The organism is Aequorivita sp. CIP111184, from assembly GCF_900489465.1.
In the GTDB taxonomy this organism is placed as follows: Bacteria; Bacteroidota; Bacteroidia; order Flavobacteriales; family Flavobacteriaceae; genus Aequorivita.
The window spans coordinates 113,854-159,967 of record NZ_UEFQ01000019.1 but is presented as its reverse complement, the minus strand read 5'-3'; the positions used below and the strand labels follow the sequence as shown (position 1 = coordinate 159,967).

Sequence of the window (46,114 nt, the reverse complement as noted above, 5' to 3'; positions counted from 1 at the left end):
AACATCTGTATTTGTATTTGCGTAGGAATAAGTAATACCCCAAGCGTTAAGCGTTCCTGAATCACCAGCGACAGCATCAGAAATAGTAATAATCCAGTCACCCATTGTGCTTTCACCGTTGAAAGCAGCAAGTGGGTTGTTAGGAGTGAAAGTACCATCAATTGTTGGTACGCCTGCACCACATTGGGTTTCTACTGCGCCTGTACCTGCATCATCAAGTGTTGCAAGGATATCATCACCACTACAGCCAAATCCTGTTCCGGTATAACCTGGACGGTCAACGATCGTAACGACTGTACCTGTAGGAGAAGTAATTGTTGTAGTAACATCACCTACCCAAGTATGTGAAATATCTAGGTTTACATTTAAATCTGTTATAACAACATCTTCAGTTATTGTAAGTATAGAGGTTGTTCCAACTGGATCACCATCTGGAATGGCCAATCCTGGGCTATCAGATGCAGTTTCAGAAACTGTTGGTTCTGGACCGCAAGTAATAACTGGTGCTGTAATGTCAATTACATTAACGACAGCTGTACAGGTAGAAACGTTTCCACTGTCATCGGTAACGGTTACCTCAACAAGGTTTTCGCCAAGATCAGCACATGTGAAATCTAGACCTGAACTAGCAACTGTTTCATAATGAACAGTACCGTTCCAAACGCGAGGAGTGAATACAGAACCTGTAAACAATCCAGTAACTGCAGAACCTAAACTAATTGATAAATCTGCATTGTCATAACATTGGTTTCCAGGACATCCTGTACCATTTGTATAAGATTGGCCTACGCCTGTTGTTACTACCGCAAAACCATAAGTGGTATTTGCCGAAAGAACTACAGGAGCACTAAGAACAACATTGCTAGGTAGATCTGTACCGGCACCGGTTCCAGAACCAGTTGCTGCGGCAGCGCCCCAAGCACCTGGATTGGTCTCATTGCCCACATACGTACCCTCAAGAACATATAGGTCTAAAGTGAAAGCAGTTGTAGCGCTTGTATTGATATCCAATTCGGTTACTTCAATATCTGATGGCCCTACGGTTACATCATACATTACAGCCCATCCTGAAGATCCACCATTATTTGTAGCGAAAAGTGTACTCAAAGAACCAGTAGTTCCTCCACCAACACCGCCAGCGGTGATCGTGTAGCCACAAGCTTCGTTAACACCAGTAACAAGATCATTAGGATCTACACTGGCCATACCGTTCGCGTCAAGGAAAACGTCAAGTCCGCCACCTGTGGTAGCTTCGTAGGTCAACAAGAAATTGTCAACACCAGCTCCCCAAGCCCAGTCACCTTCGTCATCATAAGTAAAACGCACTTGAAATGCAGGGTTTGCGAATGCAGAAACATCAATATCTCCAGTGTTTACCGGGGTAACGTCCATTTCATCAATAAATAATACTTGTTGCCAAGCAGCACCATCCCATACCTCAGCTTCAAATGTACCTGAGCCTATAAAATCCTGTATTGCGTATTCAAAAGAAAGTTGCACGTTGCTAGCTCCCGTAAGATCATATGCAGGAGAAACAAGTCTTACAAGGTTTACTTCACCATTACCAGCAGCATCGTCATCAAAGATTGCGGCATTGGTAGCAAAGTTAGGTCCTAAAGGCATAACATTTGAACCAAAAGTCCAATCTGCACTACCACTTTCAATTACGGTTGACCAGCCTGATGGGATAGTCGCACCTTCAAAATCTTCAGATTCGGTAAATTGACCAAAACCTCCAATACAGAAAACTTCTGGAGCCGTAACGTCTTGAATTGTAACTGTAGAAGTACAAGTAGCTACATTCCCTGAGTTATCGGTAACTGTCATTACAACTGTATTTGCACCAGTCATAGAACAATCAAAAGATGAAACATCTAAGGTCATAGAGGCAATACCACAATTGTCTGTAGAACCATTGTCTACATCAGCACCAGTAATACTAACCATACCGGTTATTGGATCAAGATCCAAAGTTAGGTTTTGGCATACTGCTACAGGAAGCTCGTTGTCAATTACTGTAACGTCAAAAGAACAATCAACTGTGTTTCCATCGCTATCAGTAACAGAAAGTGTTACGGTAGTGCTACCAACAGGGAAAACAGTTCCGCTTGCTGGAGTAGCTATAATATCACCGGAAATGTTACCATCTTCAACATCGAAGGCAACACCCGTAAAGTTAACAACTGCACCACAAGTTCCTGGAGCGTTGTTTGCTACAATGTCAGCTGGACAAGCAATTACTGGAGGGTTACCAACAACAGGTACCGGGAAACCAGAAACGTTAAGTTCAAATGTACCAGTAGCTCCTCCAAAAGAATGAACTAATACATAATATGTAGAAGAACCATCTGTGGTAAAATTCACAGCACTCTGAACACCACAGGAATCATCATTTCCCGTAACACAAGTAAAGGTTCCACAACTACCTGAATAAACAGAAAGCTTAGTATCATAAGATGTTCCTGTACAAAGACTCAAATCTACAGTACTTCCTGTTCCCGAAACATCAGTAAATTTGTACCAAACACCAGGTGAAGAAATTGAAGTTACACAAGTTGGAGCTACATCAGTTGTTGCTCCAACTGACGTACCTACAATTACGCCATCACCAGTCACTTCAATAGCACCTGCGCAAAGATCGTTTGCTGGTGCCGGTGGCGGTGGTGATATAAGTTGAACGCTGGATGTAAAACAAGATTGGGCAGTACCGCAAGTAGGAAATAGACTACTGTGTATGTGAGATCTAAGTGTTGTTACTGTAACACCAATAACAGTAATAGGAGACGGACCAAAAGCAATAACATTGTTGCTGGTGTCGGTAATTGTAATAGAAGCAGCCGTAGAGGTAAAAGTGTAATCTTCACCAATTAACAGACCGCTTACTGTACCGTACTCGCCACCAAAGTTACAGGTCGTAATACTCTGAACATTTCCAGAATTATTAGACACAGCAGTGCCAAAGGGCGAAGTAGCAATACATTGACTAAAAGAACTCCCAATTGCAAATAAGAGCAATAAGAGTGTTAACGTAATTTTCTTCATAATTTAATAATTTTAAATTTATAGTTACTAGTTAAAATGTCGTTAAAAATACTTTAAATTATTGCTAATTACAAATTAATCCTAAAAACTAAACTTTTATATATTTAAAAAATTTTATAGCTAGGCGAAAGCAAAAAAATATTTTCATTATAAAAATCTCACTATGAGCTATTTAATTCGTTTCATGAAAAAAGCCTTCAACATAACTCTTATTTTTTCAACACTTATGATTTTTTGTTCAGAAACTTCAAAAAAGAACAATATTTAGAATAATCTGATAATGCAACTTAAAAAATCTTTCGCTTAAAGAAATTGAGATGGTTTCCAAACCTGTTTTTCAGATTACAACAACAATGAAGACCTAGACCTTTTAGTAACCGGCGCGTGGATGGCTCCCATTTCTTTCACCAATAATAATGGAAAGTTTACAAAAAACGAAACCATAATTGGCTCGAAAACACCGAGGGCTTGAGGTTTATCGTAAGTGCCACCGATTTTTAATTTTGCGCTTTAAATTTGGCAAACCTAACAGATCTCTTAAACCTGTTAGGTTTTTACATTTAAGTATTTGGCTTGACCCAACCCCTTAGCGGAGAGTTTTAATGGTATTTAAAAGAAAGGTCGGTACTGCTCTACCCGAAAATCTATTGTAGTAAGCTCGGGATTTTCATCTTTCATTTTTTTATAGCCGGAAAGACTTCCCACTGCTCTATTTGCTGCGCCCGAAGGTGCAATCAATGAAACGGTATTTACAGTTCTACCATTTTCTGGCAACTGGAGTGTGTGGATACGAGGCACTTCATTAGAAATCAGCTTTAATGGAATATTATAATCTTTTAATTTTCTTCGGAAGAAATATTCCGGACCATTTTTACTGTTACCTCCAGTAAAAAGTAGTGTGTCAATTTTAGGATTTTCCTGAAGTACTGCAACCAAATCGCGCAGTTTCACTTCCAACATACCTATATCTGAAGCATCAATTTTTTCTCGCTTCGCTGAAGCGACCATATCGCAAATGCCGATACCCCTATTTATAAGAAAATGTTCGCGTTGTTTTATGGCTTCGGCAGTTGTTTCAAATTTTAAATTTAAACCGAAGATCTTGTCCAAAATCACCCATAGTTGCCCGTCACGGCTCCCGTAACAAAAATCTACATCGCCCGCTTTCAATTCCCCTGTAGTAAATCTTGGCGGCGGCAGAGTGCCAACAATTAGTTTGGTTGCGTTTGCGGGAATAAAAGGCTTGTATGGATGTATGTGGTGGAACAAAATGATTGACGATTGTAGATTTATAATTGTTGATTATTAATTGTTAAACCGCAACTTGAAACCTAACGTATAAAAACTGGCTCATTCGCCTTCTCTGTATATTGTTCGCTATAACCATAACCATCATAATCAAACCCCTTTAATTCGTCCAAGGATGTAACATTTTTATCGATAACGAAACGCGTCATACTACCGCGCGCTTTCTTTGCGAAAAAAGAGATTATCTTCAATTCCCCGTTTTTGAAATCTTTAAAAACTGGAGAAATTACAGGTACCTTGAGTTTCTTTTCGTCTATAGCGTTAAAATATTCTACACTTGCAAGATTTAAGAAAAGTTCATCATCTTCCAACTCTTTGTTTAAGGTTTCTGTCAGTGTTTTTTTCCAAAAGGAATACAAATCTTTTTTACGATTTACGGGAAGTTTTGTACCCATTTCCAAACGATAGGGCTGCATTAAATCCAACGGCCGCAACAGCCCGTACATTCCCGAGAGAATACGAAGCGAATGTTGCAAAAGATCAATTTTTTCAGAAGGAATTGTGTAGGCATCCAACCCCGTGTAAACGTCACCAGCAAAAGCATAAACTGCGGGACGGGCATTTTCTTTTGTGAATGGGGTATTGAATTCTTTATAACGTTGGTAATTGAGCTCCGCTAATTTATCGCTAATGTCCATCAATGTGCCGATAGCTTTTTTGCTTTTCCGCTCCAGTTTATTGTTTATCATTTCGGCTTCTTCCAAAAACTTGGGTTGTGTGGCGCGTGTGGTGGGAAGTTTGGATTCAAAATCCAATGTTTTGGCTGGGGAAACTACTATTTTCATTAAGAATACTTTTTCTTCAAAAATAAAGAAAACTATTGGGATTGGGGATTTGAAAATTTAAACCTTAAAGAATACGGTTTATTCAATTCGTTTTCCCTGAGTCGTGAAACTCAATCCTTGCGAACCTCGTAAAGAAGTCATTATTGCCTCAAAAAGCGGTTCGGGAGTTTTAGGCTCTGCTGCCCATTCAAAAATAAAATTGGCCCCGCTACCACCCTGTTCATCGGTTTCATCTATTACAATTTCAACTGTTTCCAAAGGATTTAGTTGTATTGGCTTTTCGAAATAATTTCGTATCAATTCCCCTTTAGTGTTGTAATATTTAGCCGTTGAAATATAAATTGTGCTTATATCGCTCACATTCCGCAAACTGACCATTGCAGTTAGGTTCTGCGATTTTTCCATCGAAAAACTGTAAATGTGCGAATAGATACTCAAATAGGTTTTTCCATGTTGCAGGGAATCTTTCTGTATTCCCGAAATTTCTGAATTAACATAATGATCTTCCCAATGATTGTCATGGTAGGAACTAATTTCCTTTGGTTCATTACACGCCCAAAACAATCCCAAAAGAAATAGTAGAATTAAAATTTGTGATATTTCTTTAAAGAGTTTTTTCACCATTTTCAAAGTTAATTGAAAAATAGTAATTCTCCTTTTAATATTTTGATTGCTTTTAAATCACATTTTGTAGCTTCACCTAAATTAATTGAAGTAATCAAAATTTGAAAAAACACTATTTTCCCGTTTATACGCAAGTAAGCCAAAAACCTATTACTTGCTTTAAAAAATTGCCTGCCGAAGTTTTTAACTATCCCTTTTTTAACGATGCAGTTACTTTGTTGCATCCCACTAATTCTTTTAGAAAAGAGCTCGATCTAAATGTTGGATCAAATTTTCAAAATTCCGAATCCTTAAACTTAAAAGGTTTTATATTTCACACTTCGCATTGTGGTTCAACCTTACTGGCGAATATGCTGGGCGTTTCAAAAAAAACACGGATTGTTTCTGAAACGGAAGCAATAAATGGCTTGTTGCTTTCTGCAGTATTTTATAAACTAGAGGAAACAACTCTTTTGAAAAATCTAAAAACGATAATTTCGGACTATCTAGAACCATTGGGGGAAACAGAACAAGTTATCTTTAAACTTACCTCATGGAATATTTTCTTTGTAGAACTTTTTCAGAAAGCATACCCCAATGTACCGTGGATCTTTATTGACAGGAAAACAGAAGATGTAGTTAAAAGTCTTTACAAATCTGGCCGTGGTTTTGTAGAATGGTTTTATCATCCCACAACGGTACTTCAGGACTATTTTTTAGGTAATAAAAAAGAGAATGTATCCTTTGAAAAATATCTTACGGCGATGGTAGAGGCACATAAAAGTTTTGCTGCAAACGCGGACTTCGGAAAAAATAAATTTTTAGAATATCCTTCTTTTATTGCGGAGTTTGAAAGTAAGATACTTCCACATTTCGAATTGACTTATTCCCAAGATGAACTAGAAGCCGCAAAGGGGATGGTCAAATATAACGCAAAGATTTTTCCGAAAACCCTCTATAATTCAAATTGAATTACAACAAATGCTCATGAATGTTTAAGGATTCATATACATTTTTAATTCCCTTTTTGGAGTCTGAGAGCACGATCAACATATCGTCTTCATTTATCACCGTAGCGCCATTGGGAGTGATATATTTATCGTCCCTTTTTATCATCGCGATAATGGCATTCTTAGGAAATTGAATATCGACGATTTTTTTGCCGACCGCCAAATTCCCGTTGTCAATTCCAATTTCACGCATCTCTGTTTTTGGATGCTCCAACAGAAATTCATCAGAGGCACTTCTTGGTTTCGCTTTTTCGGGCAGACCAACGCCCAACCATTTTGCCACAATAGAAAGCGTGGTGCCTTGTATTAAAATTGATGTAAGCGAAATAAAAAATACGATATTAAAAATCATACTAGCCTTATCAATCCCCGCAAGTAATGGATAGGTGGCAAATACAATTGGCACAGCACCCCTCAATCCCACCCAAGAAATATAAAAACGCCGGCGTAGTTTCATTTTAAACGGTATAAGACTCAAAAAAACACTAATGGGCCGCGCTACAAACATCAAGAAAAGGGAAATTACAAGGCCAATTCCAAACACAGGCGCAATATGTGTGGGAGTAACCAATAACCCCAAAGTAAGAAACAATACAATCTGCATAAGCCACGCGAGCCCATCAAACATTTTTAAAATGGTTTTTTTATGAATGAGATATTGATTCCCTAAATAAACGGCACAGATGTAAATAGCCAAGAAACCATTACCTCCCACAAAATCGGTTGCGGAAAAAGTGATAAACATTAAAGCAATTACCAATACCGGATACAAACCTTCAAAATCCAACTTAATCCTGTTAATCACAATTTTGCTTAATTTTCCAAAACCAAAGCCCGCGATTCCCCCAATAATCATTTGCTGTAAAAACAGCGGAATCATTGAAGCCACTCCTTGATTATCATTAATCACCAATCCCAAAAAAGCAATAGTGAGCACATAGGCCATTGGGTCGTTACTCCCACTTTCCATTTCCAAAGTAGGTCTTAAATTGGTTTTAAGTGCAAGATTCTTGGAGCGCAATATTGAAAATACCGCGGCTGCATCTGTAGAAGAAACTATACTACCCAATAACAGACTTTCATAAATAGTAAAATCTGTAACGTAATACACAAAAGTTCCCAAGGTAACAGCGGTAAGTAAAACCCCTAAAGTTGAAAGTGCTATTCCTTCCCTTAAAATGGGTTTAACCGTTTGCCAATTTGTATCCAAACCTCCAGAGAACAATATAAAATTTAATGAAATAACACCAATCAGTTGCGCAATTTGCGGGTCGTCAAAACTGATACCACCTATACCATCTTCACCGGCAAGCATCCCAATTCCCAAGAAAAGAACTAAAGTAGGGACGCCAAATTTATAAGAAGTTTTACCTGCAATAATGCTTATAAAAAGCAATACAGAGCCCACAAGTAAAATGTTTTCAATGGTTAAATCCAATAACTTTCAGTTTAATGATTCACAATTTTAGCAAAATACGAATTTAATATTTCAAAAATAAAAGCAGACAAATTTTAAAACCAACAAAACATCTTGTCATAATTAGAGCATCATATTAACAAATAACTCTAATTTTGCAGTCAATGGGAAGCAAAAAAATAGAACTCCGAACTGTAAACGTAACGCGTTATATAACTCCGCTTCGAGAAGGAGGTTCATTACCTGCTTTGGCAGAAGCAGATGATGATTTTAAATACGTTTTAAAGTTTCGCGGCGCAGGCCACGGCGTAAAAGCTTTGATTGCGGAATTACTGGGTGGTGAAATTGCAAGAACGTTGGGACTACAAGTGCCCGAACTGGTTTTCGCCAATCTAGATGAAGCTTTCGGCCGTAGTGAAGGTGATGAAGAAATTCAGGATCTTTTAAAGGGAAGCCGCGGACTCAATCTGGCGCTTCATTTTCTTTCGGGCGCACTTACATTTGATCCCGTTGTAACACAAGTTGATGAACAGCTGGCCTCGAAAATTGTTTGGCTGGATGCATTTACAACAAATATAGACCGCACCGTAAAAAATACCAATATGCTCATTTGGCACAAAGAACTGTGGCTAATAGATCACGGTGCTACTTTCTATTTTCACCATTCGTGGGACAATTGGGAAAAAACGGCCCTAAGTCCTTTTCCATACATAAAAGACCATGTTTTGTTACCTCAAGCAACTTTAGTTGAAAAGATAAATGATGAAATGGTAGCGCTTCTCCCCGATGAAAAGCTTAGGGAAATAACAAACCTCATCCCCTCAGATTGGCTAGATTGGGAAGGTTCAGAAATGGAAGCTGATGCAATAAGGGAAGTGTATTTTCAATTTTTAATGCAGCGAAGAAACCATGCTAATAACTTTGTAAAACAGATTCAGGATGCCCGGGAGACACTTGTATGAATATGCGGTAATACGTTTGGTACCCCGCGTAGAACGTGAGGAATTCCTGAATGTTGGAATCATTCTTTTCAGCAAAGGGGCTAAATACTTAAATTGCAAACACCAGATTGATACTGAAAAACTAAAACTCTTTTCTTGCGAACTTGAAGTGGAAGAGATTGAAAACAATTTAAAAGCCTTTGAGAAAATTTGTTCCGGCTCCAAAGATGGTGGCCCTGTAGCAGTTTGGGAAAAGTCTGATAGATTTCGATGGCTTACAGCTCAGCGCAGTTCTTCATTACAAACCTCACGGCCACACAATGGTTTTAGCAATGATTTGGAAGCTACCTTGCAACGTCTTTTTGGGGAATTGGTTTTATAAAACCTTTCCTGCTAAATATTTCTGCACTTCGTAAATATCAATGCTTTTATTGAATTTTTTACTCACCGTGGGCAAATCTTCACTGGAAATCCAAATTTTAAGCTCCGCGTCCAAATCAAATGTTCCTGCGGTTTCCAACGAAAATCTGGAGATATGCTTATAAGGAAGACACTTATATTCTGCCTTGCTGCCCGTTAACCCTTGTACATCAATTAAAATCAAGCGTTTGTTTGTAAACATAAAAACGTCCCGAAAAAGAGAAAAACCCAGTTCTACCACTTCACCCTCAATTAAAAGACGCTCGTATTTTTCGTTTAGTTTTTCTGCGGAAACCTCACTGGAGTTTCCCAATATTTTGTTGAATATACTCATTTGTTCAATTGTTTGATTTTAAAAAACTTACCTCTGGATTTTTACAATTTCACCTTGATAGGTAATAGTCCCGCGATCATTACTACTTATGGTAAGAGAAGCATAACCGGAACTGCTCACGGAAATCGAGATGGAATAGGTATCCCTTTCACCCTTTACATCAGTATTTACTTGATATTCATTGTTGCTTTCAATAGTAAAATTTTCAGGTTTCCCTTGAAATTGCATGCCTTTGTCACGTCCCAAGGCCATGCCGCTATACCCTCTTCCGTAAAAAGGCATATTACTGATTACCTCCTCGGGCGAAAATGTAATTGAATAACCACTACCAACTAAATCTTTCGTGGGCCCACTTAAGGGAATTGCGGTATTTGCAATAAATTCAAAACTCTTTGACTTCAATAATGTCTCTATTGGAGTTTGTACTTTTTCAGTTTTATCTTGCGCGTTTGCACTACCGAACATAAAGAGAACAAGTAATGCATAAAAAATTCTTAGTGCTTTCATAATTCTTTCTTTTTAAAATCTAGAACAAGGTTTATGCCAATAATATTTGTTAGATCCAACCGAAGTCTAGCCCATTTTATTGTCGATATAGAATTCTAGTAAAACCTACTAAATACTGTTACCGTTTCCAATCCTGCAATTCTTTTAAATGGCATCAGCTATTTCGAAATATAAAATCAGGACTAAAAAATACCGCGAACAATACTAGTAGACAAAGGCTTGGACAATAAACCCTTTACTAACGGATTTGCCTCAGCTTTTTCCACGTCTTTCTGTTCGATGGATGACGTAAGAATATAAAAAGTAAACTGTTCCCGTATGTGTTGTGAAAAACTGTTGAAAATTTCTAAAAAATCCCACCCTGTAAAAACCGGCATATTAATGTCAAGAAAAAGTATTGTAGGCGTAGGTGATTGGTTGTCTAGATAGCAATCTCTTATAAACTGAAGGGCGTCTTCAGGATCTACAAAAGTTTTAATTTCTGTGATGGAAGAAAATCTACGCAGAGAAAATTCGCATATCATATTACTGGTACGATCATCATCGACCACAATAAAGCGTTCAGGTAATTTCATATGGGGCTTTAAACACGTATAATCATTCACGCATTCAAGGAATGGCTGGCTTGATGCTGTATCGGCATTTATATCGCCGATAAATATACTTAATTGTTATAGCAGGGCAATTGCATACCTGATATTTAACATTGCGCAATTATTGTTCCCCGTATTCAAATTCAATGGTAAACACAGTTCCTTTATTTACCTCACTATTTACCGAAATTTTACCGCCTAAAGTTTCTACTTGTGTTTTAACCATATACAACCCCATTCCTTTTCCTTCCGTATCAGAATGAAATCTTTTGTACAGTCCAAATATTTGATCGCCTTTTCGCTCCATGTCAATCCCACTTCCATTGTCTTTAAAAATTAGAAACAGTTTATTTTTATTGATGTGTGAGCTTATCTCTATCTTCGGATTGACAGTTGGCTGTCTATATTTAATACTGTTTGAAATAAGATTATAAAATATACTTTGCATATAACTTTTAATCGTACTGAAATTGTCTACCTCAGTAAAATCTGTTGTTATTGTTACTTCTTCTTTGTGGATAAGATCACTTATGCTTAGTTCAATATTGTGTGCTAACTCTGAGAGTATAACGCGCTCTTTACGTTCCGTAATCTCCGTTTTTGTTTGAAGTATGGTGTTTAGATCGGCAATTACATTTTCTAGACGGTTTGCATCGGAACTTAACGCTTCCCCTAACATAAGTTTTATTTCTGCACTATGTGTTTCGTCTTTCAATTCCTCCGTTATACCAATAATATTTGCTACTGGCGAGCGAAGGTTGTGCGATATGATATACGAAAATTGCTCGAGGTCCTTATTCCGTTGAACAAGGTCCGATATCATTTTAAGCCGCTCAATCTCTGCCTTTTTTTCTTTTGTCAAGTCCCGTAAAATACCATAAATGTATATGGGGTTTCCAAGGGAGTCAAATTCATACTTCCATTCGGAAGATGCATACCCTAATTCCCCATTTTCTCTTATAAATCGGAAATGAAATGATGAATCTTTAGATTGAGAAAATTTTTCTTCGGTAACATTGATTACCATTTCCCTATCATCGGGATGGACTGATTGCAAAAAAGCGTCCCGAGAAGGTATAACAGATTCATTAATTCCTAATACTCTATAAAATTCGTCAGACCAACTGTGCTCATCATTTAAAATAGTTACCTCCCAACTACCTACGTGGGCTATAAGCTGCGCTATTTTTAATTTTGCTTCGCTGCGTAAAACTTTTTCTACGGCATTTTTACGTTCTGTAATATCCTGGAAACTCCCATAAATTTTGCTGCATTTTCCTTTTATAAAAACTGCTTCGCCAATGGTGCGTATCCATTTTAAGTTTCCTTTAAACGTGGTGAATTGCAATTCTTCATCCCAAGGAATTCCCTTATCCATGCACTCTTGAACTCGCTGGGATATAATTTTTTTATTGATGCCTTCAGTAAAAAACCCAATTCCAGTTGAAAGATCAGGAATAAAATCAGGTTCTGCTTCACGGATTTCCTTTGTAATATCTGACCAAAAAACGGTACCGTTAAGCACATCAATCTCCCAACTTCCAATTCTCGCAAGCCTGTTTGATTTTTCTAAAAGCTCTTCTAAGTGTTTCTTCTCAGTAATATCTGAAACCATTCCCAGTGACCCTTTAAAGTTTCCCATATCATCAAAAATGGGATTGGCCGATATCTTAGTGAGAACATGTTTTCCATTTTTAGATATAAACTTATATTCAAGATTTTCAGCTACCCCTCTTTTTCTTCGCTCCAAAGCAATCAAAGCTTCTTTCTGTGCTTCCCCTTCCATAAAGAAAAAATTTGTTTCCCCCATCATTTCCGCTTCAGTGTATTCAAGGATTTCACACATCTTTTTATTTACAAAAGTTGTCCTACTGTTTTCATCGAGCAGCCAAATTCCTTCCTGTGCCGTTTCTACAATTCGGCGGTATTGCTTCTCACTTTTTTCAATTTTTTTCTTCTGGACCACTTGTTCAGTGAGATCATTTATAAAAAAGAAAACACCTTCTATAATACCTTCACTATTTCTATAAGCCTGGTAAACGAAATCTATATATAAATCAACCAATTTCCCATTTCCCTCTCTATCAACCTTAACCAATTTCTCTTTGCCAGAGTATGATTCGCCAGTTTTATAAACATAATCTAACATGCTAATAAATCCTTGCTCAACTACTTCCGGAAGCACTTCTGCTACTGTCTTCCCTATAACATCTTTTTTGCCGGTCAAATGTAAGTAAAGGGGATTAGCCATTTCGAAAACGTGGTTTGCACCTTTCAACATGCCAATTGCCGATGGTGCCTTTAAAAGCATTTCGTAAAACTGATCCTTTTTATTTTCTATGGTTTTCTCCAACTTTTTTCCCTTAACTCCTTAGCTACGCAATATACTAACCTCTGCTAAAACAATGTTCTATAAGTATTCTGAATTGTATTCAGTGTCTGTACTATTTTTCAAAATAGGTTGCAAAATTCAAGAAAATCTAAACCTTCAAATCAATATCCTTCAAATTCTCAATTCTATTTCGTTGAAGGAAATCGTCTATACTTTCAAAATGCTCAATCACACGTTTGTCTTTAAATTCAAAGACTTTTTCGGAAAGACCCTGCAGGAAATCGCGGTCTTGGGAAATCAAAATTAAGGTACCATCAAAGTGAAGTAATACTTCAATTATTCCTTGATCAATTTTTTAATTCCAACGTTTCCAATTCCATCTATAATCTTTACAAAATACAATCCTTTATTCAAAGTTGAGATATCTATTTTGGAAGAATTTTTATTTGATAAAACAAGCTGACCTAAGTTATTCCAGATATTAACCTCAATAATTTCAAAGCGAGACTTAATAAAAATATTTTTTTCTGAAGGGTTAGGATAAATGATAAAATCATCATTAAGGTTTTGGCTAATTCCCAAACTTCCAGTATTTTCAAACCAAGTAATTCTATTGGTAATAAAAGCTGGCGCGATTACATCAAGATCTCCATCATTGTCAATATCATCAACATCAAATGTGTTACTTCCCATTCCGATATATACTCTATCACTAAAATCTCCTTGTCCATCTAAATTTCTATACCAATAAATATTTTGTGAGGACCAATTGGAGATTAATAAATCCAAATCCGCATCATCGTCAAAATCTACTAAAACTATGTGGTCTGCTCCTATATTAATATCATCAATAATGTTTTCTGAGCCAAAAGTTCCAAGACCGTCCAAGTTTTGGTACCAAACTATTTTATTATTATCGGTTGCAACAATATCATTATCACCATCATTATCCACATCGCCAGATGAAATTCTGCGGACATACGATAAATCAGTAACAAGTATATTTTCAGTTCCAAAGTTACCATTGCCATCATTCTCAAACCAAGCAATTTTGTTTACACTAGCACAAACAACAATATCAAGATCTCCATCACCATCGATGTCTACGAGAGTATAGAATGTGGAAATACCAGTCCCGTTCACTTCATTTCTAGTGCCAAATGTGCCATTTCCATTAGTATTTTCATACCAAGCTACTCCATAATTTGTGGAAAAAGTGATGAGGTCATTTAATCCATCATTATTAATGTCCTCCCAAGAAGCTGCAAGTACGCCCAAGTTATCAGATTCTAATATATGTTCTATTTCAAATAAACCTTCATTGTTTGAGTTTTCGAACCATTTTAAAGTTGAGTTTGTATTCGAGAGTATGTCCAAATCACCATCTGAATCAATATCTAGCATTTTGGCAAATGTGGTACTTTCTTGATGATAGCCAATAATTTGTGGTGAAGTGAAAAGACCTTCATTATTTAAATTTTTGAACCATACAATTTTATCACCTGAATGCGCCGCACATACAATATCTTTTAAACCATCTCCGTCAAGATCACCAGTGTCGGTAATCCATGGGCCACTCGTAAGGCCCGCAATCGTTTTTCGTCTTCCAAAATTTCCTGAACCTTCTAAATTTTCATACCAATCTACACTTTGATCAATGGCAGAATTGGAAATTACGTCTACATATCCATCTCCATTTATGTCTGCAGATATTATCCTAATAGGAATATCATATAGGGGATCAATGATAATTTCTGGACCAAAATCGCCTAAGCCATCAAGATTTTTATTTAAAATTAGCATATCACTGGAGGCATCTGCCGTTACGATATCCCAATCACCATCAATATCTACATCAATTGCAGCAATGGATTGTAAACCGAAATCGGACTGAATTATTTGCCGAGTACCGAATGTTCCCAAGCCGTCTAGATTTTCAAACCATGCGGTTCTGTTTTGATATAGCGTTACTACGTCATTATCGCCATCATTGTCAATATCCTTAAAATAATATTCGTAAATGTCATCTACAATATCTGATATAAGAATGGGATTGCCAAATGTGCCAAGCCCATCAATACCTCGAGATCTAGCTTATTATCTCCATTAATATTTTCAGCCGAAATAAAACTGGGTATAAAAGAATAAGATTCAATTATATGTTCTACAAATACTCCACTATTATTTTCCAACCATAAGGACTGATTGGTACCATAGGTGGCACATAATATGTCGATATCCCCATCGCCATCCACGTCTGCATGATTTATAAAAATTCTACCTCCATCAAACACGTTGGTATAAATTAATTGCTTAACTCCAAAATTTCCACTACCATCGGTGTTCTCATACCAAAATATTTTATCTTCATCATATCTCTCTGAACTAACCAGAATATCAAGATCTAAGTCACCATCAATATCTATTAAATATATATTAAAGGCCGAAAATAAATTATTTTCAATAACTATTGGTCTGGCAAAGGTTCCATTACCATCCAAGTTTTTGTACCAAGAAATATTCTTATCCTGTTCAGAAGTTGAAATTATGTCAATATCCCCATCACCATCTATATCGCCAGCTGCTATATCACCCAGTCCATCCAATCCATCATTTTGTATAGTTATTAAATGTGAATCAAAATTTATTTGAGCAATAGTTTTGAAAGAAATTAGAATGAGAAAAAATAATAATTTGGTTTTCATATGAATGAATTAATTTCTGGCAATATATAAAATATCCTGTATTTTCGTTTACAATGAAAATTCTAAACCTTCAAATCAATATCCTTCAAATTCTCAATTCTATTTCGTTGAAGGAAATCGTCTATACTTTCAAAATGTTCAATCACACGTTTGTCTTTAAATTCGAAGACTTTTTCGGAAAGACCCTGCAGGAAATCGCGGTCGTGGGAAACCAAAATCAGCGTGCCATCAAATTGTAGCAATGCCTCTTTAAGCACATCTTTCGACTTTAAATCTAAATGGTTTGTAGGCTCATCGAGAATCAAAACATTTACGGGCTCCAACAATAGTTTTACCATTGCCAAACGCGTTTTTTCACCTCCAGAAAGCAATGCCACCTTTTTATCAATATCATCACCACTAAACATAAAACGACCAAGTATGTTTTTTATTTGCGTGCGTATATCTCCTTTTGCAACCTCATCCACCGTTTGGAAAACCGTGAGTTCCTTGTCTAAAAGAGCGGCTTGGTTTTGGGCAAAGTAGCCCACTTTGGCGTTATGGCCCAAAGCACAGTTTCCGTCAAAATCAATTTCGCCCATTATGGCTTTGATCATTGTGGATTTTCCTTCGCCATTTCTTCCTACAAAACTCACTTTTTCACCGCGAGAAATACTCATATTGGCATCTTTAAATACTACCAAATCGCCGTACTTCTTCGTGAGCCCCTCCGCAACAACTGGATAATCACCACTGCGCTGTGCAGGCGGAAAACGAAGTGCCAAAGCTGAAGTATCAATTTCATCAATTTCAATTATCTGCAACTTTTCTAGCATCTTTTCGCGAGAGTTTACTTGATTGGTTTTGGAGTAAGTACCTTTAAATCGATCTATAAACTGTTGGGTCTCTGCAATAAATTTTTGTTGCTCTTCGTAAGCTTTTATTTGATGTGATCTTCTATCGGCACGCAATTGCAGGTAGTGGCTGTAGTTTGCCTTATAATCGTAAATCCGTCCCATTGTAACTTCAATGGTTCTGTTTGTGATATTATCGATAAACTTTCTGTCGTGCGAAATAACTATTACCGCTTTTGCTTTGTTAAGCAAGAAATCTTCAAGCCAAATTAACGATTCAATATCAACGTGATTAGTAGGCTCATCTAGCAGAATTAAATCTGGTTTTTGAAGTAGCAATTTTGCAAGTTCAACCCGCATCCGCCATCCACCACTGAACTCACTCGTTTGACGATGAAGGTCGCTTCTTTTAAAACCAAGACCACGTAAGGCTTTTTCTACTTCGGCTTCGTAGTTTATTTCTTCGAGCGCATAATACTTTTCGCCGAGCTCTGCCACTTTTGTAATGATGTTCATATACGCATCACTTTCATAATCGGTACGGGTTTCCAGTTCTTTATTTAAACGGTCCATATCGTCCCGCATTTCAAAAATTTGCTTAAAAGCTTTCGAAGCTTCTTCAAATACAGTACAATTATCATTAGTAAGTAAATGCTGTGGCAAATAAGCAATAACCGCATCTTTTGGTGCACGCACATTTCCGCGTGTGGGTTTTTGAACACCGGCTATTATCTTCATCATCGTACTTTTACCCGCGCCGTTTTTCCCCATTAGGGCAATTTTGTCGTTTTCATTTACCACAAATGAAACGTCACTAAAAAGGGTATCGCCACTAAATTCAACCGCTAAATTATCTATTGAAATCATATCAATTTTTTAAGGCTGCAAAACTATTAAAAACTTGTGGATTGTGTATCAATTTGAACATAAGTTGTTTTGAATAAATTTGAAGGTATAAACATCAAATTTTCTTTATTTGGTAGTAATCTTCGCACAGCGAAAACGAATATTTTTTTAATTACATTTTGTACATTCACATTCAATATTTTTTTTCTTTCCCTAAATCAATTTTGCCCTTAAATTCCTACACCAAACCTATGTGATATTAATTTTTAATCACTACGGCATGCCATTACATAGTTTTTTAACCAACCGTTTTTTAAAATTAGAGGGGAGATTATACAGTGGGAACTTATCTGAAGTCCAGTTTCGCATTGAATCTGCATTGGACCGAACACCTTCATTAATTGTAGATTTGGATCCATTAGAGAAAATAGATGCTGCTGGAGCATATATGCTTTATATCGCTTCGGAAAATGCAAGGGAAAACAACAAAGAAATTATTTTATTCTGTAAGGAAAATGAAATGGTAAAACTGATTTTCTCCTTTGTTGGAATACCATATTACAATAAAATCCCTAAAAATACGAGAAGCAATAATAAATCTGTTTATTAATATTTCGATAAAATTGCCTGTAATTTATTAATTCAAAAACCCGCCCCTATAAAGTGCGGGTTTTATCATATTAATTGGGGAGAAATAAGCCCGTGGCTCACATCAAATATACTAAAAAAAATCATAGTAATCATCTCTACTTCAAAAGAATGGAAACCTCAAACTTCTTTACTAAAAATGCGCCGTTAACGCAAGAATAAAATTTCTTCCCGCACCCGAAATACCCGAACTATAAGGACGGTATCGCTGATCTGTCAAATTCTCTATGCCCCCACTAACGTCAAAAGTATCGTTCATTTTGTATAAGGCTTTAAAATTAAAAGTGTACCAAGCTGGCGAATAGGGATTGCCATTTTCGTCTAAAGCATAGATTTCCGTTTTACCTTTTTCCTCGTCGGGAAGATCTTCAAAATCCTTCTCTCCTTGGTAATTAACATTCAGTTCCATACTTAGCTTGTTCACTTTGTAATTTAAACGGGAAACTCCGAAAAATGGAGAAGCATGGCGCGATGGACTCGTATCTCCATTATCAAGTTCCTCTTCTCCTTTTTGGATATTCACATCTGTAGAAAACCCAAACCCTTTTGGAAGTTTCACCTCAACGCCAACTTGCACACCATAAACGTGAGCAACAGCTGCGTTTTGAATTGCCTGCACTTGGCTCAATTCACCTTGGTACATAATACTATCTAGACCATTCAATTTAAAATCACGACGAACAAGCGCGTCTTTCAAATGTGTGTAATATCCGGTAACATCAACCTTTACAACATCTCTAAAAACTTTTGCAATCCCCAAATCTGCATTATAGGCGTATTCAGGTTTTAAGTCTGGATTGGGAACCACAACACTTCCAGGTTCAGAATCAAATACTTTTCCTAGATCGTCCACATTTGGCGAACGGAACGCAGTTCCTAAATTGGCACTTATAACCCAAGTATCATCTGGACGGTAAACACCACCCAAACTTCCCGTAAGCGCTCCATGGCTTAAACTAGCTTCAGTAAAAGGAAATGGATAAAAAGTAGTATCGAACTCTGCATCCAGTAAAACATAATTGTACCGTGCTCCAGCGCTTAAGGTAAAATTATCGGCTACTTTAAATTCATCGGTAACATAAACAGCCATGGATTGCCATTTGGATTGTGGGTAACGAGCAGGACCTGCTTCAGAAATATTAGTAGAAATATCAGTCAATTGTCCTTCAGAATTTACATCGTTCAACACGTATTCAAGCCCGTAAAAAAAAGTATTTTTTTCACCTGTAGCCTTTATAAAATCTAGGTTTGCAGAGTAGGCACTCACTTCTTCGTTTTGAGTGTTACGCTCAGTTTTATTGAATGTTCTATCAATTCTACTTTCCTCAAACCATTGATGGGCCAAGCGCAGACTCATTTGATCAAAAACAGAATTATTTGAAGTATAGTTGATGTTAAGATTGTTCATCATCCAAATCTGTGGGCCATAGTCCCATTCGGCATACCGAGGCAATCCATCGCGAATTCGTTGGTGCCTGTCGTATCTGCCATAGGGCGAAGTCTCAGAAAAATGAAAACCGTATTGAAAGTCCCAATTTTCATTAGGTTGAAACCGAATTTTCTGCATCATATTAATTTGCGAATACGCTGAAGGAATTTGCAACAATTTATCATCCTGAGTAATCACCACATCTGTACTATCTTGGCGCTGCACATAATAATCTTTTATGTAATCATCTGGGCCGTGGCTTCCTTGGCGAAGGTTGTCATAATCCCAAGAGCTAATGCTGGTTACGAACGCCCACTTTTTAAAACCTAGGTTTACATCAAAATGTCCGGTTTTTTCATTGTTAGCGGAAGAATAGCGTGCACTAGCTTTTCCAGTAATCAAAGGTTCATCTGTAAATGAAAGCTGGGGTGTTAATGTTTGGAAGCTCATTACACCTCCAATGGCGTCGCTTCCGTAGATTACAGAACCTGGACCAAAAAGCACTTCGGTATTTTCTACCGCGAAAGGATCTATATTAATTACATTCTGTAGATTTCCAGAACGGAAAATTGCCGTGTTCATTCGCACCCCATCCACGGAATACAATAAACGGCTGGTCGCAAAGCCACGAATCATAGGACTTCCCCCACCCTGCTGACTTTTCTGAATAAACACTTTTCCCGAAACACCCAAAAGGTCTGCAGCACTCTGTGGATTTTGTAATGCCACTTCTTTTGCCGAAATGGAAATGATTTTTGAAGGCACATCGTCACTGCTCTGCCTCCATCGCGAGCCTGAAATCACTACTTCGTCTAAACTGAAGTTGGATACTTCCAACGAAATTTTAAACCCTTCCAATTCCAACTCGGAAAAGCTTTTTATAACCGTTTTATAACCAAGACTCCGTATTTCAATCTTTTCGGATTGTTTAAATGCTGAAATATCTGCTTCCCCTTTAAAATTAGTTGTAGCGTAATGTTTTGAATTTGCACTAGTAAGCGTCACCAACTCTATAGGCTGGTTGGTTTGTTGCTCTGTAATAGTTATTTTTTGGGCGTAGGCACCACCTACAAAACCAATTAATAACCACAGTATGAATAGTCTTTTCATTTAATGATTTTTAAGTTAACTAAAATTTAAAAAATAGCTTTATGTGTCTATTTGGGCGCAGTCTAGAACTACACTTTATAGGTTATTAATGTGATCACGATTCTCTTTTATACTAATTATATTAGAAAAATGAGATCAGACATTTTTTCAATGAGCTACAGTTTAAACATTCTAAAAAATGCTACTTCCAGTTTGAAGCAACAACAAAATAAATTTTGGTCAAATTAGAATATTAACTTGTCTTAGGTGGAGGTGTTGGTGGTGTAATGCGGATGGAATTAATGATATTTGAATGCATACCATCCTGAAAAACGAGATCGATATTTTGAGAAGGAATGGCTTGCCAATCAAAAGTGGCTGTGCAGAAAAAAGACCATAAATAACTGTAAAGATTCTCTTGGGTTTCCCGGTTTTTCTCGTCTTGGTTAAAAGCGGTTGCAACCAACTTTTTTAGTTTTTTGTTAAGGTCAGTTTCTTCATTATCTAACCAGCATCTGTAGAAAATGGAGTTGCCTTTTATTTCTGATGAAACAATATCATACATCTGGCCTTTGTACTCAAACTCTTTGGAATGTTCCCAACGCAGTAGTGTTTCGGTTTCGTCTTTAGTAAATTTCAGAAGTACCAATTCCTCGTGGTCCATCCCCGCAATCATCTGTCCTTTTATTTCCCGACGTATTGCCGATTTTTCAAATTGCAGAAAAGCGTATATACTTGCAACTGGGGCAAATAATATAAAGAGAAGCAATATGGCAATTAGACTTTGTTTCAAATTAAAATAATTTGTGATCCAAATGTCGGGAAATTGAATTTATTAATTGTGACATTAGGTTTGTTTTTAAGTAAGATTAACCTGAATTCAAAAACACTCAATGTTTTTTAATTAGTTTCCCCCATATTTTCTTAAACCCCATTACCACTAACAAGCAAACAAATCCAACCAATAGCCCCACAATAAATTCCAAAAGAAAGGAAGGTAACTGAGGCATAAAATGATGAAGAAAATCAATATTGTGTACAAATATTCCACCAGCAACCAGAATCAAAGCTATGGTGCCAATTACACTCAAAGCCTTTATAACCTTAGGAAGTGCCTGTACCAACAATGTGCCTACCTTTTTTGAAAAGCTATTTTCCTTTTTGCTCTTTTTAATTAATTTATAGCCTGCTTCATCCATACGTACAATGAGAGCTACTATTCCGTAAACGCCTATTGTTGCAAGAATAGCGATAATACTTACCACCATAATCTGGGTGGTCAAGGTTTCCTCAACTACGCTGCCCAGTGCTATGATCACTATTTCAATAGAAAGAATAAAATCGGTTACAATCGCAGCCTTTACTCGTTCCTTTTCAATTGCGAGTATTTCACTTTCGGTCAACCCATCTGCTACAAATGATTCCTTTGAATGTGTGTGCGGAAAAAAGAACTCATATATTTTTTCAGCACCCTCATAGGCCAAATACAAACCTCCAAGCACTAAAATAACGGTAACTGCCCACGGTAAAAATGCACTCAGCAAAAAAGCGATTGGCAGTATAATCAATTTGTTTAAAAGGGAGCCTTTGGTGATGGCCCACAATACAGGAATTTCACGGGAAGATGCAAATCCAGAAGCCTTTTCAGCATTTACCGCCAAATCATCGCCGAGAATCCCGGCTGTTTTTTTTGCCGCAACTTTACTCATCATCGCTACATCATCCAGCAATGCTGCTATATCATCCAATATTGCAAAAAATCCTGATGCCATATATCTTATTCTATTTTATATAACTTGATTAAGTAAACTTTTTATTAAAGCGCATTTTGAAGATGTCCAGTTAATTGTTCAAATATAAAAATAGGCATTAACATAAGCTTAAATATTCCTAATATATCTTTGCCTCTTAAATCGTTTAAATGAAAAACAGCACTTTTCTATTTTTTGCATTTTTTTTATCCATCTCATTATCCTCTCTTGCACAAGACATAAAACTATACCCAACGCTGGCAGAAACTTGGCAGTTAGATTCCACTTCTCGAACTCAAAAAAATGAATTCAAAATATTACCCTATAAACCTGTGTATATTTTATTTGCAAATTATACTACCAATGTAAATGACAAGCCCACCAGCATTAATGAGAACAATGTTGTTGAAGAGCCCATTGGTTATAACAATATTGAGCTGGCGTTTCAAATAAGTTTCAAAACTAAAATCCTTCATAATATCTTTGGTCAAAAGATAGGTGGTGACGTTTGGGGTTCATATACACAAAGTTCGCGCTGGCAGATTTATAACAATACGCTCTCAAGACCATTTAGGGAAACGAATTATCAACCTGAAGCCTTTCTAATATTTAGCACCCCTTACTATATAGGAAATTTTAAAGGAGTCTATTCCGGATTTGGGCTTAATCATCAAAGCAACGGCCGCTCAAACCCCTTGAGCCGAAGCTGGAATCGTGCTATTTTTCAATTTGGTTGGGAAATAGAAAAAGTACAGATTGTTTTAAAACCTTGGATACGTCTGCCAGAGAACGCTAAAAATGATGACAACCCAGACATTGACGACTATATGGGCCGCGCCGAACTTGACGTTAATTACGCCTTTGGGAGACATGATTTTCAACTGATAACACGACATTCCCTTAGGGGCGGCGACAACAATCACGGAAGTGCGAGACTGGATTACAGCTACCGTTTTATTAAAAACCTAAAGGTTCACGCGCAGGTCTTCACAGGCTATGGCGAAAGTTTAATAGACTATAACCACAACCAAACTACTTTTGGTCTCGGACTTTCACTATACTAAAAACTACAAAAAAACCACAAATCCAAAATTGTCGGATTTGTGGTTTTTTGAAATTGTATAGTAAAAAACTATAACATTACTTAGCCAAAGTCAGCTCATCAATAATATGACTTGCACCGGCAAATTTATCTATCAAAAATAGTACGTAACGAATATCAACATTAATAGTGCGTTGCAGTTGATCATCAAAAATAACATCCCCTGCCATTGCTTCAATGTTTCCATCAAATGCCAAACCAATTAGCTCCCCTTTTGCATTCAAAACGGGCGAACCGGAGTTTCCGCCAGTAATATCATTATCAGTCAAAAAGTTTACGGGCAAATACCCATCTTTATCTGCATATTGTCCAAAATCTTTTTTCTCATAAAGATCTATAAGTTTTTTGGGCATGTCGAACTCATCATCTCCAGGTTGGTACTTTGCAACCGTGCCTTTTAAAGTGGTATAGTAATTCTTCGCTGCGTCATTTCGTTTATCTTCTGGCAATGAAATTACTTTTCCATAGGTAAGTCGTAAAGTGCTGTTGGCATCAGGATAATATTTTTCATCGGGGTTTTGCAAACGCATTCCCTGCACCATTAATCTGTAAGCACGTTCAAAATTATTATCCAACTGCTTTTCTTCCTCAGATTTATAACGATAGCGGATCAACAGATCTGTAGAAAGTTGAAATAATGGATCGTTCTTTAATACTTCAGCATTAGGATTTGCCATAAATGCTTTTATCTTTTCCTTAGTTTCAAAAATGCTATTGTTAAAAGCAGTGTCCACATAGTTCTTCCAACCTGCATCACTCTTGTTGTTTTCCGCAGCTACTTTTGCTATCATTGGCGCTATGTTTTTAGCCTTCGTGGAATAAAGTTTTAGCTGCGCAGCCATAACATCTTTTTCCAAAGGAAGGTAAAGTCCTTCATAAAAATCATCTATTTCGGCATTTAACTTAGGTTTCAATTCCTCTTGTTTGGCTTCATTTTGCTGCAAATAATAGTCAATATCATTCCCTAGGCGATATGGAATAGTCGCCATTTGGGTTCTTAACAACAGACCCAAATAATTATTATGTTTACTGTTTTCGTTAGTCTTGCTGTAATAATCATTGATAACTGACATTACATCTTCATACTTTTTATTGCCTTTTTTAGATGCCCATTTCTGAAAAGCCTTTTCATCCTTGCGTTTGCTCTCTGCAGTTTTATGTTGTTTCAGCGCATCTATCATTCCTTGACGATTTTTCCAATAATTGGCAGTTGAGGCATAACTTGAAGCATAGTCAAGTTTAACCTGCTGGTCTTTATCCATATAGTTCTTCATAACATCCATAGACGTTTTTGAAGCCTCTACCCAAGCAGGATATGCATACTCTACATTTTGTTCAATTCCCCCGGCAGGCATCCAGCGGTTGGTTCTGCCCGGATAGCCCATAATCATTGCGAAATCATTTTCCTCAAAACCTTTTAGGCTAGTGGTTAAGTGATATTTTGGCTTTAGCGGTACGTTGTTTGGAGAATATTCGGCAGGATTTCCGTCTTGGTCGGCATACACTCTGAAAAGTGAAAAATCTCCTGTGTGGCGTGGCCATTCCCAGTTGTCAGTATCGCCACCAAATTTTCCGATATTTGCTGGAGGCGCTCCCACCAAACGTACATCATTGTAATCTTGATATACGAAATAGTAAAACTCATTTCCTTGGTAAAAAGATTTTACTGATACTGTATATTTTCCACCCTCATTGTTTTCCTGTTCAATCTTGGCAATCTCACGATTTATTGTGGCTTCGCGATCAGCTTCAGTCATGGAATCGTTCACTAAGCTTAAAATACGCTTTGAAACATCGTCCATTCTAACAAAAAAGCGAACCGATAAACTTTTCGGTTTCAACTCCTCCCCTTTGTTATCTGCCCAATATCCATTGGTCAAATAATCATTTTCAGCAGTTGAAAGTTCTGCTATTGCACTGTAACCACAGTGATGGTTTGTAAGCACTAAACCACTATCAGATATAATTTCTGCAGTACACCCGCGATTAAACTGCACGATGGCATCTTTAAGGCTAGAATGGTTTACACTGTAAATTTCTTCGGGAGTAAGTTGGAGTCCCATTTTTTGCATATCGCGGTAGTTTAACCGTTCAATGTGCATTAAAAACCACATACCTTCGTTAGCCTGAACAGGCAATACAAAAGCAGCGAGGAGAAAGGAAATAATTAATTTTTTCATTAGTAAGGGGATTTTATATTAACAAATACGATAAATAACCACCAAAAAGCAATGATATTTATCGGTCTGTAAATATAAACGGATTCCCCATTTTTTCTTCTTTAGCGCATCCAAAAAGCACAAAAGGAAAGTAAATTTAACTTTTTTTTAAGACAGTAGGAAGATCTATATAACATCGATATTTTTGAATTCTTTGAAAACCCAATAATTATGAATAGATTTATAAAAATATAAATTAAAAAAAACCTGATGAAAAAAACAATTACCCTCCTATCGGTTCTATTCCTCGGAGTAGCGCCCATTGCCACTGCCCAAGAGCAAGGCAAAAAAGCCACCCTAAATGAAGACGGAACCATTTCTGTTGAAACAATTACGCTACCAGAAAATTATTATAACGCAGAACAAACACAAGTCTTTGATCAACTTTGGCGTTTTGGTGAGCCAGCACACCCAAACTTCAAAAACAGCCGAGGTACAACTTTGGCCGATATAAATAATGACGGAGTAGATGAAGTACTTTACGGAATATGGAACACCCTATACGCCCTAAATGGCGATGGCTCTATTCTGTGGGAGAAACCCGTAAGTGGCACAATATTACTACCCCCAACTGTTGCAGATTTAGATGGCGATGGCACACTTGAAATCATACTAAACACAGGAGGCGTTCCGAATGCTGGCCGCGTATATTTAATGGACAATCTTGGTAATGATTTTGCTGGCTGGCCATTAAATTTTAGCAATCATTGGATGCTGAATGCTCCCGCCGTAGCAGATTTAGATGGTGATGGTACTCTAGATATTATTACAGGCGAAAGGGTAGCAAGCGCCCAAGGTTTTGTTCATGCTATTAAAATGGACGGAACTCCCATAAACGCCAACTGGCCTGTGGAGATAGCAGCTACACCAGCTTTTACGCCTTCAATTGCGGATATGGACCACGACGGTAGTTTAGATGTGGTTATAGCAGCCTCATCTGCAGGGATGTATATTTTTGATAACCAAGGCCAAGTATTTTCTGGATTTCCAGTATTTGACCCAATGGTAAATTATTCGTACCAATCACCAATCCTCGCTGACCTTGATGGAGATGACGACTTAGAAATTATAGGAAGCAACCACGGAGACTCCCCTGGCTTTTATGTTATGGAACACGACGGCACCTACAAAGCAGGATGGCCCATAGCACTAGGAGGTTGGACCTATTCCCCGCCAACAGTTTTGGATGTTGATGAGGATGGAACCTTCGAAATCTTTATGTCAGATAGAAATACTAGCGGAACACCAGGCGCAGAATTGCCCGTTATATATGGTCTTGATCCAGACGGTAACGATCTACCAGACTTCCCAATACAAAAATATGGTGGTACCGAAGGTGTTCTTTCCATTGCCGATGTTAATAACGATGGCGTCTTAGATATTATATTTCCAAGTGTTCTTACAGATGCTGCGGGTGAAGGTTTTATTCATGCCTATTCCTTAGACGGTACTGGTGAAATAGCTGGTTTTCCTTTACGTCCTCATGGTTTTACATTTTTAAACGGAGCCGTATTGGGCGATGTGGATAATGACGGACTTTTAGATCTTACAGCTAATAGTTACACTCAAACTTTTGGCGCAGGAGTTGATTCAACTTTTGTAAGTGTATACAACCTAAATGTTCCATATAATCCAGATACCATAAAGCGAAATGGCTACAAAGGCGATAATACCCGTGACGGTTTTGTAGAACTGGAACCAACGGCTGGAATTTCTGACTATGCCTCAGCATCTTCAATAAATATCTTCCCGAATCCTTCGGAAGGAATATTATCCTTTAAAATCCCTACAGCTATGCAAAATGCAAAAGTGAAAATCTTTAGCATTGATGGAAAGCTAGTATTTTCAGAAGAAGGAAATCTAGAAACTACAAGTAGCTACAACTTAAAACATTTAAACAACGGCTTGTATTTTGTAACCATTTATGACGGAAAGAATAAATTTACCGCGAAGTGGGTGAAGAATTAGATTGACAAAAAATATATCTGCAAACAAAAGTCCCTTTTCCAATTTTCTTGGTTAAGGGACTTTGTATTTTAATAGAAGTTACAGGATTTTTGGCGAAGAATTATCAAAATTGAATTAGCAATTCATACCAGCTTAAACCAAAAGTTGGAAATAGCGAAACGGTTAGTTTTTTATTCAACCACATTCTTCGAGTAATTCCGCCACTTATCCAAACACCCTTCCATATCCTCAGGAATCGGACTTTCAAAACGCATAAACTTTTCAGTAACTGGATGCACAAAGCCTAAAGTGCGTGCGTGCAATGCTTGGCGGGGTAATACTTTAAAGCAGTTTTCTACAAACTGTTTATACTTAGTGAACGTGGTTCCCTTCAATATTTTTTCACCTCCATAACGTTCATCGTTGAAAAGCGTATGGCCAATATATTTCATATGCACCCTAATTTGGTGGGTCCTACCTGTTTCCAAACGGCAAGAAACAAAGGTTACATAGCCCAAACGTTCCAAAACTTTATAGTGCGTAACGGCAGGTTTTCCTTTCTCTTCTTCGTCATTTTCGTAAACGGTATTTTGCAAACGGTTTTTGGGATGACGGCCTATATTGCCTTCAACCGTTCCTTCATCTTCTTCCATATTTCCCCAAACCAAAGCTACATATTCGCGCTCGGTACTTTTGTCAAAAAATTGTTTGGCGAGGTGTGTCATCGCTTCTTCAGTTTTGGCTACTACCAATAATCCGCTGGTGTCTTTGTCTATTCTATGAACAAGACCTGGGCGATTACTACTGTTATTCGGAAGGTTTTCAAAATGATAGGTAAGTGCATTTATTAGCGTTCCGCTGTAATTGCCATGCCCAGGATGCACAACCATTCCTGGTTGCTTGTTCACTACAAGTACGGCATCGTCTTCGTAAACGATATTAATTGGAATATTTTCTGGCACTAAAAGAAATTCATATGGCGGATGCTCAAAAAGCACCGTAACCAAATCATTGCCCTTTACTTTGTAGTTTGATTTTACAGCAACGCCGTTAACGTGAATATTTCCAGCGGCAGCGGCTTTTTGTATTTTATTACGCGTAGCTTTTTCAATCAGGTTCATCAGGTATTTATCTACCCTTAGTGCGCCCTGACCTTTGTCTGCCTTAAATCGGAAATGCTCATAAAGATCATCATTGCCTTCCGTATCGTCTATTTCGTTTTCATTAAAATTCGCCATTGGTATCTTCTTCATTATTGGTTGGGGCTTCTGGATTATTTTCAGAAGGATCATCTTCAGACTGAATTCTATTGAGTGATTGGTCGCCAACAATCAAATCTATTACCGAGGTTTTTTGAAGGGGGGTGCCGGGATCTAGCTTTTCACCTTTATATCGCAGTTCTAAAACATTATCGCTAATGTGTGGACGGTAACTTATTTTACCAATCACAAAACCCATAGCTAATAATGTTGGTTCAACTTGGCGGCGTGTGCGGCCCAAAACATCAGGAACTTCAATTTTACGGTATCCCGAAGGGTTTAGTGTTAAATATAGTTTTCGGTCTTCCTTTACATATTTGCCCGGCTTTGGAATCTGCTCTATTACAGAATATTTTGGGAATTCTGGGTTATAATTTGCAGAATCTAAAATTTCATACCGAAGATCCATTTCATCCAATTTCTCTTCTACTTTGTCTAAAGACATTTTGGCAAGGTTTGGAACTTCTATTTTTTCATTGTGGTTTGTACTTATGCGAAGCCACCATAAAATCAAAAATGCCAACACAAGCAATGCAACAATAGCCAAGAGCAATTGCTTTAAAAATGCCTTCGAAAACACGAACTGGAAAAAAGTCATAGGTTTGTTTGTTAATGCACAAAAATATAAAACCCAAAGTTAGTATCTTTCTATGGATAAGTGATATTTTTGTTTCACCAGATATTTAACGCAGGTTTTAAAGATTTGTTATGAATAAAAAACATATTACCGTGGCTATGGGCGGCTATTCCAGCGAGTTCGAAATTTCACTTAACAGTGGTGGCATAGTTTGCAATGCACTCGATAAAAATAAATATGAAGTGTATCCAGTCCATATTATGGAAGAAGGCTGGTACTTCGTCGCAAAAAATGGCACCAAACATCCCGTAAATAAAGCAGATTTCAGTTTTGATAATGGCACCGAAATAATCAAACCAGATGCCGTTTTTAACACTATCCACGGAACACCGGGGGAAGATGGTTATTTGCAAGCTTATTGGGAGCTCTTAGGCATTCCACACACAAGTACAGACTATTATCAGGCGGCACTAAGTTTCAACAAACGAGACTGTCTTTCTGTTTTAAAGAATTTTGGTGTTCGTGCAGCAAATTCATATTATGTGAATGAAGGCTCTGAAATAAATGTAGATGAAATTATACTAAAAACAGGCTTACCTTGTTTCGTAAAACCAAATCGTTCCGGCTCTAGTTTTGGCATTAGTAAAGTGAACAATATGAGTGAAATAATGCCAGCAATTGAAAAGGCTTTTTTAGAAGACACTGAGATAATAATTGAAACGGCTCTAGTTGGGGTTGAAGTTTCGGTTGGCGTTTATAATAAGGGCGAAGAAATAATTGCACTGCCTGTGACAGAAATTGTTTCAGAAAATGAATTCTTTGATTATGAAGCAAAGTATCTTGGAAAATCACAGGAAATAACCCCTGCAAGAATTTCTGATGAAGAAACAGCAATGGTAAAAAAAGAAGCTATTCGTATTTACAAATTGTTAAATATGAAAGGTATCACCCGTAGTGAATTTATAATTGAAAACGGAAAACCCTATTTCTTGGAAATAAACACCAATCCCGGTCTTTCATCAGAAAGTATTATTCCCAAGCAAGCTCGAGAGGCAGGAATGACGTTGACAGAATTTTTTGATATATTGATTCAAAATGTTTTAAAAACAGAATAACGAAAAAAGAACAACGAGATAAGACAAGTTAGAATGTCACCCTGAGCACAGTCAAAGGGTTTAACTAAATCCAATTAATGAAATACTACCTCATAGCAGGCGAAGCCTCTGGCGATTTGCACGGAGCCAATTTAATGAAAGCCTTAAAAAAGGAAGATGCTGAAGCAGACTTTCGTTTTTGGGGTGGCGATTTGATGAAGGCTGTTGGTGGGACTGAGGTAAAGCACTATCGCGAATTGGCTTTTATGGGTTTTGCCGAAGTGGTTATGAATCTTGGCACCATTCTCAAAAATATAAAACGCTGCAAAAAAGATATTGAAAGCTATAATCCAGATGTAATTATATTTATAGACTATCCCGGCTTCAATTTTCAAATAATGAAATGGGCGCGGAAAAAAGGCTATAAAACCCATTATTATATTTCACCCCAAATTTGGGCCTGGAAAGAAGGTCGCATCAAAGACATAAAACGCGATGTGGACGAGATGTACGTCATTCTCCCTTTTGAAAAGGAATTTTACGAAGATAAACACAACTTTCCAGTACATTTTGTAGGACATCCCCTGATTGATGCAATTTACAACAAACCCCAGGTGGATCCGGAAACTTTCAAACAAGAAAACGGTTTGGACGAACGCCCAATCGTGGCTCTGCTCCCTGGAAGCCGAAAGCAGGAAATAAAGAAAATGCTGGAAATAATGATTTCCGTAGCAAAGGATTTTAAGGAATATCAATTTGTAATTGCCGGTGCGCCAAGTCAGGAAAAATCATTTTATGAATCTTTCCTCAGCACAAAAAATGTACATTTTGTGACCAATAAAACATATGATCTTTTGAGTATTTCCAAAGCGGCATTGGTTACTTCAGGCACTGCCACTTTAGAAACTGCTCTTTTTAAAGTACCACAAGTGGTATGCTATAAAGGCAGCCGAATTAGTTATGAAATTGCAAAACGCGTTATAAAACTAGATTACATTTCTTTGGTGAATTTAATTCTTAATAAAGAAGTGGTTACAGAACTTATCCAAACAGATTTTAATACAAAACGTTTAAAGGAAGAACTCACCAAAATATTGGACCCCTACAAAAGAGCCACTATGTTTCTGGATTATTACGATTTGGAAAAAGACTTGGGAGGGCGTGGAGCAAGTGAAAACACCGCAAAACTAATATATTCCGCTATAAAGGCGAAGTAAATAATATTTTATACTTTTAAGCATTAATCATCTATTTACAATAAATGAGAAAACTATTTCTTCTTTCCTTTTTCGCATTATTATTTATTTCCTGCGGAAGCACTAAAAATACGGGAAAAGTTCCGGAAGCCATTATTGGCAAAAATGAACCGAGAACAAAAACAGTGCGAAAATTGAGCCCGCATAAAAATGATAAGATTTCGGCTCAGGAAACTGAAAAAGATCTCGAAGCCACTATTAAAGAAGAAAGCCCTAGGGCAATAAAGAGAGAAATTATAGATTACGCTAAAACCTTTCAGGGAACGCGCTATAAGTTTGGCGGCACTACAGATGCTGGAATGGATTGTTCTGGATTAGTTTATACAGCCTTCCAAAAAGAAAATATAACATTACCCCGTATCTCTCGGGATATGGCCACCAAAGGAATTCTTATTTCCTTTAAAGATATTGAGGAGGGCGATTTGGTCTTTTTCAAAACGAGTCGCAAAAATACCATAACCCACGTGGGTTTGGTAGTGGAATCTAAGCGCGGCGAAGTTAAGTTTATTCACTCCACTACACACGCTGGGGTTATTATTTCATCACTCGATGAAGATTACTGGAAGAAAGCCTTCGTTGAAGTTAGAAGGGTTATTTAATTGCAGGTTTAAGTAACATTTAGTAATTTTAGGTAATTCTCCCCTGTAAATTTTAAGTTTAACTTAAAGTCGTGGGGTATGAAATTCATCAACTTCGCAGTTGTAAAGTTTTCTATTTTCGTTGTATCGGGAATTCTCGCTGCTCACTTCTTCCCTATCTCCGCTTTTTTATTGAGTTATGTTTTATTGCTTCTTTTTAGCGCAGCAGTTTTATGGCTTCGGGCTAGAAAGCAACTTATCCAAACTGTTTACTTCGGAATTACTACTTATCTCTGCTTTTTCGCGATTGGATATTTCAGTTATCAACTACATCAACCACAGTTTCAGCTCAAACATTATTCACATGTAATCTCAAACGAAACTGTCGAAATACTTCAAATTAAAGTAACGCAAACACTAAAACCCGATATCTATAATTTTAAATATTTTGCAAACGTAAACGCCATTAATGGCATAGCTACCCAAGGAAAAATATTGCTGAATGTTTCCAAAGAATCTCTAAAGAAATCATTTTACCCAGATGATATATTGTTGGTTTACGCGCAAATTTCCGAAATTCCCAAACCGCTGAACCCACACCAATTTGATTATTCATCATATATGGAATCACTTGGAGTTTATGGGCAATTGCGAATTTCAGAAAAGGAGATTTTAAGAACCGCCACAGGTTCAAAAACTATTCTGGGTAGCACCCAGAATTTCCGTTCGGGTATTGTAAAAAAACTTCAAGAGACTAAACTGAAAACTGACGAACGCGCCATTATACAAGCTCTCGTTTTAGGCGAAAAGAAAGACATAGACAAAAATCTGTACAATGAATATGCAGCTGCTGGCGCTATTCATATTTTGGCAGTTTCTGGATTGCACGTGGGTATTTTATACTTTATACTAGCATTTCTATTGAGCCCTTTAACTCGTTGGAAGTTCGGTATATATTTTCGCGCGCTTACAGTCGTAATTTTGCTTTGGGGTTTTGCAGCACTCTCAGGCTTATCACCTTCGGTTACGCGGGCGGTGACAATGTTTAGTTTTTTCGCACTTGCAAAAATTTTCAACCGGGAGACCAACTCTATAAATACATTGTTTCTTTCTTTTTTGGCACTTTTGATTATCAACCCTCTTTGGCTTTTTCAAGTGGGGTTTCAATTGAGCTATATAGCGGTGTTTTTTATTGTTTGGCTACAACCACTTTTCTACAAGATAGGCTATTCTAAATATCGGATTGTTCGTAAAATATGGGCAATCGTGTCTGTTACAATTTGTGCGCAGATTGGCGTTCTGCCTTTAAGCTTGTATTATTTTCATCAATTTCCCGGAATGTTTTTGGTAACCAATCTCGTGGTACTTCCCTTTTTAACCATTTTGATGTGTGGCGGAATATTAATCGTTCTTTTAGCGAATTTTAATTGTTTGCCAGATTGGTTAGCCGAAAGTTATAATTTCTTGATTGAAGGGCTTAACGGGTTCATTCATTGGGTCGCTGTACAAGATGAATTTCTCTTTAAAAACATTCACTTTTCTAGCTTAAAAGTATTGGGCACCTATCTTGTAATAATCTCGCTTGGATTATTATTTAAAAGAATAAACTATCGAAGATTGATCATTGCATTTTTTACGATTTCGGTATTAGCAGCAATTTATATTTATGATGAATTAAATACTTCAGCAAACCAATTACTAATTTTTCAAAAAAGCAAACAGACCCTAATTGGCTATAAAAATGGGAAGAACCTTATTGTTTTCAAAAGCGATTCAACCAATAACATTTCTGAAAAATATCCTTTAAAATCATTCAGAGATGCTGTCAATATCACTAGTTATTCGGAAGAAAGGCTTCCACAAATATTTCAATATAAAAGAAAGAATATTTTGATTTTGGATAGTTTAGGAATTTATCCAAAGCAAAAAAAAATACATACAATTTTGCTAACCAATAGCCCCAAAATGAACCTCAGCCGATTAATTGATAGTTTAAAACCTGAGCAGATAATCGCGGATGGGAGCAACTATTTTACCTATGTAAAGCGCTGGGATAAAAGCTGCCAATTAAAAAAGCTCCCATTCTACCATACGGCAAAACAAGGAGCTTTCTCAATAGAATAGCCCGAATATGAAACCGAAAGTGCTATTCTAAAATGTAGGTTTAAAATTTTTCTGATACTCTTCCCAAGCTTCGGCAGTAATAATTTCCAAATAATCATCACTGTAGATCATCTTTAGGAAGATTTCAAGTTGTGGTGGCGTTCTATACCCAGGAACTGCCTGAATTAAATCTCCATTTTCACGAAAGAAAACTACAGTTGGGTAGGCAGTTACTTTCATGGCATGGGCAAATAAATGTTGGGAGTTTCTTCCTTTTCTAGCTGGATCATAATTGGGATTAGTATATACAAAATCCTGATAATCTACCTTCTCTGTTCCTTCAGCATTGAACTTAACAGCGTAATAATTTTTATTGACATATTCTATTACTTCTTTGTCGCTAAAGGTATTTTTATCTAGCATTTTGCAGGGTCCGCACCATGTAGTGTAAACGTCCATAAAAATCTTTTTGGGAGTTTTCTTTTGCGCCGCTATAGCCTCATTCATTGTCATCCAATTAATTTCTTGGGAATTAACAGTACCAATAGTTAAAAGTAAAAAAAGTAGTAAAATATTTTTCATCGAAAAGTTTTTAAAAAGTCTAAAAAAATGAAACAAAAAGCGTTCCACAAAAAGGAACGCTTGTTTGATATAAAGTATTGTGTATTAACGAATGCCGTGCATTAATTTTTTTAGAATTGGGTTTAATAACATTGAAATAATACCCACTCCAATTGGAATTAAAGTGAAAATCAAAAAGAAAGTTCCCAGTGAATATTCTGCTGAAATTTTATCAATCATTCCACCCATCGTATTGGCAGCCTTTTGCCCCACCGCAATGGCAAGGTACCAAACCCCAAACATAAAACCAATCATGCGCGCTGGCACCAATTTACTTAAATAAGAAAGACCTAAGGGAGAAAGACAAAGCTCACCCATGGTATGCAGTAGATACGCCAAAATAAGAAAAATCATACTTACTGAAGCCGTCATGGCGCCTGGAGGAATGTCTGATGCTCCATAAGAAAGCACTGCAAATCCAAGTCCCAAAAGAACCAATCCAATTCCGTATTTTATGGCAGCACTTGGGTTGTATTTGCTCTCCCACCATTTTGAAAAAAATGGAGCAAGTGTAATTATAAAGAATGAATTAAGGATCCCAAACCAGGTGGCATCTACTTCTAATTCTGTCTGTGTGAATTTATCTATTAAACGGAAAATAACTAATCCCCAAATCCCTACGAAAGCAAGTGATAGCGCTACGTTTGACCATGCTATTTTATTATGTGTCTTTTTAACAAGCAAAAAGATTACCCAAGTAATTATTATTAACGGCACCGTTGTTAAAAGGGCATCAATTATTTTAAAAATAACTGCAGAATCTCCAGTTAAATTTCTATTCGTGTAATCTTGTGCAAAGAGTGTCATAGAACCTAATGATTGCTCAAAAAACGCAAAAAAGAAAACCGTAAAAAGTCCAAAAATTGAAACAGCAATCAATCTATCTCGAACTATTGGAAGATAACGAGCAATACGCGTGATTAATAAAATCAGGAACATTGCCAATGCAGCTAGAACTACAATATTTGTCCCGCTCATTCCTCCAATTTCAAATGGCACTAAAGAGGTGTCGTAGATTTTTTCTAAGGGATCATTAAAAAGATATAGTAAGCCTCCAACAGATGATAATACAATAAGAATATAATCATAAAACGTGAAAGGATTCAATTTGATTGCCACTTTATCTTCTTCATTTATGCGCAATTCGGGTCTTTTCTCATTTATATCTTGAGGTATTTCAACTTCGTGCACCTTAGAAGGCTTAGCACCAATTTCACCGAAAATTTTATTCGCCAATAAAAATTGCAACATACCCAAAAACATAAAAATACCTGCAAGCCCAAAGCCCCAAGACCATCCAAAATTTTCAGCTAAGTAACCACAAAGCATCATTCCGAAAAAAGCCCCTGCATTAACCCCCATGTAAAACAACGTATAGGCTCCATCTTTTTTGGATTCTTTGCCTTTATACATTTCAGAAATGATGGAAGTAATGTTCGGTTTAAAGAAACCTGTTCCAATAACCAAAAGCGTAAGACCTAAATAAAATGAAGCTGTTGTTTCTATAGCCATTGAGGCATGTCCCAAAGTCATAATAATACAACCAATAACCACCGCCATTCTATATCCTGTTATTTTGTCGGCTATCCAACCACCAATGATGGGTGTTAAATAAAGCAGTGAAGCATATGTACCTATAAGCGCTAATGCATGCTCCCGTGGCCAGTCCCATCCGGGATTATCGCTAAGTAGCGGTGCAGTTAAAAACAGCACCAAAAGGATACGCATTCCGTAAAAGGAGAAACGCTCCCACATTTCAGTAAAGAAAAGTATAAAAAGTCCCGCAGGATGTCCTAAAACTTTGTCTTTAAATAAATTTTCTATATCGGTATTCATCAGCTTATGCTTTGGTTAAATATATTTCTGAAATTAATTTGCTTTATTGAAATCTGGATCCGCAATTTCATACGGCTCATTATCGTCATTAATTTCACGCTCATTATCTTCAGCGCCGTGGGTCAGTTTTTCCAATTTCTTTCTAATTAACATAACTAATAATCCAAAGACTACACAAAAAATTGCAATTCCAGTAAATACGGTGTATTCTCCCAAATCTGAGGCAGATTCTCCAAGCAATCCCGCCACTTTGTTTCCAAAGCCGGTCATTGCAAAGTACACACCCATCATAAGAGATGCGTATTTTAGAGGAGCCAATTTTGTAATATATGAAAGCGCCACTGGTGACAAACATAATTCTCCAACTGTGTGGAATAAATATGCCGCAACTAACCAATACATAGCTGATGAACCATCGGCATTATATTGAGCTGCTGCTCCTGTCATAAAAAAGAAACCTGTACCCATTATTATTAAGCCGAGACACATTTTAAAAAGGGAAGTTGAAATTTTTCCTTTCAATTTTCTATGTGCCCAATAAGCAGCAACACTTGTACCTAAAACAATAATGAAAAGTGCATTTAAAGATTGGAACCAAGAAGCTGGTACCTCCCACCCCATTAACATTCTATTCGTTTTTTCAGAAGCATAAATATTCATCAAACCTCCTGCTTGTTCAAAAGCACCCCAGAATACAATTACCAAAATGAAAGAAATGAACAATACAATCATTCTATCTTTTTCAATTTTTGAAAGCGGTCTTTTCATTGCTGCCTGTTCTTCGGGATCAATTGAATTGTTGGTATTGTTACCAACATATTTCAAATGTTTTTGACCAGCTACATATTGAATCAACCCTAAGAGCATCCCTATTGCGGCAAGTCCAAAACCATAATGCCATCCATAAACTTCACCAACGTAACCTACTATCAAACTTGAAAGAAAGGCACCTACGTTAATACCTATATAAAATATTGTAAAACCCTTATCTCTTCTAATATCGCCAGTCTTATAAAGACCCCCAACCATGGTAGAAATATTCGGTTTTAACATACCTACCCCGGCAATAATAAGTCCAAGCCCTGTATAAAACGCCCACATTTGCTCAATAGATAGGATTCCGTGACCAGCTACAAGTAAAATACCACCAACCAATACAGACTGTTTTTGCCCTAAAAATTTATCAGCAATCCAGCCTCCAGGAATGGAAGCCACATAAACTAACATTGTGTAAGTTCCATAAAGCGAAAGAGCATCTCCATTTGTCCACCCCAGCCCAGGGTTGCCACTACCTGCTTCTGCAACTAAGTAAAGAACCAAAATGGCACGCATTCCATAATAGGAAAAGCGTTCCCACATTTCGGTAAAAAATAGTATATAAAGACCTACCGGATGGCCAAATAATTCCTTTTGCTTTTGGTATTGAAGTGCGTCTGACATAAAATTCGATTATTAGTTAGTGTTGATTTTTATAAGTTTTTTTTGATGAAATCGGTCATTAAAGTATATAAATGCAATCGGGTATTGCCCCCGTAAATACCGTGGTTTTTATCTGGATATATTCTCCAGTCAAACTGCTTGTTGGCTTGAACTAATGCTTCTATCAGGCGCATACTGTTCTGTACGTGCACATTATCATCAGCACTTCCGTGAACAAGTAAGAATTTCCCTTTCAATTTATCTACGTGGGAAAGCGGTGAGTTCTCATCATAACCTGAAGCATTTTCCTGGGGCGTTTGCATATATCTTTCAGTATAAATACTGTCATAAAATCTCCAGCTAGTAACTGGGGCAACGGCAATTGCCATTTCAAAAGTATCGGCACCTTGAAAAAGACAGTTGGAAGACATAAAACCACCATAACTCCAACCCCAAATTCCAGTTCGGGATTCATCAATATAGGGCAGCTCACTCAATTTTTTCGCGACAGCTATTTGGTCTTCAACTTCATATTTACCCAGTTCCTTTTGGGTCATTTTTTTGAAATCTCTTCCTTTAAAACCCGTTCCGCGGCCGTCCACACAAGCTATAATATAACCTTCCTGCGCAAGCAATTCATGCCAATAATCATTTGTGCCAATCCAGCTATTGGATACATTTTGAGAACCGGGACCTGAATATTGATAAAGAAATAGCGGATACTGCTTTGTTTCATCAAAATCTAATGGCTTGATCATATACATATTCAGATCTTCGCCATTGATATTTATGGTTGAAAACTCTTTAGGGGAAATTTTATATGAAGCTAGTCGATTTTTTAAATCGCTGTTGTCTTTTATTTCGCGAAGCAATTTTCCTGTTTTTGCTTCTCTAAGTGTAAAGACGAAAGGGGTTTTTGCATCAGAAAAAGTATTGATAAAATAAGTATAATCCGCACTGAAATCTGCATCATTAGTCCCTGTTTGTTGCGTCAAGCGTGCTTTGTTCTTTCCCGAAGGAAGTATGGAATACACATCGCGGTTAATACTTCCGTTTTCTGTACTTTGGTAATACACACGCCCGGTGTTTTGATCAAAACCATAATAAGCGGTTACTTCCCAGGGACCTTTGGTTACTTGATTCATCATCTTACCATCTTTATCATATTGATAAATATGGTTCCAACCATCCTTTTCGCTGGTCCAGAAAAAACTATTATTATTTAAAAAAGTTAGATTATCTGTTACATCTACGTATGCATCATCTTTTTCCTGTAAAATTAATTTTGTAGAATTGCTTGAAGCATCCACAAAAACCAAGTCTATTACATTTTGATGGCGATTGGCGAGCTGCACGCTCAATAAATTATTGTCTTCGGTCCAAAGTAATCTTGGAATGTAATAACTATTGTATTTTGAAAGATCTACAGAAGTAGTTTTAGCGCTAGCAAGGTCATAAAACTGCAACGAAACTTTTGAGTTAGCCTCACCTGCTTTTGGATATTTAAAAGTGTCTGCAAAAGGATACAGATCATTACCATAAACGTCCATAGTAAATTCAGGAACCTCCGTTTCATCAAATTTTATATAGGCAAGTTTATCACCGCTTTTACTCCATTCAAAAGCACGAACAAATGCAAATTCCTCCTCATATACCCAATCTGTAATGCCGTTGATTATGCTGTTCTTCTTTCCGTCTGAGGTTATTTGTTTGGTTTCGCCAGAATTCAAATCTTTTACATAAAGATTGTTCTCAAAACCGTAAGCCACTTTGCTACCATCATTGCTGAACGTTGGCTCTTGAATTTTATTAGTGGATACAAGGCTGAAATCCTTTGTTTTCAAATCGTAAACATAATAAGTTCCAAGTGAAGAACGTCGGTATATCTGTTTCAGTTCAGTTGAAAAAAGAATTTTGGATTCATCTTTACTGAACTCATAAGAAATTACGAAATCAATTCCCTTTAAATCTTTACTATTAAGAAGCGTTTTTACCTTTTCACCGCTTTTATAATCATAGACATCAACGGTTGAAACCTTATCCTGCCTATCATAATTAAGCACGGCATATTCTTTTCCATTGTTCATTGAATGGAGTACATCCAAGCCTTGTGTGCGAAAGGCACCACCCCAAATTTCTTCTAGGGTTATGTTCTTTTGTTGTGCAGTAAGAGTAGAGATAGCTGTTATAAACAGCAGTAAAAAAGATAGGGAGATTATTTTTTTCAAAGTGTTAAAATTTTAATACGCCAAGTTTACTAATTTTTTGTGAAAGAGGGAGCGGTTTTTTTGTTAAATAAGCCTTTGAAGCGTTATTTAATGCGAATAACAAATAGTTACAATGTCTTACAAATTGTACACTATTGATAAACCGTATGCAAACCCTTGAAATGTATTTCGTCCACCAAAAATATAAGATAGATTTAATGCAGAACCAAAGTTTTTTGAAAAAGAGCGATACAAAGTGCCTCCCACTTTATGATAATCAACTCCCAATGCACTGAAATTTTGAGGACGTGGTGTACCCCGATAGTCGATACCGCCAAAAGAATATTGGTAATCATAAAAAACGTCGTAATACCATACGGACAAAGCTTTTCCCGTTTTGAAGGTAATGGGAAGGCTGTTTGGGGTTTCTTCAAATTTAAAGGAAAAACCACTTTGCAATGTGGCAAACCAACCAGAATTCCATTTGTAATGTGCCACTGCGCGGGTTTCTATAATTGTAGCTTGTTGACCAATATCATTGAGTCCGCCAATATTATAATTTGAAATTGGCGTTGATAAACCTGTGCCTAAACTAAATTCAAGATTTCCGTTTTCAGAAGCAGATTGAAAAAAACGATATTTCAACATAACTGAAATATCCTGAAAATCACTTTCATTGTCGCTCCTCAAGTAGGGAAGAGAGGTATTTATATCAAGATTGTCAGTTATCCCGTATGTGGCATATAGATTTATGTAGTAAAGATTTCGGCCTAAATCTATTCTTTCGGTACCCACAAAGTAACTTTTGGGATCTTCAAAGCCAACTCCAAGAACCACGGAACCTTTACCTCTCCCTTTATAAAATCCGTCAATTTTTCCCTGCGAGAAACTGTTTGAAAAAATAAACAAGGAAAAAGTAAGGGAAACCAAAATCTTCATGGAACTTTTCTATAAAAAGGATTATTTACATATATACGTAAATAATGGGCTTTTGGTTGAAAGAAAAGAAATTACGTTAATCCCGAATAAGAGGCATTGTAGTACAACGAAGCAAGCCTTCCTGCTTTGAAATTTCGGCGTAGGGAACTTCTTCTACAGTAAAACCCTGTTCGCGAAGCCAAGTATTTAATCTTGTAAAGTTTTTTTCTGAAATCACAACATTTGGAGAAATGGAGAAAATATTGCTGTTCATATTATACATTTCCTGCTTGTTAATATGAAAACAATTTTCTTTTCCGAAGAAATTAATAAGCCATTCGTATTCTTCTTCAATTAAAAATCCTTCTTTGTGTATTATTGCCTTTCCTCTTCCCAAGGGCTGAAAGCAACAATCCAGATGCAGTGCGTTTTCATCAGCAACAGTATTGCTTTTTTTAAGATTGAAAGATTTAACTTTTTTATGAGGAAACAATTTCTGAAGATGTTTAACGGCATTCATATTGGTTCGGGCCGTAATAAAACTTGGATAATCTTCGCCATAATAGGCACCCACAAAAATATAATCTCCCCAAGGCATTACGTCGCCGCCCTCTATATGGGCATTTTCAGGAAATTTAATAATTTTTGAAGAATCAATATGGTTGATTACATGTTCAATGGCCTCAATTTCCATAGAACGGTCTTCAAGGATATTTGCAATTATAAATTTATCTTCAATAACAAAAGCGATATCACGCGAAAATATTTGATTATAATCCTTTATGGAATGGGGTCTATAGACCTTAACATCATATTTTTTGAACACAGCCGCAACGGCTTCCATTTCATCAACCATATCTTCATCTTTGGGATACGTGCCTCCTTTAATGTGCTCAGCAGATTTAGGGTCGTAGGCGTTTTCCAGTTTGGGAATAGGACCATTACTATCTGCGCGGCCCAGTATTACAGCTCGCAATCTTGAAATTTCGTCGTTGATGTTTAATTTAATCATAAGGCAAATATAAAAAAAGCACTTCGATACCGAAGTGCTTTCAAATATATTAAAAAATAGGATTTATCTCTTTTCAACAGGCAAGAATTCTCTATGCGTTTCGCCAACATAGATTTGACGAGGACGCCCTATTGGTTCTTTGTTTAAACGCATTTCTCTCCATTGTGCAATCCAGCCTGGTAAACGCCCTAAAGCGAACATCGGGGTAAACATTTCAACTGGAATACCAAGTGCTCTATAAATTATTCCCGAATAGAAATCTACATTTGGATATAATTTTCTTTCTACAAAGTATGGATCTTCCAATGCTTCTTTTTCTAAAGCTTTAGCAATATCTAGAATTTCATCTTCAATTCCTAAATTTTCTAAAACGTCATCGGCTGCTTTTTTAATGATTTTTGCACGTGGATCAAAGTTTTTATAAACCCTATGTCCAAATCCCATCAAACGGAACGGATCATCTTTATCTTTTGCTTTCGCCATAAATTTCTTAGTGTCTCCGCCATCTTCTTTAATTGCTTCAAGCATTTCTATAACAGCTTGATTGGCACCTCCGTGAAGTGGACCCCAAAGAGCTGCAATTCCCGCAGAAATTGAAACAAACAAACCGGCGTGTGAAGAACCAACGATTCTTACGGTTGATGTAGAACAGTTCTGTTCATGATCCGCATGAAGAATTAATAATTTATCTAAAGCTTCCAAAACAGTTTCATTGGTTGAGTATTCCCCACTTGGTTTTTTGAACATCATTTTCAAAAAATTATCCACATAACCTAAGGAATCTCCGCCGTAATCTAACGGAAGCCCCATACGTTTTCTGTATGTCCAAGCAGTTAAAACAGGGAATTTTCCAAGAATTTTTACAATTGCCTTGTACATATCTTCCTCACTATCAACATTCACTGAAGAAGGGTTAAAAGCCACCAATGCAGACGTTAAAGAAGATAAAACTCCCATTGGATGTGCAGCTTTTGGAAAACCGTCCAAAATACGTTTCACATCCTCATCGACATGGGATTGTGCTTTTATATCTGTGTGAAATTTATTGAGTTGTGTTTCAGTAGGTAATTCACCAAAAATAAGCAGGTAACAAACCTCTAAGAAGTGTGCTTTTTCGGCAAGTTCTTCAATAGCATATCCGCGGTATCTCAGAATTCCTTTTTCGCCATCTAAAAAGGTAATTGCACTTTCGCAAGCGCCCGTATTTTTATAACCTGGATCTAGTGTAACAACACCATTAGTATCGGTACGAAGACTTTTAATATCTATTCCTAATTCATTTTCAGTTCCTTCCACAATGGGAAACTCGTATTTTTTACCATCTATCTCGAGGGTTGCCATCTTTGCCATAAAATATTGTGTGTTTTAATTTATTCAGAAATGCTAATTTACGAAATCTCAAGCAATTTTTTTAGCATTACTGCGTTATCTTAGGTTAAAAAATCCTTAAATCATAGGTTATTGAACGAATTTCGGAATATAAAAAAACCCCGCAGCTTGCAGGGTTTTTAAATTAGTGATTTAAAATTATATTTTAAAAGCGTTTCGCTGCGGAAAATAGGCAACTTCGCCCAATTGTTCCTCTATTCTAAGCAATTGATTATACTTAGCCATTCTATCACTTCGAGAAGCAGAACCGGTTTTTATTTGGCCACAATTGAGCGCTACTGCAAGATCTGCAATTGTATTATCTTCTGTTTCACCGCTTCGGTGGCTCATTACTGAGGTATAACCTGCATTGTGAGCCATATTCACCGCTGCAATTGTTTCTGTTAAAGTACCAATTTGATTCACTTTTATCAAAATTGAATTGGCTATTTTTTCCGAAATTCCTCTTGAAAGTCTTTCTACGTTTGTAACAAACAAATCGTCACCGACCAACTGTACTTTATTACCTATCTTTTCGGTTAAATATTTCCAACCCTCCCAATCGTTTTCGTCCATTCCGTCTTCAATTGAAATGATTGGATATTTTTCACATAACTCAGCCAAATAATCTGCTTGTTCTTTTGAACTTCTCACTTTCCCATTTTCGCCTTCAAATTTGCTGTAATCGTATTTATTCTTCACATAAAATTCCGCCGCAGCACAATCTAAAGCAATCATTACATCGTCGCCCAATTTGTAACCTGCTTTCTTAGTTGCTTTTGCAATAGTATCCAAGGCGTCTTCGGTTCCATCTAAAGTTGGAGCAAAACCACCTTCGTCACCCACAGCTGTACTCAAGCCACGGTCATGCAATACTTTTTTAAGATTGTGAAAAATTTCTGAACCCATTTGCATAGCATGGGTAAAGCTTTTAGCTTTTATAGGCATCACCATAAATTCCTGAAACGCGATGGGAGCATCACTGTGCGAACCGCCATTGATAATGTTCATCATTGGCACAGGAAGCGTTTTGGCGCTCACGCCACCTATGTAACGATACAAAGGCATCCCCAACTCATTGGCTGCAGCTTTTGCACAAGCCAGGGAAACTCCCAAAATAGCATTGGCTCCAAGCTTAGATTTGTTTTTTGTCCCATCCAAATCAATCATTATTTTATCGATAAGTTCTTGTTCAAAAACCGAAACTCCCAGAAGTGTGCCTGCAATTTTGCCATTTACGTTTTCAACAGCTTTTGAAACACCTTTGCCCATATATGCTTTTCCGCCGTCGCGAAGTTCAACTGCTTCGTGCTCTCCGGTTGATGCGCCAGAAGGAACTGCTGCGCGACCCATGAAACCGTGTTCGGTAATTACGTCAACTTCTACTGTAGGATTTCCACGGGAATCGAAAATTTGTCTGGCTTTGATGTCGATGATGATACTCATTAGTTTATTATATATAGTTATTACTTATCTTATTGTGTAATATTAAAAAACCTGACCAGTTTTGGAAACCTGTCAGGTCTAATATTTTATGCAGTTTGCAACTTATGGTTTTCAATACTCTCGATAAATTGATCAAAAAGATACGAAGCATCGTGCGGTCCCGGACTTGCTTCGGGATGATACTGAACCGAAAAGGCAGGTTTATTTTTCAGTCGTATTCCAGCTGCGGTGTGATCGTTTAGATGCTCGTGGGTTATTTCAATATTTGGATTGGCTTCCGCTTCTTCTCTATTTATTGCGAAACCGTGGTTCTGTGAAGTGATTTCACCTTTACCGCTTAACAGATTCATAACGGGATGGTTTATGCCTCGGTGGCCGTTATGCATTTTATAGGTTGAAATACCGTTTGCTAAAGCTAAAACTTGATGTCCTAAACAAATGCCAAACATTGGCAATTCTTTATCCAAAATTGTTTTTACAACTTCTATTGCATCATGAAGTGGTTCCGGATCGCCAGGACCGTTTGAAATAAAATAGCCATCTGGATTAAATTCTTGCA

General features: G+C 37.0%; 37 protein-coding genes and 1 pseudogene (1 of these 38 cut by a window edge). 10 read left to right on the top strand and 28 right to left on the bottom strand.

What is annotated here, in order from left to right:
* The 4 genes from AEQU1_RS08645 to AEQU1_RS08630 form a co-directional block, all read right to left on the bottom strand.
* A partial coding sequence (locus AEQU1_RS08645) for an HYR domain-containing protein (RefSeq protein WP_181566740.1) occupies nt 1–3,042 on the bottom strand: 3,042 nt, incomplete at its 3' end.
* Between the two features lie 609 nt (nt 3,043–3,651).
* A complete protein-coding gene (locus tag AEQU1_RS08640; RefSeq protein WP_111880412.1) occupies nt 3,652–4,311 on the bottom strand; it encodes a uracil-DNA glycosylase family protein in 660 nt (219 codons plus the stop codon).
* A gap of 62 nt (nt 4,312–4,373) precedes the next feature.
* Complete coding sequence (yaaA, locus tag AEQU1_RS08635) at nt 4,374–5,135, bottom strand: peroxide stress protein YaaA (RefSeq protein WP_111880410.1); 762 nt, start codon at nt 5,133–5,135, stop codon at nt 4,374–4,376.
* Between the two features lie 78 nt (nt 5,136–5,213).
* Nucleotides 5,214–5,759 carry a DUF3124 domain-containing protein gene (locus AEQU1_RS08630; RefSeq protein ID WP_111880408.1) on the bottom strand — a complete coding sequence of 182 codons (546 nt, stop codon included), beginning with the start codon at nt 5,757–5,759 and terminating at the stop codon, nt 5,214–5,216.
* A 101-nt stretch (nt 5,760–5,860) separates the two neighbouring features.
* On the opposite strand from AEQU1_RS08630, the gene AEQU1_RS08625 reads away from it, so the two are divergent.
* Nucleotides 5,861–6,709, top strand: a complete 849-nt coding sequence (locus AEQU1_RS08625) for a hypothetical protein (protein WP_111880407.1) — start codon at nt 5,861–5,863, stop codon at nt 6,707–6,709.
* A gap of 1 nt (nt 6,710) precedes the next feature.
* Here AEQU1_RS08625 and AEQU1_RS08620 read toward each other — a convergent pair whose 3' ends face one another.
* Entirely contained in the window at nt 6,711–8,186 is a 1,476-nt protein-coding gene (locus AEQU1_RS08620) for a potassium/proton antiporter (RefSeq protein ID WP_111880406.1), read from the bottom strand.
* 143 nt (nt 8,187–8,329) lie between these two features.
* Between AEQU1_RS08620 and AEQU1_RS08615 the strand changes: the two genes are divergently transcribed.
* Both AEQU1_RS08615 and AEQU1_RS08610 read left to right on the top strand, forming a co-directional pair.
* A complete protein-coding gene (locus AEQU1_RS08615) occupies nt 8,330–9,127 on the top strand; it encodes a HipA family kinase (RefSeq protein ID WP_111880404.1) in 798 nt (265 codons plus the stop codon).
* On the top strand, nt 9,105–9,488 hold the full coding sequence (locus tag AEQU1_RS08610) for a DUF3037 domain-containing protein (protein ID WP_111880402.1): 384 nt from the start codon (nt 9,105–9,107) through the stop codon (nt 9,486–9,488). The genes AEQU1_RS08615 and AEQU1_RS08610 overlap by 23 nt, the downstream gene beginning before the upstream one ends.
* Here AEQU1_RS08610 and AEQU1_RS08605 read toward each other — a convergent pair.
* The 8 genes and pseudogenes from AEQU1_RS08605 to AEQU1_RS08570 all read right to left on the bottom strand — a co-directional run bounded on the left by AEQU1_RS08605 (nt 9,483) and on the right by AEQU1_RS08570 (nt 17,697).
* On the bottom strand, nt 9,483–9,860 hold the full coding sequence (locus AEQU1_RS08605; protein ID WP_111880401.1) for a PH domain-containing protein: 378 nt from the start codon (nt 9,858–9,860) through the stop codon (nt 9,483–9,485). The two genes, AEQU1_RS08610 and AEQU1_RS08605, sit on opposite strands and share 6 nt — an antisense overlap.
* Nucleotides 9,861–9,887: 27 nt before the next feature.
* Complete coding sequence (locus AEQU1_RS08600) at nt 9,888–10,367, bottom strand: DUF4251 domain-containing protein (protein WP_111880399.1); 480 nt, start codon at nt 10,365–10,367, stop codon at nt 9,888–9,890.
* Between the two features lie 182 nt (nt 10,368–10,549).
* Nucleotides 10,550–10,942 (bottom strand): response regulator, encoded by a 393-nt coding sequence (locus tag AEQU1_RS08595; RefSeq protein WP_111880397.1) that lies wholly within the window; start codon nt 10,940–10,942, stop codon nt 10,550–10,552.
* A gap of 139 nt (nt 10,943–11,081) precedes the next feature.
* Nucleotides 11,082–13,313 (bottom strand): PAS domain S-box protein, encoded by a 2,232-nt coding sequence (locus tag AEQU1_RS08590; protein WP_111880396.1) that lies wholly within the window; start codon nt 13,311–13,313, stop codon nt 11,082–11,084.
* A gap of 127 nt (nt 13,314–13,440) precedes the next feature.
* Nucleotides 13,441–13,626: pseudogene (locus AEQU1_RS08585) on the bottom strand (ABC transporter ATP-binding protein); the annotation flags it as partial.
* 2 nt (nt 13,627–13,628) lie between these two features.
* A complete protein-coding gene (locus AEQU1_RS08580) occupies nt 13,629–15,290 on the bottom strand; it encodes a T9SS type A sorting domain-containing protein (protein ID WP_258455244.1) in 1,662 nt (553 codons plus the stop codon).
* A gap of 29 nt (nt 15,291–15,319) precedes the next feature.
* A complete protein-coding gene (locus tag AEQU1_RS08575; protein WP_181566739.1) occupies nt 15,320–15,898 on the bottom strand; it encodes an FG-GAP-like repeat-containing protein in 579 nt (192 codons plus the stop codon).
* A 161-nt stretch (nt 15,899–16,059) separates the two neighbouring features.
* Complete coding sequence (locus tag AEQU1_RS08570; RefSeq protein WP_111880391.1) at nt 16,060–17,697, bottom strand: ABC-F family ATP-binding cassette domain-containing protein; 1,638 nt, start codon at nt 17,695–17,697, stop codon at nt 16,060–16,062.
* A gap of 259 nt (nt 17,698–17,956) precedes the next feature.
* On the opposite strand from AEQU1_RS08570, the gene AEQU1_RS08565 reads away from it, so the two are divergent.
* Nucleotides 17,957–18,286, top strand: a complete 330-nt coding sequence (locus tag AEQU1_RS08565; protein WP_111880389.1) for an STAS domain-containing protein — start codon at nt 17,957–17,959, stop codon at nt 18,284–18,286.
* Between the two features lie 171 nt (nt 18,287–18,457).
* Here the strand turns inward: AEQU1_RS08565 and AEQU1_RS08560 are convergent, their stop codons facing one another.
* The 3 genes from AEQU1_RS08560 to AEQU1_RS08550 all read right to left on the bottom strand — a co-directional run bounded on the left by AEQU1_RS08560 (nt 18,458) and on the right by AEQU1_RS08550 (nt 22,614).
* A complete protein-coding gene (locus AEQU1_RS08560) occupies nt 18,458–20,863 on the bottom strand; it encodes a TonB-dependent receptor (RefSeq protein WP_111880387.1) in 2,406 nt (801 codons plus the stop codon).
* Nucleotides 20,864–21,095: 232 nt separating this feature from the next.
* Complete coding sequence (locus AEQU1_RS08555) at nt 21,096–21,635, bottom strand: hypothetical protein (RefSeq protein WP_146743732.1); 540 nt, start codon at nt 21,633–21,635, stop codon at nt 21,096–21,098.
* A 97-nt stretch (nt 21,636–21,732) separates the two neighbouring features.
* Nucleotides 21,733–22,614 (bottom strand): DUF808 domain-containing protein, encoded by an 882-nt coding sequence (locus AEQU1_RS08550; protein WP_111880384.1) that lies wholly within the window; start codon nt 22,612–22,614, stop codon nt 21,733–21,735.
* A 149-nt stretch (nt 22,615–22,763) separates the two neighbouring features.
* Here AEQU1_RS08550 and AEQU1_RS08545 point away from each other — a divergent pair, with 149 nt between their 5' ends.
* A complete protein-coding gene (locus tag AEQU1_RS08545) occupies nt 22,764–23,657 on the top strand; it encodes a phospholipase A (RefSeq protein WP_111880383.1) in 894 nt (297 codons plus the stop codon).
* Nucleotides 23,658–23,733: 76 nt separating this feature from the next.
* Here AEQU1_RS08545 and AEQU1_RS08540 read toward each other — a convergent pair whose 3' ends face one another.
* Entirely contained in the window at nt 23,734–25,875 is a 2,142-nt protein-coding gene (locus AEQU1_RS08540) for a S46 family peptidase (protein ID WP_111880382.1), read from the bottom strand.
* A 249-nt stretch (nt 25,876–26,124) separates the two neighbouring features.
* On the opposite strand from AEQU1_RS08540, the gene AEQU1_RS08535 reads away from it, so the two are divergent.
* Entirely contained in the window at nt 26,125–27,882 is a 1,758-nt protein-coding gene (locus AEQU1_RS08535) for a T9SS type A sorting domain-containing protein (protein ID WP_111880380.1), read from the top strand.
* A 170-nt stretch (nt 27,883–28,052) separates the two neighbouring features.
* Here the strand turns inward: AEQU1_RS08535 and AEQU1_RS08530 are convergent, their stop codons facing one another.
* Complete coding sequence (locus AEQU1_RS08530; protein WP_111880425.1) at nt 28,053–29,099, bottom strand: RluA family pseudouridine synthase; 1,047 nt, start codon at nt 29,097–29,099, stop codon at nt 28,053–28,055.
* Nucleotides 29,086–29,718, bottom strand: coding sequence for a PASTA domain-containing protein (locus AEQU1_RS08525; protein ID WP_111880379.1), 633 nt, complete (start codon nt 29,716–29,718; stop codon nt 29,086–29,088). The genes AEQU1_RS08530 and AEQU1_RS08525 overlap by 14 nt, the downstream gene beginning before the upstream one ends.
* Before the next feature lie 110 nt (nt 29,719–29,828).
* Between AEQU1_RS08525 and AEQU1_RS08520 the strand changes: the two genes are divergently transcribed.
* The 4 genes from AEQU1_RS08520 to AEQU1_RS08505 all read left to right on the top strand — a co-directional run bounded on the left by AEQU1_RS08520 (nt 29,829) and on the right by AEQU1_RS08505 (nt 34,749).
* Entirely contained in the window at nt 29,829–30,812 is a 984-nt protein-coding gene (locus tag AEQU1_RS08520; protein WP_111880377.1) for a D-alanine--D-alanine ligase, read from the top strand.
* A 77-nt stretch (nt 30,813–30,889) separates the two neighbouring features.
* Nucleotides 30,890–32,008 carry a lipid-A-disaccharide synthase gene (lpxB, locus tag AEQU1_RS08515; RefSeq protein WP_111880375.1) on the top strand — a complete coding sequence of 373 codons (1,119 nt, stop codon included), beginning with the start codon at nt 30,890–30,892 and terminating at the stop codon, nt 32,006–32,008.
* A 44-nt stretch (nt 32,009–32,052) separates the two neighbouring features.
* Nucleotides 32,053–32,646, top strand: coding sequence for a C40 family peptidase (locus AEQU1_RS08510; RefSeq protein ID WP_111880374.1), 594 nt, complete (start codon nt 32,053–32,055; stop codon nt 32,644–32,646).
* Between the two features lie 78 nt (nt 32,647–32,724).
* Nucleotides 32,725–34,749 carry a ComEC/Rec2 family competence protein gene (locus AEQU1_RS08505; RefSeq protein WP_111880372.1) on the top strand — a complete coding sequence of 675 codons (2,025 nt, stop codon included), beginning with the start codon at nt 32,725–32,727 and terminating at the stop codon, nt 34,747–34,749.
* A gap of 27 nt (nt 34,750–34,776) precedes the next feature.
* Here AEQU1_RS08505 and AEQU1_RS08500 read toward each other — a convergent pair whose 3' ends face one another.
* The 9 genes from AEQU1_RS08500 to carA all read right to left on the bottom strand — a co-directional run.
* Nucleotides 34,777–35,310, bottom strand: coding sequence for a thioredoxin fold domain-containing protein (locus AEQU1_RS08500; RefSeq protein ID WP_111880371.1), 534 nt, complete (start codon nt 35,308–35,310; stop codon nt 34,777–34,779).
* A gap of 84 nt (nt 35,311–35,394) precedes the next feature.
* Nucleotides 35,395–37,185 carry a peptide MFS transporter gene (locus AEQU1_RS08495; RefSeq protein WP_111880369.1) on the bottom strand — a complete coding sequence of 597 codons (1,791 nt, stop codon included), beginning with the start codon at nt 37,183–37,185 and terminating at the stop codon, nt 35,395–35,397.
* A gap of 33 nt (nt 37,186–37,218) precedes the next feature.
* On the bottom strand, nt 37,219–38,625 hold the full coding sequence (locus tag AEQU1_RS08490; protein WP_111880367.1) for a peptide MFS transporter: 1,407 nt from the start codon (nt 38,623–38,625) through the stop codon (nt 37,219–37,221).
* A gap of 29 nt (nt 38,626–38,654) precedes the next feature.
* On the bottom strand, nt 38,655–40,832 hold the full coding sequence (locus AEQU1_RS08485; protein ID WP_111880366.1) for a S9 family peptidase: 2,178 nt from the start codon (nt 40,830–40,832) through the stop codon (nt 38,655–38,657).
* Nucleotides 40,833–40,949: 117 nt separating this feature from the next.
* The gene (locus AEQU1_RS08480) at nt 40,950–41,750 is read right to left on the bottom strand and encodes a transporter (protein WP_111880364.1); all 801 of its coding nucleotides are present in this window, start codon (nt 41,748–41,750) and stop codon (nt 40,950–40,952) included.
* Nucleotides 41,751–41,826: 76 nt separating this feature from the next.
* Nucleotides 41,827–42,741, bottom strand: a complete 915-nt coding sequence (locus tag AEQU1_RS08475) for a dimethylarginine dimethylaminohydrolase family protein (RefSeq protein ID WP_111880362.1) — start codon at nt 42,739–42,741, stop codon at nt 41,827–41,829.
* A gap of 63 nt (nt 42,742–42,804) precedes the next feature.
* Complete coding sequence (locus AEQU1_RS08470; protein ID WP_111880361.1) at nt 42,805–44,091, bottom strand: citrate synthase; 1,287 nt, start codon at nt 44,089–44,091, stop codon at nt 42,805–42,807.
* Nucleotides 44,092–44,268: 177 nt separating this feature from the next.
* The gene (gene eno / locus AEQU1_RS08465) at nt 44,269–45,555 is read right to left on the bottom strand and encodes a phosphopyruvate hydratase (RefSeq protein WP_111880359.1); all 1,287 of its coding nucleotides are present in this window, start codon (nt 45,553–45,555) and stop codon (nt 44,269–44,271) included.
* An 86-nt stretch (nt 45,556–45,641) separates the two neighbouring features.
* On the bottom strand, nt 45,642–46,114 hold the end of the coding sequence (carA, locus tag AEQU1_RS08460) for a glutamine-hydrolyzing carbamoyl-phosphate synthase small subunit (RefSeq protein WP_111880357.1). It continues 649 nt past the right edge of the window; 473 of the gene's 1,122 nt are visible here — the last part of the coding sequence; its start codon lies off the right edge, out of view; its stop codon occupies nt 45,642–45,644.

What these genes read in the sequence shown, in the direction of transcription:
- yaaA (WP_111880410.1), bottom strand. Translation starts at nt 5,135, where the DNA reads ATGAAAATAGTAGTTTCCCCAGCCAAAACATTGGATTTTGAATCCAAA.
- AEQU1_RS08630 (WP_111880408.1), bottom strand. Translation starts at nt 5,759, where the DNA reads ATGGTGAAAAAACTCTTTAAAGAAATATCACAAATTTTAATTCTACTA.
- AEQU1_RS08615 (WP_111880404.1), top strand. Translation starts at nt 8,330, where the DNA reads ATGGGAAGCAAAAAAATAGAACTCCGAACTGTAAACGTAACGCGTTAT.
- AEQU1_RS08610 (WP_111880402.1), top strand. Translation starts at nt 9,105, where the DNA reads ATGCCCGGGAGACACTTGTATGAATATGCGGTAATACGTTTGGTACCC.
- AEQU1_RS08605 (WP_111880401.1), bottom strand. Translation starts at nt 9,860, where the DNA reads ATGAGTATATTCAACAAAATATTGGGAAACTCCAGTGAGGTTTCCGCA.
- AEQU1_RS08600 (WP_111880399.1), bottom strand. Translation starts at nt 10,367, where the DNA reads ATGAAAGCACTAAGAATTTTTTATGCATTACTTGTTCTCTTTATGTTC.
- AEQU1_RS08595 (WP_111880397.1), bottom strand. Translation starts at nt 10,942, where the DNA reads ATGAAATTACCTGAACGCTTTATTGTGGTCGATGATGATCGTACCAGT.
- AEQU1_RS08570 (WP_111880391.1), bottom strand. Translation starts at nt 17,697, where the DNA reads ATGATTTCAATAGATAATTTAGCGGTTGAATTTAGTGGCGATACCCTT.
- AEQU1_RS08565 (WP_111880389.1), top strand. Translation starts at nt 17,957, where the DNA reads ATGCCATTACATAGTTTTTTAACCAACCGTTTTTTAAAATTAGAGGGG.
- AEQU1_RS08560 (WP_111880387.1), bottom strand. Translation starts at nt 20,863, where the DNA reads ATGAAAAGACTATTCATACTGTGGTTATTAATTGGTTTTGTAGGTGGT.
- AEQU1_RS08550 (WP_111880384.1), bottom strand. Translation starts at nt 22,614, where the DNA reads ATGGCATCAGGATTTTTTGCAATATTGGATGATATAGCAGCATTGCTG.
- AEQU1_RS08545 (WP_111880383.1), top strand. Translation starts at nt 22,764, where the DNA reads ATGAAAAACAGCACTTTTCTATTTTTTGCATTTTTTTTATCCATCTCA.
- AEQU1_RS08540 (WP_111880382.1), bottom strand. Translation starts at nt 25,875, where the DNA reads ATGAAAAAATTAATTATTTCCTTTCTCCTCGCTGCTTTTGTATTGCCT.
- AEQU1_RS08535 (WP_111880380.1), top strand. Translation starts at nt 26,125, where the DNA reads ATGAAAAAAACAATTACCCTCCTATCGGTTCTATTCCTCGGAGTAGCG.
- AEQU1_RS08530 (WP_111880425.1), bottom strand. Translation starts at nt 29,099, where the DNA reads ATGGCGAATTTTAATGAAAACGAAATAGACGATACGGAAGGCAATGAT.
- AEQU1_RS08525 (WP_111880379.1), bottom strand. Translation starts at nt 29,718, where the DNA reads ATGACTTTTTTCCAGTTCGTGTTTTCGAAGGCATTTTTAAAGCAATTG.
- AEQU1_RS08520 (WP_111880377.1), top strand. Translation starts at nt 29,829, where the DNA reads ATGAATAAAAAACATATTACCGTGGCTATGGGCGGCTATTCCAGCGAG.
- lpxB (WP_111880375.1), top strand. Translation starts at nt 30,890, where the DNA reads ATGAAATACTACCTCATAGCAGGCGAAGCCTCTGGCGATTTGCACGGA.
- AEQU1_RS08510 (WP_111880374.1), top strand. Translation starts at nt 32,053, where the DNA reads ATGAGAAAACTATTTCTTCTTTCCTTTTTCGCATTATTATTTATTTCC.
- AEQU1_RS08505 (WP_111880372.1), top strand. Translation starts at nt 32,725, where the DNA reads ATGAAATTCATCAACTTCGCAGTTGTAAAGTTTTCTATTTTCGTTGTA.
- AEQU1_RS08500 (WP_111880371.1), bottom strand. Translation starts at nt 35,310, where the DNA reads ATGAAAAATATTTTACTACTTTTTTTACTTTTAACTATTGGTACTGTT.
- AEQU1_RS08495 (WP_111880369.1), bottom strand. Translation starts at nt 37,185, where the DNA reads ATGAATACCGATATAGAAAATTTATTTAAAGACAAAGTTTTAGGACAT.
- AEQU1_RS08490 (WP_111880367.1), bottom strand. Translation starts at nt 38,625, where the DNA reads ATGTCAGACGCACTTCAATACCAAAAGCAAAAGGAATTATTTGGCCAT.
- AEQU1_RS08480 (WP_111880364.1), bottom strand. Translation starts at nt 41,750, where the DNA reads ATGAAGATTTTGGTTTCCCTTACTTTTTCCTTGTTTATTTTTTCAAAC.
- AEQU1_RS08475 (WP_111880362.1), bottom strand. Translation starts at nt 42,741, where the DNA reads ATGATTAAATTAAACATCAACGACGAAATTTCAAGATTGCGAGCTGTA.
- AEQU1_RS08470 (WP_111880361.1), bottom strand. Translation starts at nt 44,091, where the DNA reads ATGGCAAAGATGGCAACCCTCGAGATAGATGGTAAAAAATACGAGTTT.
- eno (WP_111880359.1), bottom strand. Translation starts at nt 45,555, where the DNA reads ATGAGTATCATCATCGACATCAAAGCCAGACAAATTTTCGATTCCCGT.